This window comes from Flagellimonas amphidinii (assembly GCF_013090115.1).
In the GTDB taxonomy this organism is placed as follows: domain Bacteria; phylum Bacteroidota; class Bacteroidia; order Flavobacteriales; family Flavobacteriaceae; genus Flagellimonas; species Flagellimonas amphidinii.
The window spans coordinates 403,019-460,689 of the sequence record NZ_JABFNN010000039.1 but is presented as its reverse complement, the minus strand read 5'-3'; the positions used below and the strand labels follow the sequence as shown (position 1 = coordinate 460,689).

The 57,671-nt window shown below is 38.3% G+C and carries 53 protein-coding genes and 1 pseudogene (2 of these 54 running past the window's edge); 37 read left to right on the top strand and 17 right to left on the bottom strand.

Annotation, left to right across the window (positions count from 1 at the left end):
• From HJC33_RS13990 to HJC33_RS13980, 3 genes are all read right to left on the bottom strand, one after another.
• Positions 1-313: the start of a peroxiredoxin gene (locus HJC33_RS13990; RefSeq protein ID WP_171659440.1), read on the bottom strand. Its footprint begins 332 nt before the window's first position; only the first 313 of its 645 coding nucleotides appear in the window; the start codon lies at positions 311-313; the stop codon falls past the left edge of the window.
• Positions 314-548: 235 nt separating this feature from the next.
• Positions 549-2,030, bottom strand: coding sequence for a Na+/H+ antiporter NhaC (nhaC, locus tag HJC33_RS13985; RefSeq protein WP_171659439.1), 1,482 nt, complete (start codon positions 2,028-2,030; stop codon positions 549-551).
• 73 nt (positions 2,031-2,103) lie between these two features.
• Entirely contained in the window at positions 2,104-3,324 is a 1,221-nt protein-coding gene (locus HJC33_RS13980; RefSeq protein ID WP_171659438.1) for an aminotransferase class I/II-fold pyridoxal phosphate-dependent enzyme, read from the bottom strand.
• Between the two features lie 150 nt (positions 3,325-3,474).
• Here HJC33_RS13980 and HJC33_RS13975 point away from each other — a divergent pair, with 150 nt between their 5' ends.
• The 3 genes from HJC33_RS13975 (at position 3,475) to lpdA (ending at position 6,002) form a co-directional block, all read left to right on the top strand.
• Positions 3,475-3,933 (top strand): Lrp/AsnC family transcriptional regulator, encoded by a 459-nt coding sequence (locus HJC33_RS13975; RefSeq protein WP_171659437.1) that lies wholly within the window; start codon positions 3,475-3,477, stop codon positions 3,931-3,933.
• A gap of 108 nt (positions 3,934-4,041) precedes the next feature.
• On the top strand, positions 4,042-4,431 hold the full coding sequence (locus HJC33_RS13970) for a hypothetical protein (protein WP_171659436.1): 390 nt from the start codon (positions 4,042-4,044) through the stop codon (positions 4,429-4,431).
• Positions 4,432-4,595: 164 nt separating this feature from the next.
• Positions 4,596-6,002 (top strand): dihydrolipoyl dehydrogenase, encoded by a 1,407-nt coding sequence (gene lpdA, locus HJC33_RS13965; protein WP_171659435.1) that lies wholly within the window; start codon positions 4,596-4,598, stop codon positions 6,000-6,002.
• Positions 6,003-6,149: 147 nt separating this feature from the next.
• Here lpdA and HJC33_RS13960 read toward each other — a convergent pair whose 3' ends face one another.
• Complete coding sequence (locus HJC33_RS13960; protein WP_171659434.1) at positions 6,150-7,346, bottom strand: acyltransferase family protein; 1,197 nt, start codon at positions 7,344-7,346, stop codon at positions 6,150-6,152.
• Between the two features lie 128 nt (positions 7,347-7,474).
• Here HJC33_RS13960 and HJC33_RS13955 point away from each other — a divergent pair, with 128 nt between their 5' ends.
• From HJC33_RS13955 to HJC33_RS13880, 16 genes are all read left to right on the top strand, one after another.
• Entirely contained in the window at positions 7,475-8,014 is a 540-nt protein-coding gene (locus tag HJC33_RS13955; protein WP_171659433.1) for an NADPH-dependent FMN reductase, read from the top strand.
• 7 nt (positions 8,015-8,021) lie between these two features.
• Positions 8,022-9,323 carry an anthranilate synthase component I family protein gene (locus tag HJC33_RS13950; protein WP_171659432.1) on the top strand — a complete coding sequence of 434 codons (1,302 nt, stop codon included), beginning with the start codon at positions 8,022-8,024 and terminating at the stop codon, positions 9,321-9,323.
• Between the two features lie 5 nt (positions 9,324-9,328).
• On the top strand, positions 9,329-10,654 hold the full coding sequence (tilS, locus tag HJC33_RS13945; protein ID WP_246245558.1) for a tRNA lysidine(34) synthetase TilS: 1,326 nt from the start codon (positions 9,329-9,331) through the stop codon (positions 10,652-10,654).
• On the top strand, positions 10,651-12,633 hold the full coding sequence (locus HJC33_RS13940; RefSeq protein WP_171659431.1) for a protein-disulfide reductase DsbD family protein: 1,983 nt from the start codon (positions 10,651-10,653) through the stop codon (positions 12,631-12,633). Before tilS ends, HJC33_RS13940 begins: the two co-directional genes overlap by 4 nt.
• Before the next feature lie 80 nt (positions 12,634-12,713).
• The gene (locus tag HJC33_RS13935; RefSeq protein WP_171659430.1) at positions 12,714-15,107 is read left to right on the top strand and encodes a penicillin acylase family protein; all 2,394 of its coding nucleotides are present in this window, start codon (positions 12,714-12,716) and stop codon (positions 15,105-15,107) included.
• Positions 15,108-15,301: 194 nt separating this feature from the next.
• Complete coding sequence (locus tag HJC33_RS13930) at positions 15,302-16,048, top strand: hypothetical protein (RefSeq protein WP_171659429.1); 747 nt, start codon at positions 15,302-15,304, stop codon at positions 16,046-16,048.
• Between the two features lie 2 nt (positions 16,049-16,050).
• Entirely contained in the window at positions 16,051-18,825 is a 2,775-nt protein-coding gene (locus HJC33_RS13925) for a TonB-dependent receptor (protein WP_171659428.1), read from the top strand.
• A 50-nt stretch (positions 18,826-18,875) separates the two neighbouring features.
• On the top strand, positions 18,876-20,045 hold the full coding sequence (locus tag HJC33_RS13920) for a DUF4249 domain-containing protein (protein ID WP_246245573.1): 1,170 nt from the start codon (positions 18,876-18,878) through the stop codon (positions 20,043-20,045).
• Positions 20,042-21,256 carry a DUF4249 domain-containing protein gene (locus tag HJC33_RS13915; RefSeq protein WP_246245572.1) on the top strand — a complete coding sequence of 405 codons (1,215 nt, stop codon included), beginning with the start codon at positions 20,042-20,044 and terminating at the stop codon, positions 21,254-21,256. Before HJC33_RS13920 ends, HJC33_RS13915 begins: the two co-directional genes overlap by 4 nt.
• Positions 21,257-21,269: 13 nt before the next feature.
• Entirely contained in the window at positions 21,270-22,472 is a 1,203-nt protein-coding gene (locus HJC33_RS13910) for a DUF4249 domain-containing protein (RefSeq protein ID WP_171659425.1), read from the top strand.
• Positions 22,415-23,692: a DUF4249 domain-containing protein gene (locus tag HJC33_RS13905; RefSeq protein WP_171659424.1), complete on the top strand. Its 1,278-nt coding sequence runs from the start codon at positions 22,415-22,417 to the stop codon at positions 23,690-23,692. The genes HJC33_RS13910 and HJC33_RS13905 overlap by 58 nt, the downstream gene beginning before the upstream one ends.
• Positions 23,693-23,701: 9 nt before the next feature.
• Positions 23,702-25,462 carry a hypothetical protein gene (locus HJC33_RS13900; protein ID WP_171659423.1) on the top strand — a complete coding sequence of 587 codons (1,761 nt, stop codon included), beginning with the start codon at positions 23,702-23,704 and terminating at the stop codon, positions 25,460-25,462.
• 54 nt (positions 25,463-25,516) lie between these two features.
• Positions 25,517-26,983 carry a YifB family Mg chelatase-like AAA ATPase gene (locus HJC33_RS13895; protein WP_171659422.1) on the top strand — a complete coding sequence of 489 codons (1,467 nt, stop codon included), beginning with the start codon at positions 25,517-25,519 and terminating at the stop codon, positions 26,981-26,983.
• A gap of 168 nt (positions 26,984-27,151) precedes the next feature.
• Positions 27,152-27,427, top strand: coding sequence for a hypothetical protein (locus HJC33_RS13890; RefSeq protein ID WP_171659421.1), 276 nt, complete (start codon positions 27,152-27,154; stop codon positions 27,425-27,427).
• Between the two features lie 144 nt (positions 27,428-27,571).
• The gene (locus HJC33_RS13885) at positions 27,572-28,210 is read left to right on the top strand and encodes a hypothetical protein (protein ID WP_171659420.1); all 639 of its coding nucleotides are present in this window, start codon (positions 27,572-27,574) and stop codon (positions 28,208-28,210) included.
• Between the two features lie 87 nt (positions 28,211-28,297).
• On the top strand, positions 28,298-28,507 hold the full coding sequence (locus HJC33_RS13880) for a hypothetical protein (RefSeq protein ID WP_246245557.1): 210 nt from the start codon (positions 28,298-28,300) through the stop codon (positions 28,505-28,507).
• Between the two features lie 44 nt (positions 28,508-28,551).
• Here HJC33_RS13880 and HJC33_RS13875 read toward each other — a convergent pair whose 3' ends face one another.
• Positions 28,552-29,307 (bottom strand): hypothetical protein, encoded by a 756-nt coding sequence (locus HJC33_RS13875; RefSeq protein ID WP_171659419.1) that lies wholly within the window; start codon positions 29,305-29,307, stop codon positions 28,552-28,554.
• 325 nt (positions 29,308-29,632) lie between these two features.
• Here HJC33_RS13875 and HJC33_RS13870 point away from each other — a divergent pair, with 325 nt between their 5' ends.
• Positions 29,633-31,213, top strand: a complete 1,581-nt coding sequence (locus tag HJC33_RS13870; protein ID WP_171659418.1) for a DUF5131 family protein — start codon at positions 29,633-29,635, stop codon at positions 31,211-31,213.
• 212 nt (positions 31,214-31,425) lie between these two features.
• On the opposite strand, the gene HJC33_RS13865 is transcribed toward HJC33_RS13870, so the two are convergent.
• Positions 31,426-31,965: a DUF4468 domain-containing protein gene (locus HJC33_RS13865; RefSeq protein WP_171659417.1), complete on the bottom strand. Its 540-nt coding sequence runs from the start codon at positions 31,963-31,965 to the stop codon at positions 31,426-31,428.
• A 93-nt stretch (positions 31,966-32,058) separates the two neighbouring features.
• On the opposite strand from HJC33_RS13865, the gene HJC33_RS13860 reads away from it, so the two are divergent.
• From HJC33_RS13860 to HJC33_RS13850, 3 genes are all read left to right on the top strand, one after another.
• Positions 32,059-32,277 carry a helix-turn-helix domain-containing protein gene (locus HJC33_RS13860; RefSeq protein ID WP_171659416.1) on the top strand — a complete coding sequence of 73 codons (219 nt, stop codon included), beginning with the start codon at positions 32,059-32,061 and terminating at the stop codon, positions 32,275-32,277.
• Positions 32,278-32,569: 292 nt separating this feature from the next.
• Positions 32,570-33,568, top strand: coding sequence for a hypothetical protein (locus tag HJC33_RS13855; RefSeq protein WP_171659415.1), 999 nt, complete (start codon positions 32,570-32,572; stop codon positions 33,566-33,568).
• A 19-nt stretch (positions 33,569-33,587) separates the two neighbouring features.
• Positions 33,588-34,571, top strand: a complete 984-nt coding sequence (locus tag HJC33_RS13850) for a hypothetical protein (protein WP_171659414.1) — start codon at positions 33,588-33,590, stop codon at positions 34,569-34,571.
• A 6-nt stretch (positions 34,572-34,577) separates the two neighbouring features.
• Here the strand turns inward: HJC33_RS13850 and HJC33_RS13845 are convergent, their stop codons facing one another.
• The 4 genes from HJC33_RS13845 to HJC33_RS13830 all read right to left on the bottom strand — a co-directional run bounded on the left by HJC33_RS13845 (position 34,578) and on the right by HJC33_RS13830 (position 37,950).
• Positions 34,578-35,396, bottom strand: coding sequence for a hypothetical protein (locus HJC33_RS13845; RefSeq protein WP_171659413.1), 819 nt, complete (start codon positions 35,394-35,396; stop codon positions 34,578-34,580).
• A gap of 58 nt (positions 35,397-35,454) precedes the next feature.
• Complete coding sequence (locus HJC33_RS13840; protein ID WP_171659412.1) at positions 35,455-36,366, bottom strand: hypothetical protein; 912 nt, start codon at positions 36,364-36,366, stop codon at positions 35,455-35,457.
• Positions 36,367-36,618: 252 nt separating this feature from the next.
• Positions 36,619-37,476: a hypothetical protein gene (locus tag HJC33_RS13835; protein WP_171659411.1), complete on the bottom strand. Its 858-nt coding sequence runs from the start codon at positions 37,474-37,476 to the stop codon at positions 36,619-36,621.
• A 108-nt stretch (positions 37,477-37,584) separates the two neighbouring features.
• Complete coding sequence (locus tag HJC33_RS13830) at positions 37,585-37,950, bottom strand: hypothetical protein (protein ID WP_171659410.1); 366 nt, start codon at positions 37,948-37,950, stop codon at positions 37,585-37,587.
• Between the two features lie 439 nt (positions 37,951-38,389).
• Here HJC33_RS13830 and HJC33_RS13825 point away from each other — a divergent pair, with 439 nt between their 5' ends.
• Positions 38,390-38,929, top strand: coding sequence for a tyrosine-type recombinase/integrase (locus HJC33_RS13825; RefSeq protein ID WP_171659409.1), 540 nt, complete (start codon positions 38,390-38,392; stop codon positions 38,927-38,929).
• On the opposite strand, the gene HJC33_RS13820 is transcribed toward HJC33_RS13825, so the two are convergent.
• Positions 38,926-39,120 (bottom strand): hypothetical protein, encoded by a 195-nt coding sequence (locus HJC33_RS13820; protein WP_171659408.1) that lies wholly within the window; start codon positions 39,118-39,120, stop codon positions 38,926-38,928. The two genes, HJC33_RS13825 and HJC33_RS13820, sit on opposite strands and share 4 nt — an antisense overlap.
• Positions 39,121-39,654: 534 nt before the next feature.
• Here HJC33_RS13820 and HJC33_RS13815 point away from each other — a divergent pair.
• Positions 39,655-39,840: a hypothetical protein gene (locus tag HJC33_RS13815; protein ID WP_171659407.1), complete on the top strand. Its 186-nt coding sequence runs from the start codon at positions 39,655-39,657 to the stop codon at positions 39,838-39,840.
• 77 nt (positions 39,841-39,917) lie between these two features.
• On the opposite strand, the gene HJC33_RS13810 is transcribed toward HJC33_RS13815, so the two are convergent.
• The 5 genes from HJC33_RS13810 to HJC33_RS13790 all read right to left on the bottom strand — a co-directional run bounded on the left by HJC33_RS13810 (position 39,918) and on the right by HJC33_RS13790 (position 45,293).
• Positions 39,918-40,505 carry a hypothetical protein gene (locus HJC33_RS13810; protein WP_171659406.1) on the bottom strand — a complete coding sequence of 196 codons (588 nt, stop codon included), beginning with the start codon at positions 40,503-40,505 and terminating at the stop codon, positions 39,918-39,920.
• A gap of 249 nt (positions 40,506-40,754) precedes the next feature.
• On the bottom strand, positions 40,755-42,248 hold the full coding sequence (locus HJC33_RS13805; RefSeq protein ID WP_171659405.1) for a hypothetical protein: 1,494 nt from the start codon (positions 42,246-42,248) through the stop codon (positions 40,755-40,757).
• A 169-nt stretch (positions 42,249-42,417) separates the two neighbouring features.
• The gene (locus HJC33_RS13800) at positions 42,418-42,666 is read right to left on the bottom strand and encodes a hypothetical protein (RefSeq protein WP_171659404.1); all 249 of its coding nucleotides are present in this window, start codon (positions 42,664-42,666) and stop codon (positions 42,418-42,420) included.
• A gap of 99 nt (positions 42,667-42,765) precedes the next feature.
• Positions 42,766-43,011: a hypothetical protein gene (locus HJC33_RS13795; RefSeq protein WP_171659403.1), complete on the bottom strand. Its 246-nt coding sequence runs from the start codon at positions 43,009-43,011 to the stop codon at positions 42,766-42,768.
• A gap of 554 nt (positions 43,012-43,565) precedes the next feature.
• Positions 43,566-45,293 (bottom strand): recombinase family protein, encoded by a 1,728-nt coding sequence (locus tag HJC33_RS13790; RefSeq protein ID WP_171659402.1) that lies wholly within the window; start codon positions 45,291-45,293, stop codon positions 43,566-43,568.
• A gap of 67 nt (positions 45,294-45,360) precedes the next feature.
• Here HJC33_RS13790 and HJC33_RS13785 point away from each other — a divergent pair.
• Positions 45,361-45,471, top strand: a pseudogene (locus HJC33_RS13785) (magnesium chelatase subunit ChlI family protein); the annotation flags it as partial.
• A 6-nt stretch (positions 45,472-45,477) separates the two neighbouring features.
• Here HJC33_RS13785 and HJC33_RS13780 read toward each other — a convergent pair.
• Positions 45,478-45,921 (bottom strand): hypothetical protein, encoded by a 444-nt coding sequence (locus HJC33_RS13780; protein WP_171659401.1) that lies wholly within the window; start codon positions 45,919-45,921, stop codon positions 45,478-45,480.
• Between the two features lie 180 nt (positions 45,922-46,101).
• Here HJC33_RS13780 and HJC33_RS13775 point away from each other — a divergent pair, with 180 nt between their 5' ends.
• The 11 genes from HJC33_RS13775 to HJC33_RS13725 form a co-directional block, all read left to right on the top strand.
• Complete coding sequence (locus HJC33_RS13775; RefSeq protein WP_171659400.1) at positions 46,102-47,298, top strand: Nramp family divalent metal transporter; 1,197 nt, start codon at positions 46,102-46,104, stop codon at positions 47,296-47,298.
• Positions 47,299-48,042, top strand: a complete 744-nt coding sequence (pxpA, locus tag HJC33_RS13770; RefSeq protein ID WP_171659399.1) for a 5-oxoprolinase subunit PxpA — start codon at positions 47,299-47,301, stop codon at positions 48,040-48,042.
• Complete coding sequence (gene pxpB / locus HJC33_RS13765) at positions 48,039-48,773, top strand: 5-oxoprolinase subunit PxpB (protein WP_171659398.1); 735 nt, start codon at positions 48,039-48,041, stop codon at positions 48,771-48,773. Before pxpA ends, pxpB begins: the two co-directional genes overlap by 4 nt.
• Positions 48,766-49,608, top strand: a complete 843-nt coding sequence (locus HJC33_RS13760; protein ID WP_171659397.1) for a 5-oxoprolinase subunit C family protein — start codon at positions 48,766-48,768, stop codon at positions 49,606-49,608. The genes pxpB and HJC33_RS13760 overlap by 8 nt, the downstream gene beginning before the upstream one ends.
• A gap of 363 nt (positions 49,609-49,971) precedes the next feature.
• Entirely contained in the window at positions 49,972-51,648 is a 1,677-nt protein-coding gene (gene ilvD, locus HJC33_RS13755) for a dihydroxy-acid dehydratase (protein WP_171659396.1), read from the top strand.
• A 50-nt stretch (positions 51,649-51,698) separates the two neighbouring features.
• The gene (ilvB, locus tag HJC33_RS13750) at positions 51,699-53,432 is read left to right on the top strand and encodes a biosynthetic-type acetolactate synthase large subunit (protein WP_171659395.1); all 1,734 of its coding nucleotides are present in this window, start codon (positions 51,699-51,701) and stop codon (positions 53,430-53,432) included.
• Complete coding sequence (locus HJC33_RS13745; protein ID WP_171659394.1) at positions 53,432-54,013, top strand: O-methyltransferase; 582 nt, start codon at positions 53,432-53,434, stop codon at positions 54,011-54,013. Before ilvB ends, HJC33_RS13745 begins: the two co-directional genes overlap by 1 nt.
• Positions 54,014-54,015: 2 nt before the next feature.
• Positions 54,016-54,543 carry an acetolactate synthase small subunit gene (gene ilvN / locus HJC33_RS13740; protein ID WP_171659393.1) on the top strand — a complete coding sequence of 176 codons (528 nt, stop codon included), beginning with the start codon at positions 54,016-54,018 and terminating at the stop codon, positions 54,541-54,543.
• 26 nt (positions 54,544-54,569) lie between these two features.
• A complete protein-coding gene (gene ilvC / locus HJC33_RS13735; protein ID WP_171659392.1) occupies positions 54,570-56,045 on the top strand; it encodes a ketol-acid reductoisomerase in 1,476 nt (491 codons plus the stop codon).
• Positions 56,046-56,059: 14 nt separating this feature from the next.
• The gene (gene ilvA / locus HJC33_RS13730) at positions 56,060-57,328 is read left to right on the top strand and encodes a threonine ammonia-lyase IlvA (RefSeq protein ID WP_216366705.1); all 1,269 of its coding nucleotides are present in this window, start codon (positions 56,060-56,062) and stop codon (positions 57,326-57,328) included.
• Positions 57,329-57,484: 156 nt separating this feature from the next.
• Positions 57,485-57,671, top strand: partial view of an NADP-dependent glyceraldehyde-3-phosphate dehydrogenase gene (locus HJC33_RS13725; protein WP_246245556.1) — the beginning only. The gene runs 1,406 nt beyond the window's last position; 187 of the gene's 1,593 nt are visible here — the first part of the coding sequence; its start codon is at positions 57,485-57,487; its stop codon lies off the right edge, out of view.

Sequence of the window (57,671 nt, the reverse complement as noted above, 5' to 3'; positions counted from 1 at the left end):
CCAAAAGAGGGTATTCTACACCTTCAATGCCGCCATTTTTCTTTTCTGTGTTCAACCATGCAAAATGTACTTCGGCGGTATCACAAGAAGCACCTATAACCAAAGTGTTTCTTTTTTCAAACTCTTCTAAGGTGTTTTGAAAAGCGTGCAATTCGGTAGGACAAACAAATGTAAAGTCCTTTGGGTACCAGAACAGAACTATTTTTTTGTTCTCTTCTTGAGCTTTTTTGAAAATGTTTAGTGTGAAGTTAGCTCCAGATTTATCAATAGCGTTAACTTCTAAACTTGGGAATTTTTTACCAACTAATGTCATGATTTATTCGTTTTTGGGAATAGCAAATTTAAAAATTGCGTGCTTCGTGCATGAAGTTTTCAAGGATATTTTTGGCTCGAAAAGAGTGATTTTTCATTTGCTCAAAAATGAAGGTCAATCATCAATTATTCGGTAATATTTGCCGCCTAAAAAAGATAAGTTTTTAAGATATGAACCTTAATATGGATTATTCTTGAATTGGCACTTTGGAAAAACCAAATCAAACTAAAGAAAATTATTTGGTTGCCAATTGTTTTATTTTGATTCTAAAGGCAGCAAATAACAATGTCATAAAAGGACTCAACCAGTTGAAAACCGCATACAATGCGTATTCTCCAACGCCAACGCCCAATACGCCGCTATGGTATGCGCCACAGGTATTCCATGGGACCAGTACAGATGTTACAGTCCCAGAGTCTTCCAATGTTCTACTAAGGTTTTCAGGTGCCAAGCCTCTTTCTTTGTAGGCTTTGGAAAACATCTTCCCTGGTACTACCAAAGCCAGATATTGGTCAGATGCGGTTACATTGAGTGCAAGGCAACTACCAACTGTGCTTGCAAAAAGCCCGAATGTTGTCTTGGCCATACTCAACAGAGATTTGGTGATACGTTGTAAGGCACCTATTCCATCCATGATACCTCCAAATACCATAGCGCAAACAATCAGCCATATAGTACCCAACATTCCTGACATACCTCCGGATGAAAATAGATCATTCAATGCAGGGTCTTCGGTGGCAATGGCAGTATCAACCGTAATGGCATTTAAGATTCCTTTGTAGCCAGATTCAAAGGTTAAACTTGAACCTCCTCCAAGGGTGGCCACGATATCGGGTTGAAAAATAAGTGCAAAAACTCCACCCAATAATGTTCCAATCAACAAAGCTAGGAGTGGAGGGGCTTTTTTTACAATCATAAATATGACCACAAGCGGAACAATAAACAACCAACCATTTATATTAAAAGAAGCATCAATGTTCTTTAGAATGGTTCCTGTGTCTGCTACTCCAGAAGTATCGATGGTGAATCCTAAAATAATAAAGACCAACAAAGTGATGCTTATGGTGGGTATTGTAGTGTAGGTCATGTATTTAATGTGTGAAAACAAATCTCCACCTGCCATGGCCGGTGCTAAATTGGTAGTGTCGCTAAGAGGGGACATTTTATCACCAAAATAGGCGCCTGAAAGCACAGCTCCTGCTGTCATGCCCAAAGAAATCCCCAAAGCTTCACCAATTCCAATCAATGCGATGCCCACTGTTGCTGCTGTTGTCCAACTACTTCCAGTGGCTATGGATATAATAGCGCAGATAATAACACAGGCCGCCAAGAAAATAGTGGGATTCAAAATTTGAAGACCATAATAAATCATCGCTGGGATAATACCACTTACCAACCAAGTTCCAGAAAGTGCTCCCACCATTAAAAGTATCAACAAAGCTCCAGTGGTGGAGCGTACATTTTCTGCCACTTCGGCTATCATTTGTTTGTAGGATACTTTATTGAAAAAACCAACAGTTGCGGCTACAGCACCTCCCAACAACAAAATAAATTGATTGGAGCCACTGAGCGCATCATCCCCAAAAACATACACATTGTAGGCCAACATGGCCACCAAAGCAAAAACGGGAATCAGGGCTTCCCAAATATTCAATTCCTTATTTTCTACAACATTTTCATTCTCTCTGTACTTGGGTTTTTCCTGTTTTTTTGGCATCTGGTCTCATTTTGTTAGTGAGTAATATTACAATTTTGAGGCCTGTTCTCCAAACAGCCCTCTATATTGCTTACTAAGCCAGAGTGGAATCTTCGGTCAAGACTCCTAATTTTTCCATGCATTTTCGCATCGCCAAATAAGTGTTGTGGATATTATTGTCCAGGCCAATAGAAAAACGAATGAGCCCTTGCGAGAGTCCCAGTTCTTCCTGTTCTTCCAAAGGAATTTCAGAAGAAGTGGATGTGCCAGATGCGCTAAACAGTGTTTTGTAGAAGCCTAGGCTAACCGCTAAATAGCCTAACTTTTCTTTTTGCATCATTTCCATCAATTTATTGGCTGTTTCAACGGAACCTACATCCAATGTCAACAGTCCACCAAAACCGTACTCATCATTCATTTGCCTGCTCATAATTTGGTGGCCTGGATGAGTTTCCAATCCTGGGTAAACCACTTTGAGTCCGTCTTTTTCAAACTGTTGTGCTAGATAAAGGGCATTTTCACTGTGCTTTTTGATGCGAATGTGCAGTGTGCGCATGTTTTTGAGAATGGAAGCAGCTCGGAGACTATCCAGAGTGCTGCCCAAAAGCATTCCGGCACCATCATTCACATCTTTTAGCGACAAACAAAAGTCCTTTGAGGCACAAACAGCACCTGCAACACAATCGCTACTGCCATTTATGAATTTCGTAAGGCTATGCACCACAATATCAGCCCCAAGCTTGGCAGCGTTGATGTTTAAAGGTGAAAACGTATTATCCACAACTAAAGGGATTTCATGTTTTTTTGCCAACTGGGATAAAGCTTCAATATCAGCTACTTCAAGTAAAGGATTACTGATGGCTTCGCAATAAATCATTTTGGTTTTGGGTGTGATGGACTTTTCTACGGTTTCTACATCGGTGATGTCAACAAAAGAAGTGGCGATGTCAAACTTTTTCACAAAATTCTTTAAAAAAGCATAGGTACCCCCATAGATGGTTCTACTGCAAACAATATGATCTTCGGAATCGCACAGCTGAAATATAACGGCACTAATCGCCCCCATGCCACTAGCATAGACATTGGCGGATTCTGTACCTTCCAATTGCGCCATGGCCTCTCCTAAATACAAATTGGAAGGGGAGGAGTGTCTACTATACAGATAGCAACCTTCCGTGTTACCTTCAAATGTATCGAACATGGTTTTTGCAGAGAGAAAAGTGTATGTGGATGAATCTGAAATAGAGGGGTTTACTCCTCCAAATTCTCCAAAATACTGTAAATCCTGAATATTTTCTGTTGCCTTGTAGGTCATGGGTTGTTTTTAGGGTAAAAATATGTTAAGATTGACTTATTTTCAATTGAAAACAAATTATTTGGATTATTGTTCGTTATTAAGTGTATATTATAGATTTTTGTTCTAAATTTATGTATTGAAATGTTTTTTTGATGAAAATTTGTCCAAATGGAACTAGACGCAACTGACAAAAAATTGGTGCAATTGCTTCAAGATGATTGTAAAAAGACAACCAAACAATATGCAGATAGTCTACAATTGTCTAAAACTGCTGTGTATGAAAGAATTCGTCGTTTGGAACGCAATGGAGTCATAACCAAATATGTGGCTTTGGTGGACAAACAAAAGGTAGAACGGGACTTTACAGTACTTTGCCATATTCGTTTGCTACAGCATACCAAGGAAAATGTATTGAGGTTTGAACGAGAAATTCTAAAACTGGATGAAGTATCAGATTGTTTCCATGTTGGTGGGGACTACGACTATATCATTATTGTTAATGTTAAGAACATGAAAGGTTATCGAGAGTTTATGGTCACTAAATTGACCGCAATCAGTAATATTGGAAATACCCATAGTTCTTTCGTCATCAATGAAGTTAAACAAAGCGCTTCAGTTCATATTTAGCAAAGTTTAACCTAAATCGATGTTAAAAACGAGTCGGTATTTATAAGATATGCCTAATTTCTGTGCAGATCAAAAAACGAATACCATCAATAAACTTCTTTTAACATCATGAAATCCAAGACGCGTATTTTGCTCACAGTTATCGCCACTGTGGTTGGAGGCTTATCATTGATTCTTTATACGACTTTATCACAAGATATTATTCTGGGCGGTCTGAGTTTTTGTACTTCTACCAATATGGAATTGTTATTTGGGACTTTGGCCACTTTTGCTTCGGCGGTCATTGCAGGGTTTATAGCATCTTTGATTGTGGTACGGGATAATCACTGGCCACATTTCTTCATTTCCTTGTTCATCTTGGGCAAGATGTCCCTAGTTGTAGTTTGTGATCAATGGACAGGTCCTGTTTTATTTGAGTCCGGACTTCAGTTTTCACTTTTGGGTGGTCTGTGGGTAGGACATTTTAGTGCCAATAAATTCCCATTGGCTCCGGTATAATTTTATCTGCGCACTACTGGTGTTTGATTTTAGTAATTAACTGAAAGTGGTTTAAGGCAGTACTTTTTTGGTATGATATGTTACGGTGCAATAATGATGTATCGGATAAACATTGTTATTTTTGTACTGATAATCGAACAAATAATTATCTCTAAGCATTTAGTATGAATCAATATGATGTGGCCGTTATTGGCTCTGGACCTGGAGGCTATGTAGCGGCAATCCGATGTGCCCAATTGGGAATGAAAACTGCAATAATTGAAAAATATGCAACCTTGGGAGGAACATGCCTTAACGTTGGTTGCATTCCTTCCAAAGCCTTATTGGATTCATCCCATCATTACGAAGATGCCATAAAACATTTTGAAGAGCATGGTATAGACATTCCGGGAGAAGTCAAGGTGAACATCAAACAAATGATCGCCAGAAAACAGGCCGTTGTGGATCAGACCACCAAGGGAATTCAATTTTTGATGGACAAAAATAAAATTGATGTCTACCAGGGAGTAGGTAGTTTTAAAGATGCAACCCATATCGATATCACCAAAGGTGATGGAAAAAAAGAAACCATCGAAGCAAAACATACTATTATCGCCACAGGTTCTAAACCATCAACCTTACCTTTTATCAAATTGGATAAGGAGCGAATTATTACATCAACAGAGGCTTTGGAACTCAAAGAGGTGCCAAAACATTTGATTGTAATTGGAGGAGGGGTCATAGGACTTGAGCTTGGACAAGTTTATAAAAGATTAGGTGCTGATGTTACCGTTGTAGAGTACATGGATCGTATTATTCCTGGAATGGATAGTGGGCTTTCTAAAGAGTTGACAAAAGTGTTGAAAAAACAAAAAGTCAAGTTCAATTTATCCCACAAGGTGAAATCTGTAGAGCGTGAAGGAGATGAAGTAGTTGTTAAAGCAGATGATAAAAAAGGACAAGAAGTTGTTTTAAAAGGTGATTACTGTTTAGTGTCAGTTGGAAGAAGGCCTTATACCGATGGTTTAAATGTGGAGGCTGCTGGCGTGAAGCTTGACGATAGGGGTAGAGTAGAGGTGAATGAACATCTACAGACCAATGTTTCCAACATTTATGCCATTGGCGATGTGGTCAAAGGAGCTATGTTGGCCCATAAAGCTGAAGAGGAAGGAACTATGGTAGCTGAAATTCTTGCTGGACAAAAACCTCACATCAACTATAATTTAATTCCAGGAGTGGTTTATACTTGGCCAGAAGTAGCAGCAGTAGGTCAAACCGAAGAACAGCTCAAAGAGGCCGGGGTAGATTATAAAGTAGGTCAATTCCCAATGCGCGCACTTGGCCGTGCCCGTGCCAGTATGGACATAGATGGCTTCGTGAAAATTTTAGCGGATAAAAAGACCGATGAGGTACTTGGCGTGCACATGATTGGAGCACGTTGTGCTGATTTGATCACAGAAGGTGTCACAGCTATGGAATTTAGGGCATCTGCAGAGGACATGGCCCGGATGAGCCATGCGCACCCTACCTATGCCGAAGCCGTTAAAGAAGCTGCTTTAGCCGCTACGGACGACAGGGCTATTCATGTTTAGTTGATTTTTATAGAATATTGTCATTTCGAACGAAGTGAGAAATCTCATTATAAATTCAATATTATGAGATTATTTTCTATGCGCTATTTGGAATGATGCTTAAATCCAAAAAGATATTTTTGATTAGGAGACTATATTGTATGAGGGTTAACCTCGAACCCCTTGAACCAATCGTTGTAGAAAAAGTCGAATTTTTGTTGCTACCTCTTTATAAATGGGCATAGCAGATTTCTGAAGATGTATTAGCTGTTCTTTAGAGAACTGTAGGGCAAAGTAGAGATGTCCTTTAATATCACTTTCATACTTGGCATATTGAAGAGACAGATATGTGCAAGCTATCATGAAAGCTAAAGCTCCAGGAATGACTATAGATGGGGTTAATGCATGATGAAAGAATTTGTAAAGTCCCAAACCAGTAAAACTTCCATAGAGAATGATGAAGTGTACCACGTAGATGGTCAAAGTGTTGGCACCAATTTTTAGAATGGTCTTGTGGGCTAATAGAGAACGCAAGACCATAAATACTGCAAAAACAAAGAATACATCCCCTAAACGTATAAAAAGGTAATTGTTAGCCTGAATCATTTGGAATAATTCTACGCCTGTAATTGCATACAACCAAATAAAGAAATTTGAAGATTGATACGTCAGCACATAACCTACTAAAATCGAAATACCAATAGCGGCCGGATACAAATATTTGAAATTCTTAAAGCGAGTGAGCAGAAGCGCCAATGCCCCACCAATGGTTGTATACCCCAACCATGGGATAATAGTGAAAACAGAACCGTTGACTTTGGTAAAATAATTTGCAATTCCAGTAGGAAAATAGCTAAAAGCAAATTGTTTATAGACAGACTCAAAAAGAAAGAGCAATAAAGTAAGGCCAACCAGAATCAATGGGAAAACAAATTTCTTTCTTTTGGAAGAAAGCAAGTAAATGCCAATAATACAAAGAATGGAAAGGCCAATGCAATGCAATACATCTACTAGATAAAACCCGCTATAAACTTCACCTTTAAAAAGCCCAAAGAGATTCAAACGAAGCAAATAACCAATGAGAATAAGTTGAAGCCCTCGTCTGACTCCTTTCTTAACTCGGGGATTTTCAAAACCTTTTTGAGGAACCCTCACCAATAAATACGTAAAAATAAATCCAGAAACCGTAAAGAAAACAGGTGCGGTAATACCTCTAAAGTACAACCACAAATTGTAAATAAAATTCTGCGAATCTCTAAAAATTGGATCCAACAAGCCATCAATAAAATGTCCTTGTAGCATCATGAGAATGGCCCAAGCCCTCATGGCATCGATAAAAAACAATCTGTTGGACTTTGTATTCATGGAACAAAACTTACCCTATATACTTGTCTAACAGTATTTTTGGGTTTCTAGTGCGTAAAATTATATAAAATACTCGCATCTAAGTATCAATTGAGGTATTTTAGCGAAACAATCAAAGTTTTTTGTTTATGGCTGCAATTTTGGCATTCGCTGGGAGTAATTCTTCAACTTCCATTAATTATCAATTGGTACAATATACCGCATCACAAATAGAAGGTCATGATCATGATGTTAGGTTATTGAATATGACGGGCTATCCTTTTCCCATGTTTAGTGAGGATGATGAAAAGCAAAAAGGATATTCCAATTCTTTGGTTGAGCTGAAAAATGACATTCAGCAGGCAGATGCTCTACTGCTTTCCGTTAATGAACACAATGGAAATCTATCCGCATACTTTAAAAATGTATTGGACTGGTTGTCGCGTCTGGAACGAAAATTCTTGGAAAACACTAAAGTGTTTTTAATGGCCACCTCGCCGGGAAAAAGAGGAGGAATAGGTTCTTTGGAAGCCACGCAGAACATGTTACCAAGATTTGGTGCCGAAATCGTATCCACTTTTTCTTTACCCTCCTTTCATGCCAATTTTGGTGAAGGAACAATCCAAGACGAGAATCTTAAAGCAGAACATCAATCAGCTTTAAATGCGTTTTTGGAAACTTTAAAGTAAAAAAGTATTGCGCGAGCACCGTTCTTTTGCCATTTCAGATTCTGATAAAATCAAAGAGGTTTTGTTGGAATGGTCAAATGTATATCCCAAAGTTGTTTGGTTGGACAGTAATGGCCATTTAAGCAAGTACAGCTCTTTTGATGCCATCTTGGCTATTTCAAAACAGACCGATAAGTCTGATGATTACATCAATAATATCGATGAAATACAAAATTTCACCGACAAAGAACAGGATTGGTTGTTCGGGTATTTGACCTATGATATAAAAAACAGATTTGAAAATTTGGTTTCAGATAATTTTGATGGTCTAAATTTTCCTGAGATTCAATTTTTTCAACCCTCAAAAATCATCATCTTAAAAGAGGGTAAACTCAACTTTTTGTATTTGCAAGAGTATGCGCATGAAATTGAAAATGACTTTTCGGAAATTTTAGAATTTTCAAAAGTGAAGAGGGTAAATGAAACTGGGAGAAACCCTATCAAAATAAAAATGCGCATTCATAAAGATGCTTATTTTGAAAAAGCCCATAAGTTTTTGGAGCATATTCATCGAGGGGATATTTATGAGGCCAATTTTTGTCAAGAGTTTTATGCTGAAAATACACTGATCAACCCTTTACGAACTTATTTAAAGCTGAATGAAATTTCCAAACCACCTTTTGCTGCCTACTTTAGACTTGGAATTCATTATTTAATGTGTACTTCACCAGAACGATATCTCAAAAAGCAAGGGCAAACTGTAGTTTCCCAACCAATTAAAGGAACAGCGGCCAGAGGAGTCAATCAAAAAGAAGATGAGGTGTTAAAAAAACGGCTTTTTGAGGATGAAAAAGAACGCGCAGAGAACATAATGATTACTGATTTGGTTCGGAATGATCTTTCAAAAAGTGCTTTGAACGGAACTGTACAGGTGGAGGAATTGTGCAAAGTCTATAGTTTTGAACAGGTACACCAATTAATTTCTACAATTACCTCTAAGGTTTCCAAAAGCCAAAAAAGTTTAGAGTTGATCAAGGATACATTCCCTATGGGAAGTATGACTGGCGCCCCAAAAATTTCCGCAATGAAAATCATTGAAGAATTGGAAGAGACCAAGCGCGGGCTTTATAGTGGTGCTGTGGGTTATTTTGACCCAAAGGGCAATTTCGATTTCAATGTGGTTATCCGAAGTATTTTGTACAACTCCAACACCAACTACGTCTCTTTTTCAGTGGGTAGCGCCATTACGGCTAAATCTGACCCTGAAAAGGAATATCAAGAGTGCTTGCTCAAAGCAAAGGCTATGCGCAACGTGCTTGAAACAAGCTAAGGTTTATGCCTTATTTTTGTGGAATGCTGGAACAGTTTAGGGAACATATAAACACATCACTTGCTTTTCTAAAAGAAAAGCGGCTGTTGATTGCTTGTAGTGGAGGAGTGGACAGCATGGTTTTGACCCATTTATGTGCTTCCTTGGAAATGGCGATTACTTTGGCGCATTGTAATTTCAAACTTAGAGGAGATGAAAGTGATGGTGATGAGGCTTTTGTGAAAAAGATGGGCAAGGAACACCAATTAGAAGTTTTTACTCGGTCTTTCGATACCAAAAGCTATGCGGAAACCCAAAGAGGTTCCATTCAAATGGCAGCAAGACAATTGAGGTATCAATGGTTCCAAGAATTGCTGGACAACGAAGAATACGATTATATACTTACCGCTCATCATGCTGATGATAGCTTGGAAACCTTTTTGATCAATCTTTCACGCGGTACAGGAATTGAAGGGTTAACCGGCATCCCAGAAAAAAATGAACAGATAATTCGACCTCTACTACATTTTTCACGAGAAGAGATGCTAACATATGCCAAAGCACAGAATTTGCAATGGCGAGAGGATAGTAGCAATAAGGAAAACAAATACCTCCGTAATAAAATACGGATGGAAATTGTTCCTAAACTAAAGGAATTGCATCCTACTTTTTTAGAAAATTTTAAACAGACCCAGGAATATTTGGCGCAAACCCAAAATTTGTTGGAACACCATGTACAAGAAGTCAAGCAAGATTTATTCGTAGCAGATGAAGAATCGTATATCATCGACATTGAAAAATTACAAAGACTGAATCCCATTGAGGCTTATTTGTACGGTATTTTTCATGACTTCGGATTTACGGAATGGGACAATGTCAAGAACCTTTTATGTGCTTCAAGTGGTAAAGAAGTGTTTTCCAAAACACATCGATTGCTCAAAGATCGGACACATTTGATACTTTCGCCCTTAAGGTCAAGAAAAGCAGAAAAATTCCAAGTTTTTGCAACCAATGAGAATCCCAATCTCCCTGTAAGTTTGAAATTTCATACGGTAGATTCCGTGGAAAAATCGGGGTCAAACGTAATCTTTTTGGATAAGGAAAAGTTAAACTTTCCGTTAGTATTAAGGAATTGGGAAAAAGGCGACTATTTTTATCCCTTTGGGATGAAGGGAAAGAAAAAGCTTTCCAAATTTTTCAAAGATGAAAAAGTTGATATCATTTCCAAAGAAAAACAATGGTTACTCTGTTCAAATGATGAAATTGTTTGGGTTTTGGGTAGAAGAGCTGACGAACGTTTTAAGGTGGATGACACCACTCAAGATATAGTTAAGATTACACTGATTGCATGAGGTTTATTATATTGTTTTTCGCATTCATTTTTACTACCCTTTCACTGGTTGCCCAAACCGATGCCGACCCTGCCCTTTGGAGTCATGAGGTGAAAAAGCTATCGGATATGGAATATGAGTTGGTTTTCAAAGGGAAAATCATGGAAGGTTGGCATATATATTCCCAATATACGGCTGAAGGAGGTTCATTGCCCAGCGAATTCACTTTTGAAAAAGCAGGGCAGGATTATGAATTGATCGGGAAAACCACGGAAAGTGAAACCATCAAGGAGTACAGCGATATTTTTGAAGTAGAGGAGACCTTTTTTAAGAAAGAAGCCATTTTTACTCAAAAAATAAAACTTCTAAATCCTGATGTAAGGCAGATTTCCGTTAATCTTTTTTACCAAATCTGTAAGGAGGTATGTATTCCAAAAGATGCCTTTTTTGAGATATCGTTGGATGGAAATGCTTTTGTACAAGAGCAAAAAGAACTTGACAAGAAAAGTATTGCTTTGGGTGAGTCCCTTCGGGTGGACTTGAAGAACAAACACTTATTGAATCAAAATGGGTTAGCTGATTCAGGTACTGTGTCAAATCTATGGATGATTTTTGGGCTTGGATTTTTAGGAGGATTAATTGCGTTGCTCACTCCGTGCGTTTTTCCGTTGATTCCACTGACGGTTTCCTTTTTTACGAAACAATCCGAGAAAAAATCAAAAGGGATTCAAAATGCCATATTGTACGGATTTTTTATCGTATTGATTTATTTCTTGTTGAGCCTTCCGTTTCATGTATTTGACTCGGTGGATTCCCAAATTTTGAATACCATTGCCACCAATGTATGGCTAAACGTATTGTTTTTTGTCATATTTGTGGTCTTTGCCTTTTCGTTTTTCGGCTATTATGAGCTGACACTTCCAAATTCATGGGCCAATAAAATGGATTCTGCTTCAACCAAAGTCGGAGGGGTATTGGGCATATTTTTCATGGCACTAACCTTGGCCATTGTCTCCTTTTCTTGTACAGGCCCTATTTTAGGAGGACTCTTGGGGAGCACCACATTGGCGGAAGGTGATGTGGCCGCCAATTTATCAGCAGGTATGGTAGGATTTGGTCTGGCTTTGGCTTTGCCATTTGGATTGTTCGCTTTGTTTCCCGCTTGGTTAAACTCTTTGCCTAAATCTGGGGGATGGATGACGACGGTTAAGGTAGTTTTGGGCTTTTTAGAACTGGCATTGGCCTTTAAATTCCTTTCCAATGCGGATTTAGTAGGTAATTGGGGTTTTTTGAAACGTGAAATATTCTTGGCAATTTGGATTGTACTTTTCCTTTTGACAACATTATATTTATTTGGACTGTTCCGGTTCACCAAAAACGATACTCCGCAAAAAATATCTATAACACGAAAACTTTTTGGTGTGTTGAGCTTGGCTTTTTCGGGTTATTTGATTTTGGGATTACTTAATGTCACCAACTTGAAGTTATTGAGTGGCTTTCCACCGCCAGATTTTTATAGTGTAAGAACCACTACCAGTGATTGTCCTCTAGGGTTGGATTGTTTCAAGGATTTTGAAGACGGAGTTGCCTATGCCCAAGAAGTGAACAAACCCATTTTGCTGGATTTCACAGGATGGGCCTGTGTCAATTGCAGAAAAATGGAGGAAAATGTTTGGAGCCATTCCAATATTTATCCTTTGCTTAAAGATGAATATGTGCTCATTTCCCTTTATGTGGATGATAGAAAACCCTTGCCGAAGGAAGAAGTTTTTAATTTTCAATATGACTCAGGACGAATCAAAACCATTGAAACGGTTGGCCAAAAATGGGGTACTTTTCAAACCATAAACTTCAATGTAGCTTCACAGCCCTATTATGTGCTATTATCTCCAAATATGGAGATTCTTAATGATGCAGTGCAATATGTGGAGGTGGAAACCTATGAGAAATGGTTGAAATCTGGGTTGAAGAACCATCAACTTTCGATGAATAACAACTAATAATCCTTCCCGGTAATTTCCAGCTTCATGGAAAATAGTGTAAATTAGATTTTGACTAATTTAACATAACCGAAAATCCTGTGAAAAGATTAAAGAAAGTACTCTTGGTACTTGCTGGCCTTTTGTTGCTCATTATTATTGGACTATTGATATTTGTCCAAACTCTTAAGCCCGATTATAGCGGAGAAAAAACACTATCTGGATTAAAAGATGGGGTAAATGTTTTTTATGACGATTATGGCATTCCTCATATTTATGCTGAAAATGAGGAGGATGCCTTGAAAGCTTTGGGGTACGTGCATGCACAAGATCGTCTTTGGCAAATGGAACTATTGAGAAGAGTTGCAAAAGGTGGTTTGGCTGAAGTTTTTGGTGCGGACTTAGTCAAAACAGATAAATTTTTTCTTTCCCTAGGTATTGATGAGCATTCGGCTGAAACAGTGGCGGGCTTGGACATGGAAAGTGAAATGACCATACTTTCCCAATCTTATTTGGATGGAGTCAACGAGTTCATAGCTAATGGCCCAACGCCCATTGAATTTTACTTAACAGGTTTAGAAAAGAAGCCTTTTTCCTTAGAAGATATTTATAATGCTGTAGGTTATATGGCATTTAGTTTTGCCCAAGCACACAAAACGGATCCTTTATTAACTAGGATTAGAAATCAATTGGGAGACGAGTACATCAATGATTTAACGGTTTATTCAGACACAACTACCGTATGGATTAAGAATTTTAAAAATCAGGCAATCGATTCCATCGACCCCCATATAACGGCAAGTATTATTACAGCATTGGAGAAGCTTCCAATTCCTCAGTTTGAAGGAAGCAATAGCTGGGTACTTGCACCGGAAAAAACGAAAAGTGGCAAAGTGATACTTGCCAACGATCCACATATTGGTTTTGCACAACCTTCAGTATGGTTTGAAGCCCATATAACCACACCTACCTATGAAAAGTATGGTTATCATTTGGCGGGAGTTCCTTTTCCCTTACTGGCGCATGACAGGAATTTGGCCTATGGCCTTACAATGTTTCAAAATGATGACCTCAATTTTTATGCGGAACAAACCAATCCAGCAGATTCAACGCAATATAAAACTGAATCGGGTTGGGCAACCTATGAATATATCAACAAGAAAATTAAGGTAAAAGGAGAGGAACCTATTGCATTCACCTACAAGAAGACCAGGCATGGACCCGTGCTCAACGGAATTGCAAAGCAAATAAGTGGAGACAAACCCATAGCCATGTCATGGGTCTATACTAAAATGAAGAACGAGGTCATGGATGCGCTTTACGGCATTTCCCATGCTACAAATAAGGAAGAGTTTAAAAATGCGCTTCCCCAAATTCATGCCCCGGGCTTGAATGTTATGTATGGAGATGCAGAAGGAAACGTAGCTTGGTGGGCCACAGCAAAACTGTACCAAATGCCAGATAGCACATCCACCAAGTTTGTGCTTGATGGAGCTTCAGGGATTCAAGAACCAGTTCGCTATTTGGATTTTTCTGAAAATCCAAGTGCTATAAACCCACCATGGCATTATGTATATTCCGCCAACAACCAACCCGATTCTATAGCTGGCATGTTATATCCCGGGTATTATTTGCCTGAAAATAGAGCCAAAAGAATTGTTCAATTGTTGGATCCCAAAGATGATTGGGACAAAGAATCGGTTTCAGAAATGATTTTGGATGTGACCTCTTCGGTTAATCCGCTGCTCATCACAGAGTTGATAAAACTCTTGGATGTTTCCCATTTAACGGAAGAACAACTAATACAAGTAGATGCTCTTAAAAATTGGGATGGTATGTATGCTTTGGATTTAACAGCTCCTACAATATTTCATAGAAGCGCTTACTTTATGTTGAAAAACACTATGGAGGATGAATTGGGAGAAGAGCAGTTCAAAGAGCTATTGGCCACACATTTATTGAAAAGGCAAATAGCATGGGGTGCACAGATCAAAAATGGTAAATGGTGGGACAATGTGCGTACACCAAATAAGGTTGAGACGCGAGATGAAATTGTATTGAAATCTTTTGCGGATGCTTGGGAGTCCTTAGTGAAAGATTTTGGACCAGACCCAAGCCTGTGGACATGGGATAGGGTACATACTTTGGAACATAAACATCCTATTGGAGAAGTTGAAGCACTCCGTAAATATTTCAATGTTGGTCCATTCCCAGTTGTAGGGAGTAGAGAAGTCATTAATAATTTGGCCTTTCCTTATGACAGTACGGGTTATTACAAAGTAAGTTCTGGTCCATCTACACGCCGTGTCATTGATTTTTCTGATATAGAGAACAGTATCAGTATACTCCCAACGGGCCAATCAGGAAATCCTTTTAGTAAACATTACAAAGACCAAGCTGAAATGTATGTTCAAGGTAAGTTTAGAAAGATGATGATGAACAAGGAGGAAATAGAAGAAAAGGCCCAATCTGTATTAAGATTCGTAAAAGGATAATTATATAGCCTTCAGACTTTACGAAAAATTAACTTATTTAACTTTTATTATTTAGAATGATTATTTTTTAATCAATCTGTTAGGAATATTGTCAATTTTTAACGGAATGTTAGGATTCAAAATAATTAATGTTATTTTAGAGTAGCTAATTCAATCAAAAAATAATTCTTCCTTAACTCAATTTTTACGAGAACATGCTGCGCAATAAAAAAAGTTATCTAACACTTCTTTTGCTTTTTTGTGGGCTTTCATGGACATTTTCTCAGGACAGAAAGGTTCATAAAGAATACTATAACGCATTTGACAAAAAGGTCGGTATTGAGAATACTGGACTCTATCAAGGGGAACTCTATATGGAAAAATATAGAACTATTAACGAAGAAACGCAATTCTATAAGACTAGAGACTTTCTTCCGGGTAGTGTCTGTTATGATGGACAATGTTATTATGACCTTGACTTAAAATATGATATCTACGAGGACGAGGTACTTTTAAAATTGATTACAAAAGCTGGCGGAGGTACCATTCAATTGTTCAAGGATTATGTGGATAGTTTTGCGATAGATGGTCAGGAGTTTGTCAAAATAAAAGAGAAGGATGTGCCTTCGCTCAATGTATACGGGTTTTATAAAGTTGCCCTGAAAACGTCAACATTTACACTTTTCACTAAGTTAAATAAGAAAAGCTTTGAGCGGAAGGATCGGAGCTCTCTGTATTACGAATTTTTGGATGGTCCCAGTGAACATGTGCTTCTATACAATGGACAATACCATATATTCAATACCAAGAAAGAAGCAACACAGCTTTTTCCTAAGCTTAAAAAGGAAATCGACAAATTTTATGGTATTGCAAGAGGGTTGAGAAAGTCAGACCCCAATGGTTTTCAGGCAAGTCTTGTGAGACGTATCGAAATCCTCCTCAACCAACCAATAAACCAATAAGAATGAAAAAGTTTTTAATCGCCATAACCCTCTTTGTGGGCATTCAAAATACTTTTGCCCAACAAGAAGTGCCAACTATTAGTGTGTCTTTTGCCAATACCAATGTTGAAGAAGCGCTACAGGAAATCGAGGAAAAATCAGGGTATAAATTCTTCTATTTAAAGGATTGGTTGCAGGGAATAAAAGTTACCGGAAACTATCAAGATAAACCCGTCAGTGATATTTTGGACAGTCTTTTCAAGGATACGGTCCTCAACTATTTCATCATGGATTCCGATAAAATTTACCTCATGCAGAACAACCAAATTTATGAAACCCTGCCTGATGACTTTTTTGGTAAAGAGGACCGGTTGACAGATGATGATTTTCCTGGTTATGATGAATTGCAGGATATTGGGCCACTATTTTTGAGTGATGAGGATAACGCAACCAAAGGATTACAAGTTGTTAAGATTGGAAAAGAGAACAGAAATAGTAGAAGTAGAACATTTACTCTTACAGGTAAAGCATTAAATGCCAGAACAGGTCAATCGGTATCGGATTTAGCATTATTGGTCCAAGGAAAGGATATTGGAACATCTACAGATACTAATGGCAATTATAGTTTGCAGCTCCCCATTGGAGAAAATATCATTACTGTCAGAGGTCTTGGAATTCAAGAATCAAGAACAAAGATAATTCTCTACAATGATGGTTCGTATAATTTTCAGGTTACAGAAAGTGTAGAAGCACTTGATGAGGTTGTGGTGCAGGGCAACATAGATAGAAATGTGGAAACTGCCATAACCGGAGTTACCTTAATTGAAGTTGAGAAAATAAAGAACATTCCTTTGGTTCTTGGAGAGCGGGATATCCTTAAGGCGGCAATTACCTTACCAGGTATCACAACCGCAGGTGAAGGAGCCGCAGGGTATAATGTACGTGGTGGTAGAACAGACCAAAACCTGATTTTGTTGGACAATGGGGTTATTTATAATCCGTCTCACTTTTTCGGAATTTTTTCTGCGATAAATCCATTTACTACGGGTTCGGCAGAAATTTATAAAGGAAATATTCCTGCTGAATTCGGGGGAAGACTTTCCTCTGTGTTTGATATCACATCAAAAGATGGCAACACACAGAAGTTTTCGGGAGAGGCTTCTATTGGACCCGTTACCAGTAATATTGTTTTGGAAACACCTATTGTAAAGGATAAATCGGCCTTGATGGTTGGAGGTAGGGCCACTTATTCTGATTGGATTTTAGGAGCTTTGGACGATGAACAGCTCAGTAATAGTACAGCTTCTTTCTTTGATGTACTTGCCAAATACAATCATACCATCAATGAGAACAATGAAATCAATGCCACTGGATATTACAGTAAAGATGAATTCAGTATTACTTCAGACTCCATTTTCAATTACAGTAATAGATTGGTATCATTGGGGTGGGACCATAAGTTCAGTGAAAAGACCACTGGTAGTTTAATTCTTTCCAATAGTGAGTATCAATTTGGGATTGAGTTTGATGGGGAATCCAATGACGATTTTGACTTGGGGTACAAAAACAATGAAACCGAGTTCAAATATAAAATGAAGTATTTACCAGGAGGTAAGCACAAGTTTGACTTCGGTATATCTAGTAAATTGTATGTGGTCAACCCAGGGAATATTGACCCTTTAGGGTCAGACTCCGATGTCACTTCGCTTGTCATTCCCGAGGAGCGGGGTCTGGAATCCGCACTTTTCATTTCAGATAGTTATGAGGTGAATGACAAATTGTTGATAGACGTGGGGCTTAGATATTCCTTTTATGCAGCTCTTGGAGCATCAGAACAACGTATTTATCAGGACAATGCCCCCAAGAACAGTGGAACCTTGGTGGAAACACAAAGTTTTGATGAGAATGAATTCATTGAAACCTACGGAGGCCCAGAAGTCCGTTTGTCTGCCAGATATTTCTTGGCGTCCGACTTTTCAGTAAAAGCAAGTTTGAACAATGCATACCAGTACATTCACACCTTGTCCAATAACACTACGGTATCCCCAACGGATACCTGGAAATTGTCCGATTTAAATATTGAGCCCCAAGAAGCCTATCAAGCATCATTGGGATTTTACAAGAATTTCGAAGGGAACAAGTATGAATTGAGTTTGGAAGGCTATTACAAGCAGCAAAAAAACCTTTTGGATTATAAAGTTGGAGCACAATTATTGTTGAACGAAGCTATTGAAACTGAAGTTCTTCAGGGTGATGGTAAGGCTTACGGGGTGGAATTTTTACTTAAAAAGAATGAAGGTAAACTCAACGGTTGGTTGGGGTATACCTACTCCCGTTCATTTGTGAAACTGGATAGCGAGTTTAGTGAAGAGCGGGTGAACAATGGAGAATTTTTTCCATCAAATTTTGATAAACCACATGATGTAAGCTTGGTGGCCAATTATAAGTTTACCAGAAGGTTTAGCGCATCTGCAAATTTTGTATACCAAACTGGAAGACCGGTTACATTTCCGATAGGGAGTTTTTCCTTTAACAATTCAGAGTTTGTGTTTTATAGTGACAGAAACAAATTTAGGATTCCAGATTATTACAGACTGGATTTAAGTTTCAATATGGAAGGGAACCATAAGATAAAGAAGTTTGCCCATAGTTTTTGGAGCTTTTCCATATACAATGTGTTGGGAAGAAATAACCCCTATTCGGTATTTTTTGTTACCGAAGATGGAGACATAAAGGCGTACCAGAGTTCAATTTTTGCCATTCCTGTGCCAACTATTACATACAATTTCAAGTTCTAGATGTGAATTATCTCCAGGTCAAAATATCAAAGCTGATTTGCTTGTCCATAATGGTAGGTGTTGCGGGCTGCATTGAACCTTTTGAGGCTACTTTTGAAGATTTTGAAAGTGCTTTGGTTATTGAAGCTACTATTACCAATGAGCTAAAAACGCAACAAGTTGTGATTACCAGAGCTTTTGAGTTTGAAGCGGAAGGACCTACGGCAGAAATCAATGCAAATGTCCGTGTGGAAGGAGGCGGCACAACCTATCCTTTTGTAGAAGAGTCACCTGGAGTATATGTTTCTCAACAAGCTTTTGCCGCCCAAGCCGGGACAACATATCAATTATTGGTGCAGACGCAGGATGGAAGGACCTATAGTTCAAGCAGCGCAGTTTTACCCCCAACCACACAAATTGATGCTATTACCGCCGAAAGGATTACCATGGATGATGGGGAAGAAGGAGTAGGTATTTTCGTGGATAGCTTTGACCCTCAAGGTCAATCGGTAAATTATAGATACGAATACGAAGAAACGTATCAAATTATAGCCCCATTTTGGAGTCCAGTGGATTTAGAAGTGGTGCCGCTGGAAGAACTCACTCAAATATGTGATGTTAGGACCATTCCAGATGAGAGAACCGTTCAGGTTTGCTATGCCACGGATTATTCCAATACTATAATTCAGACAAGTACCAGTGATTTAGGTGAGGATAGAGTCAGTAATTTTATGGTGCGTTTCATCAGTAATCAAAACTATATCATATCTCATAGGTATAGCATTTTGGTCCGCCAATTGGTACAATCCAATGAAGCATTCAATTTTTATGAAACCTTAAATGAGTTCTCAGGGAATGAAAGTTTCTTTTCTGAAACACAACCGGGTTTTTTAGAAGGGAATATAAGCTCCGATATGAGCGATAATGAAAAAGTATTGGGCTTCTTTGAGGTGGTATCTGCTACTGAACAACGTCTATTTTTCAATTATGATGATTTTTTTCCGGGGGAGGAATTGCCCCCTTATGTAGATCCGTGCACATTGAATTCTCCTCCTCTTTCGGCTCCCGGAGACCCACCAAGGTGTGTTTTAGGGTCTCAGGTGGAACTGGGTTTAGTTAGCTATGTGGATTTGAATGGCACTCCCGGTGAAGGGGAAGGTCCTTTTTTTGTGGTGCCTTCAGTTTGTGGGGATTGTACAACTTTGGGTAAAGAAGAAATACCGGTTTTTTGGGAAGAATGAAAGGAAATACTACATATCCATTAAAGGTGTTGGCACTTCTTATGACACTCGTTATAGGAGGCTGCATAGAACCTTTTGACGTAACTTTTGAGGATTTTGAAAGCGCACTGGTCATTGAAGCCACCATCACAGATGAAATGGTACAGCAGAAAGTGTTTTTATCCCGAACCTATGAGTTTGAAGCAGAAGGACCAACACCGGAGTCAAATGCCACGGTACAGGTACAGGGAGGAGGTACAAGCTATTCCTTTATGGAAAGCTCGCCAGGAGTTTATATTTCCCAACAAGTTTTTGCTGCACAGCCCAATACAACATATCAATTGTTGATTCAAACGCAAGATGGAAGAACATATAGTTCCAATGAAGTAGTACTTCCTGCTAAAACCCAAATAGACGAAGTTCGTGCAGAGCGGATTACAACCGATGATGGCGATGATGGAATCGGCATATTTGTGGACAGTTTCGACCCATCAGGATCATCCGAAAATTATCGGTACACCTATGAGGAGACCTATAGGGTAGTTGCACCATTTTGGACACCACGTGGCTTGGAATTAGTGCCTCCAGAAGAAGCCACAGTAGCTTGCGAAGTTCGAGCTATTTTTGATGACTCTTCATTGGAAACGGGTTATGCCTCTGATTTCTCAAATACTATAATCCAGACAAGTACTACTGATTTGCAAGAAGATAGGGTGAGCAACTTCATGGTGAGATTCATCAATAGGAATAACTATATCATTTCACATCGGTATAGTATTTTGATAAAACAATTCGTTCAATCCAACGAAGCCTTTACCTTTTATGAGACGTTAAACGAGTTCTCGGGCAATGACAGCTTCTTTTCTGAGACCCAACCCGGTTTTTTGGAAGGAAATGTATCTTCAGATTTAAGCCGAAACGAAAAGGTTCTGGGCTTTTTTGATGTGGCCTCTGTGGTGGAGCAACGCATTTTTTTCAATTACGAAGATTTTTATCCAGGTGAGGACCTACCTCCGTTTGCTATTCCATGTGATGTAAATGCACCAGAACTTTCTAGAGGTGTCCCTCCTGTATGTGTGTTAAGCGTGATGGTTATAAATGATTTGGTTCGTTTTGTGGACAATAATGGGGCAACCGAGGGTGAAGGGCCATTTCTTGTAGTTCCTACGCTTTGTGGTGACCTTGCTGGGTTTGCACAACCTAACCCTCCTGATTTTTGGATAGAAGATTGATAGATAAAAAAGAATGAAACTGACTAAAAGAAGAAATATTACCAATATCCTGATAGCCTTTTTCGGCATAATTCATTATGGCTGTATAGAACCTTTTGTGACCAGTTTCGAGAATTTTGAAAGCGCACTGGTTATTGAAGCCACCATCACAGATGAATTGAGGCAACAACGTGTTTTATTGACCCGTACCTATGAGTTTGAAGAGGATGGACCTTCTGCTGTAACAGGTGCTATTGTAAGTGTTGACGATGGTTCGGGGAATGTTTATGATTTTGCGGATACCGGTGAAGGCATCTATGTTTCTTCCCAAGCTTTTGCAGCACAACCCAACAGGGACTATAAACTTTCTGTAAGAACATCAAATGGGAGAAGTTATGCATCCAGTAGTGTACAACTTACTTCCGCTGTTTCGTTGGATAACGTATCTGCCAAGAGAATTACTACGGATTTGGAAGAGGATGGGATAGCTATTTTGGTGAGTGCATTTGATCCTACTGGGAATGCCAAAAACTTTCGTTACGAATATGAAGAAACCTTTAAGATTATTGCTCCTACATGGACCCCAGTATCCTTAATCGGTGACCCAGAGGGGGGATGTGGTGTCATTAAGGTGCCGAATACCGCAGATGAGGAAGTATGCTATAGGACCGACCTTTCCAACAGGATTGTTCTGGCATCAACAGAGGACTTGAAAGAGAATCGGATTGAAAACTTCAGGGTACGCTTCATTAGTAGTGAAAATTACATTATTTCCCATAGGTATAGTATTTTGGTTAGGCAATTGGTACAATCCAATGAAGCCTTTACTTTTTATGAGACCTTAAATGAACTTTCAAGTTCAGAAAGTTTGTTTTCTCAAGTTCAACCTGGGTTTTTAGAAGGTAATGTATTTTCAGAGGACGATGAAAATGAAAGAGTATTGGGTTTCTTTGATGTAAGCTCCGTCTCAGAGCAACGGATTTTCTTCAATTACAGAGATTTTTATCAAGATGAACCGCTGCCACCCTATGCTGATGCCTGTTCTCCAAGCGCACCAGTTATTGCAAATATGGGCGGATGCGTGTTAAGACCTATTATAGAGTCTGGAGCCGGGATATATGCAGAGGACAACCCAGAGATTGGTGCCAATGAGGGGCCGTATCTTATTGTGCCACGCGTATGTGGAGATTGTCGAGAACTTGGAACAACAGAGGAGCCAGCATTTTGGACAGAATGAAGGATTGGAAAAAAACATATTACTATATAACCCCTATTTTGGCGGGGTGTCTCTTTAGTGGCTGTATTGAGCCTTTTGAAACAACTTTTGTAGATTTTGAAAGTGCCTTGGTGATAGATGCGACAATAACCGATGAATTGAAACGGCAAATAATATACTTGTCACGTACCTATAGGTTTGAAGATGATCCAAATGGCGGGTCTGGAGCAATTTTCCAGGTTGTCGATAATGGCAAATATGGAGAGTCTGGGGCGAATATCCAGATTTTTGGTGATGATGGTAGTTCCTACAACTTTGAGGAAACGGAAAAGGGTACCTATCTGTCTACAGTAGATTTTGCTGCCAAGCAGGGGGTGGATTATTCGTTGGCGATTGAGACCGAAGATGGGAATTTATATTCCTCGGCAACTGAAAAGTTAGCCGGGTTGGTTGGTATAGATAGCTTATATGCCAATAGGATTACCAATGATTTTGGCGAAGAAGGTATAGGTGTTTTTATTGATGCTTCAAATCAAAGTGAAACACAGAGTTTTTTTAGGTACGAGTATGAGGAGACCTATAAGGTTGTAGCTCCAAGATGGGGGCCAAAAGAATTGGAGGTTGTGGAAGGCGTGCCAATTAGTTATATCTTGGTTCCAAGATCGTTGGATGAGCGTGTTTGTTATCCAACCGATTATTCAAACAGCATCATATTAACGGATACCGATGATTTTGACACGGGAGAAGTTAAAAATTTTATGGTCAAATTCATTGAACAGAATAACTTCAAGACCACACACCGCTATAGTATTTTGGTGCGTCAGTTTGTCCACACTTCAGAAGCCTATAGGTTTTTGGAGACCTTGAATAACTTTTCAAGTTCTGAGAGTTTGTTTTCGGAGACCCAACCTGGTTTTTTGGAAGGTAATATTGCTTCTACGGATAATCCTACGGAGAAAGTACTGGGCTTTTTTGATATAGTTGCGGTGTCTGAAAAACGCATCTTTTTTGGGTACCGCGATTTTTTTCCTACGGAAAGATTGCCAGACTATATAGATCCATGCGTTGAAAATGCACCAATATTTGGGTTGCCTGATTTGGTAAGATGGAACTTGGTAAAGTACATTAGGGACAACGAAGGTGAATTTGTTCCGGGAGGGCCCTTTGTCACTGTTCCCCAGGTTTGTGGTGATTGTACCATATTGGGCACCTCAGAAGTACCAGATTTTTGGATAGAATAACATAGCATTATGAAAAAACATAGAATTACAATCGTTTTAATTGCATTTGTGGGACTTATTGTAAATGCACAATCTGTTGCAATCGGCAATGAGTTTAAGGATATTCCGCAAGAGCGCATATACATTCACCATAGTGAATCCCTATTGTTTTCAGGAGAACATCTTTTGTACAAAGTGTATTGTCTTGATAATTCGCAGAAGGTATTGAGTGACATTAGTAAAATGGCTTATATTGCTTTGGTTGGGTCTGATGGAAAGGTAGTCTTTACCCATAAAGTAAAACTCGTAGAAGGGTCAGGAAACGGAGACTTTTTTGTACCCACTTCGGTGCCTACGGGGAGTTATAAACTGTTGGGTTACTCGGAGTGGATGAAAAATTTTGGACAACAGTATTTCTTCCAAACCGATATTTATATTATCAATCCATACCAAACAGTACCTACTTCCTATTTGGAGCAACCTGTTGACTCCATGTCAGCCGATGTCCCCACTACGGAAAAAACAAAAATCACCTTTGACACAAGCCCTAAGAATAGTGCTTTTGCCACTATGGAATTGGATAAGCAAAAAGTGGGAAAACGTGAGAAAGTAACCTTAAAGGTAGCAGGAAGAAGCTCTAATTCAAATTTGGGAGATTATTCAATTTCCATAAGAAAAATGGATTCATTGCCTTCACCTACTCAAATTTCAGCAATGACATTTTCCAATGAATTGGGAAAACAGACAGGATCAATCAAGTCAAACCCCAAGGATTTTGATATACCAGAACTGAGAGGGGAAATTATTTCTGGGACGATAGTTGAAAGCGATTCCAAATCACCAGCTGAAAATATGAGAATTTCTTTGAGTTTGCCCGGAGATAAGTTTCTTTTCAATGTAGCTACTTCCGACAAGGATGGTAAATTCGAATTTATTGTTGATAGAAGATATGACAATACCACTGCGGCAGTTCAGATTTTGTCTGAAGATTGGGATGCTTATGAAGTTGTTCTTGACGACCCTGTCCGTGAATATAACGGGTTTGAGTTTTCCAATTTTGAGCTTTCAAAAAACATGAAGGATTATATACTTCAAAAAAGTATCTACAATCAAATTGAAAATGTATATCGCGAAGCCAAATTGGATTCCATTGTGCCTGCAAATCACATATCCCCTTTTTATAGAAAGTATACAGAGGTCTATGATTTGGATGACTATACTCGATTTAATAGCATTCCAGAGACCATTGTTGAAGTTGTGGACCAAGTGGGGATAAGAAAATTAGATGATGGGAGTAGGGTTTTTGAAGTGCGTCCTTCCGAAGGCTTTACCAATAATGCATTGTTCCCAATGGTTTTTGTAGATGGTTTATTTATCAAAAAGCACGAGGATATTATGGATTTCAGCGCCAAAAAAATAAATACCATTAGTTTTTCTAGGGAGAAAGTACTGTTGGGATCACAAATGTTTCAGGGAATCATTTCTTTTAAAACCATTGAGGGTGATTTTTATAGTGATTTTTTTACACCACATATTATCAATGTGGATTTATTCAAGCCAGAATCCAAGAAGGAATATTTCAATCAGGAATATACTGAAAACCAAAAATCAGAAAGAACACCAGACTTTAGGCACCAACTCTATTGGGAACCTAATTTTAAACTGACCGAGGGTTCTAAAGAGGTTGTGTTTTATACTTCTGATGTTCCTGGAGTATACGAGTTGGTTCTAGAGGGCTTTACGTCAACTGGGAACCCGGTATCCGTCAAAGAGTGGCTTGTTGTGGAGTAGGATTGAATATCTTGGCGGTCACGTTCAACAAGACTATTTTTTTCAAGACCGCTTATGCTCAAAAAAGTTTACGGAAGCGCTGTATTTGGTATTGAAGCAACTACCATTACCGTTGAAGTCAATGTAGACAAAGGAATAGGGTACCACCTAGTTGGCCTTCCCGATAATGCCATCAAAGAAAGTAATTACAGAATTGCAGCGGCGCTTCAAAATATTGGATATAAAATTCCCGGCAAAAAAATCACCATCAATATGGCTCCTGCAGACCTGCGTAAAGAAGGCTCTGCATATGATTTGACCTTGGCAGTGGGCATTTTGGCAGCATCCAATCAGATAAAATCCGATGACATAGAAAAATACTTGATCATGGGAGAGTTGTCTTTGGATGGGAACCTTCAACCCATTAAGGGAGCTTTACCCATTGCCCTAAAAGCTCATGAAGAAGGTTTTAAAAGGTTTATCCTGCCTTTTGAAAATGCCAGGGAGGCAGCAGTAGTAAAAGGTCTTGAAGTCTATGGGGTGAACAATATTGAGGAAGTGATTGCCCATTTTGATTCAGGAACGCCTTTGGAAAGAACACAGGTTGATATTCAAGAAGAGTTTTGTGCAAATCAGAATTCAACAGCGTTTGATTTTTCTGATGTGATGGGGCAAGAAAGCATCAAGCGCTGTATGGAAATTGCTGCGGCTGGGGGACATAATATCATTTTGATAGGTCCACCAGGATCGGGAAAAACCATGCTAGCTAAAAGATTACCTTCCATTTTGCCTCAAATGACACTTCAAGAAGCATTGGAAACCACCAAGATCCATAGTGTAGTGGGTAAGGTGGATAATGTTGGGCTGATGCAAGAAAGACCTTTTCGTAGCCCTCATCACACCATAAGCAGCGCAGCTCTAGTGGGAGGGGGAAGTTACCCACAACCTGGAGAAATTTCATTGTCGCACAATGGGGTTCTATTTTTGGATGAGCTTCCAGAATTTGAACGAAGGGTATTGGAAGTATTGCGTCAACCCATGGAGGATAGAGAAGTAACAATATCTAGAGCAAAGTTTGCCGTAACGTATCCCAGCAGTTTCATGTTGGTAGCAAGCATGAACCCAAGCCCTGGGGGGTATTTTAATGACCCAGATGCGCCAGTAGTGTCTTCACCTGCTGAAATGCAACGGTATCTTGGCAAGATTTCGGGTCCTTTATTGGATAGAATTGATATCCATATTGAGGTGAGTCCTGTTCCTTTTGAAAAGCTTTCCGAAGAAAGAAAGGGGGAGAGCAGCAAGATCATTCGCAAGCGTGTTGTGGCTGCAAGGGCAATTCAAAACCGAAGATTTTCAGATTTTGACCACATACATTACAACGCACAAATGGGAACCAAGCAGATCCGGCAATTTTGTGTGTTGGATTCCACATCCAAGGAACTATTGGGAAATGCAATGCAACGATTGAATCTTTCTGCCAGAGCCTATGACCGCATATTGAAAGTAACAAAAATTGACAATAGGCACATATGCTTAAATTAAAAAAGGTTAGAAACAAAAGTCTACCCCGTTGGTTTAGGTTGCTCCGGTATGGCTTCAATTGCATGTGGTATCATGTACTAATACCACTTGGACAAAAGAACGACCCATTTATGGATGAGGTTAAAAAGTAATTTTGATACAAAAGGATATATTCCGTAATTTTGGATTATGTCCAAAATATTCAAAAACCACAACAGGAAGGCCATTAGGATTTTGATGAAGGAAATAGGTGCGTACCGCTATGAACGTGCCTTGGAGAACATGAAGATGTCAGAGCAAAAGCCAATGTCCATGTCGGGTTTCTACTTGGAATCAAATGAGCATTGCATCTTTCTCTGCCACCGCTACCCATCGGGATATATTTTAAAGCTTATGAAGGTGGATGAGTTTGAGCAGATACCCAAAGAGGGGTGGGAACTGGTCAAAGAAAAAAGGTATCTTTAAATGCCTTGGAATCTAATTAATTAAACTCATCGAGGCTATACAGTATCACAGGGGTTTTTTTAAAAAATATGAATCACTAACTATAAATTTTAATAAACACATTTAAACCATACCGTGGAATTAATAAGTAAAAACAGGAATTTTTTGAACAAAAAGATTAGTTGTCTTAAACTATATAGAAATGACATTGACAAGTACATAGACACCTATAAAAATGAGGGTTATGCGGTATCATTTTATGATAATGATTATAAATATCAAAGTTTGGATGACTATTTGGACAATCATGGAAATTTAATTAAAAAACTGACCGTTGAATTCAATCTTGATGATGACTTCCGTGGAACGACTATTGAATTTGAGGATAATACCATGAGCATATATTCCCCCAACAGATTAGATTTGTCCACGCCGATTTATGAACATGCCCTAAAAAAGAAATGGGTTGCTTCTTACATATTAAGGCCACAAAATATCTTGTTTTTATTTATACCCTACATTATTGTAATGATTGCTATTGCAATTATAATTCCTGAACCTGAAGATTTAAGTCTCGCAGAACTACTTAATCGTCCGTTCGGCATGTGGATGAAATATGGGGCAATAGGAATCGCATCGTTTACAGTCATTGCATGGCTTTATCAAAGGTATATCCTCGGATTTAGTTTAGAAAAAGTGCATAAAACTGGATTCAACAGATATCGTAGTCAAATAATAGTTGGGGTATGCGTTGCAATAATTACTTTTCTAATAACCAAATTATTTGACTGGTTGACAAACTAAGATACATTTTCATATTCCGCCGGAACAACTCCAGAATAATTTAGGATCACAGTATGTAATGGCCGTACTTTGGCATAATCATTCTTTATGACAATGCCTAAGCGTTTAAATAGTTCAAGCGACTTATCGGAATTAATTCAGGAGGCTTATGGTTCTCCGGTACAGTTAGCAAAAATTCTTGATCTTGCTATTGAAATGTTATTCTACCTTGAGGAAGACACCTTTGATCGCAAGGATGTGCAACACGTGGCCTCTGCCATTAGAGCTATATGTGAGGCTTTAAGGCAAGGCGACTAAAATTCTTGCCCATCTTTAAATTAGTATACTCTTCAATTCTTTTTTTAGTTAACAATCGTATCAATAACGTTGGCAAGTTTTTCCCCTAACATCTTTGTTCCAAAGTGAAAGCCCATTTTGATTACTTCTTTTTCACAGACCTCGTATATCAGCTTGACCTTGTCCCAGCCACCTTTTATTTTGAGTTTGGCATATAGTCTTTTTATCCTATCAAACCCTTGTTTCATTGTTAGCTTAGAAATATCATCTTTCAATTCTTCGGCTTCAACTATCAACTCATCATCATCTTCAAATCCAGCTTCTTTTAAAGCTAAAATTGATTTGGTGATAACATTGCTAATCAGAATTTGTCTAGGGGTATCAAACGCTTTCTTATCGGCATCATCCTCTACAATTTCAAACCAATCATTAAATTCATCCTCGTACTGGCCACTTATGCTATCGGCAGGGTGTATTTCTATGTTGTTGTTGCCCTGCAAAATTGAAAGCCAACGACTCATAATCTTTAATACAGAATCCCCGTCAGTTTCCTGCCAGATAGGTGCTATTGAAACATGGTTTTTTGGCGCATAATCTATCTTATAGGTAATTTTATTACCATTGCTTGTATTCAAATTTGGGTCACTTACTTTAAAAAAGAAATCGGAGTTACCCCCCAAGCCAACTACGCTTAAACACAAGTTAGCATCTTCATCAACTCTTATAATATCATTGTTTCCTTTAACAACCTCCCTAATCTTTTTATAGGTGGTGGATACATTTTGTTTTAAGGCAAGGGGCAATTTGTAATAGTCAACCATACACATATTTTAATAACAAATTTAATTTTTTAACAGCCCTTTTCCTAGCTGAGTTATTAGGAGTTATCAACCATTAACTGCTCGTAGTGAAGCCATTAGCTTGACGGATTAAATGATGCTCAATGAGTATTTGTAAATTGCACAGCCTATCTTCGTTTGCCCAACATCCTTTTACCTGTTATATAATGAAATCCTTTGCCTGTATAGGGATTACGACCCCTGCATTACAACGAATACCTGCCTTTTAAAATACTATTCTCTCCTGTTTTGGGTTTTACTTTCCTTGAACCTTGTATCATTTGATACAACCTTAAAACCAAACGCAATGAGCAGCATAGAATGGACTGAAAAAACTTGGAATCCAACAACAGGATGCACCAAAATTTCCAAGGAATGTGATAACTGCTATGCTGAGGTAATGACCAAGCGGTTGAAGGAAATGGGGCAAAAAAAATATCAAGCCGGATGGGATGTGATGGTAGAACATGAGGACACCCTTAAAGAACCCTATAGCTGGAAAAACGGTCAGGTTGTTTTTGTTAATTCTATGTCAGACCTGTTTCATAAGGACGTTAGCCTAGACTTTATCAAAAAGGTATTCAAGGTAATGAACGACACGCCCCAGCATACGTATCAGGTATTGACCAAAAGGGCAGACATTTTAAATAAATACTCGGCTGAACTCAATTGGACGGATAATATTTGGATGGGTGTTTCTGTTGGCAGCAATGCATCCGTTAGGAAAATAGAAAGATTAAAGCAATGTGATGCCAAAAACAAATTTCTATCCGTTGAGCCTCTAATAGAGGAATTAAAGGACTATTCGTTGAGGGGCATCGATTGGGTCATTGTTGGTGGGGAAAGTGGTGGAGGTGCCAGAGAATTAAAGATGGAATGGGTGGAATCCGTTAGGCAAAAATGTATTGAGGATGGTGTGCCTTTTTTCTTTAAGCAATGGGGCATGGATAGATTCAACCCCAATGAATGCGACCCTACCATAAGCAAATTGCATAGATATCATTCCAAGGGGGGAAGTCAGTTGAACGGTAAGACATATTGGAACAATCCAGCGGCCAATTTTAATTCTGACGACCATAAGGTAATTCTTTTCGGTACTGAACATGAAGTAATGGACGAGGTTTATTCCAATGACAATCGCCAAGCTGCTACATTGAAGACAATATGGGAACTAAAGAGCTATCTGCCCTTTAACGAAGATTCCACATACGGACTTTTAAAGAAGGATATTCAAAAGAACGGAGTTATAGACCCTGTTTTGTATTTCAAGACTGAAAACGGCGATAACATCGTTGTAGAAGGGCATACAAGGCTAAGAGCAGCTAAACAAACCAAAAAGGCAATTCCCAGCAGGCAGATAAAGGAGAATTTCAATAACCTAGATGAAATCAAGCTGTGGATGGTAAAGCACCAATTACAGCGGAGAAACCTATCCAATACGGAAAAGGTAAGACTGGCTTACAGTTCTAGGGCTACAATCGAAAAACTGGCTAAGGAAAATCTGTCCAAAGCAGGTAAGGGCAGCGAAGTTGAAAAGCAGATTGATACCAATGATGAAATAGCCAAAATAGCAGGTGTCGGCAGGGCTACAGTGGGAAGATATATTTCTGTGGTAAATAAGGGGAACGAGGCATTGATTAAAAAACTGCACAAAGGCGATATTACCATCGGGAATGCCTATCATCAAGTTGCTGAAACAAAAAGACCTGCAAGCAATAAGTCTATAGAGAGTAAACTGGAAATTGTTGCCTTTGATAACTTGGACGATGCCAAAGAATCGTTCAGTAAAAACGAAGTGGATTATGTCGTACTTAGCAGGGATAGAGGTGTTGAAGCTATTCTCAAGAAAAGTAAGGCCAGTAAGGTTGGAGTTGTCTGTAATTTTTAACCAATTTTACTTCACTGTCTATTAGTGATTTACAAATCGCCAAAGAAATACCTCTGGTGCGAAATTCGGTGAACTAAAAAAAGTAGTCTCTCCCCGAATACGTGTTTATGTTGGATTTATGCCGTCCTACCCATGTTTGCAACATTGTCTAAAATGTTCCCTTAGTATATTTTTGGTTTTATAGGTTGAAGTGCCGATTGTAATCTAATGGTTTACCAATCCTCGTCATTCTCACTAAGGTTTCCAGATTCGATATAGTTCTTTAGGCTCTTGTTGAGGTTATTGAAGTAATTTTCGATTCTGTCAGGAGATTCGCCAAAGTTCTTTACCATGGATTTTTTGGTCTTAAAACCTTCTATGTTTTTATAATCGGCTCCGTTTCCATATTCGTTGGGTGGGGTTTCTATGGAAAAGATTTCAAATTTGTACCGTCCATCTTTTACTGCTATTTCAGCAGTGTATTTTAAAGGGAAGGGGTACTTCTTTTTTACAATCAACAAATTTGATGCAACCCCACTTAATCTGATTTTTTTGCCCTCGATAGTAGCCTTAATCACCTCGTCAGGATTTTTGTAGGTTTCCTTTACCCAATTCAATGAGCTGGCATAAATTTCATCAGCCGTTTTGACTTCCACATTGGTAACAACGTAATCGTTCAGTCCCTTTTGCTGATACTCAAATTTTGTGGCATCCTGTGCTTTGATTGTGATAACAGCACCGATGGTAAATAGTATAAATACTAGTCTTTTCATGTTTGTTATTTTGATTACCGATTAAAATGAATTGTCAATTATAACGTATCCGTTATAGATACTATTGTGTAATATGGAGTTCTTTACATTGTAATGGACAATGAGAAAGAGCTTAAAGAGTTAGGGGAAAAGGTCACTAAGGCCAGAGAATCACTGGGTCTTTCTCAAACTGAACTTGCAAATATCATCGATAAAGATCAACCCAGTATCAATAGACTTGAAAGGGGGAAAATAAACCCCAGCTACATATATCTGTTGGAAGTTTGTTCTGGATTGAAGATGAAATTGTCCGAACTACTGGATGCTTTTTAGCATTTATCTGTAGTATCTAATACAACCCTTCTTTCTTTGCCTCCGTTACCCATCGGGCTACATCCTAAAACTTATGAAAGTGGTTCAACATTCCAAAATAGCTCAGGCCAAATTATTGGAACAAGGGAATTTTATTCAAATCATAAAAACATATAAGTTTGAAAATAAAGTAATTAAATAATCGTTTTTTTATATCTAAAAGATATTTGCGGTAATTATGTCCTTAAAAACAACATTCTTTATATTTTTTACAATGCTCTTTTTTTCTTGTACCGAAAACACAAAGAGTTTGGTGAATGATAATACAGAGATTTCAGATAACGACTTTGGGGGCGCTAAATGGGAAATAAATAAAGAAAGAACAGAGTATTACAAAGGGTCGGTTAAAAATGTCGATTTCAAAATTTATTCAGTCAAGTATATTAACGGAAAAGCCGAAAAACAGAGCCTGCATAAAAAAAACAGGATTTCAAGGGGCTTAAACTATTTAATTAGATCTTCAAAATCTGGGTTTGATTTATCATTTAATCAGAAAGGAGAAATGATAGAGGTTGAGTACTATGAGGTTAGTGACACTATCCTAACCGAAAAACACAAATTTGAATATCATAAAGGCAAATGGATTAGACAGGAGGTTTACAGGTTTTCAAAATTCTTAACTGATGTTTTGGTTAGAGAATTAGACGATTCTATGAAAACACGTAGGCTATTGTTATACTCCCCCCAAAGCCATTCTAAGTATGGTGAAAATTATCCTAGTGATGATGGATTATTATTGGCTACCAAGAGAAGTTTCCAATATAATGCTAACGGAGACTTGGAAAGGGAAAAAACCATAAGATATTATTACAATAAAGATAGCATTGCAAAATATCCCAGCGAGTTGAATCTGGAGCCCAAATATTCAAATGGAAAGCTTTTAAGAGACAATAAATGGTGCTACTTATACAAGAATGGTAAGCTGTACAAAAAGCAAAGCTGCACCAATAATTCTACAGATAAAACTAGTATTGCCTCAATATTAATAAACAATGACATTGATCAAACTATGTATTTTAATGAAGTTGGAAATCTTATTGAATCGGTTATAGCTGTTGGTGTGGGAGAAAGGTATATCGAATTTGATGATGACGGCTATATTCAACGATATTATGATAATGTAGATAAGCTGATGATATCTTATAAATATGATCAACTAGATAAAAATGGAAACTGGACTAGGGTAGAACAATTAGACATGAATGGAAGAATATTGTCAATAGGCGAAAGAAAAATAAGCTACTATGAATAAGCGGAACAAATTTAAGTTATTGATAAAAACTGGCTACTTTTCTCAAACCACCGTTGCCCTCCTAGTTTTAATCTTATTAAACAGTTGTGATGGTAATTTCACTCCTAAAGCCCCACCTCACGTTAAATATGGTTCTGAAATCATTTTTGGAAAGGTAAAAAATATTACGCTGAACACATTTTATGTTAATAATTCAACCACCGATACCATTCAAAAAGGAAGAATCAGCAATGGCAAGTTTAATACAAATTCGATTTTTGGGCCAAATGGGTATTATTTGGAATATAATAGAAAAGGCCTTAATACCTTTTTTAAAGAGTTTTCAAATGGTAATGATATAATACCTTCACGCCAACTGAAATATAAATATGATGAAAAAGACAGGCTTGTTCAAATTGAAGAATTCGATGACTTCAGCCTTATAGAAGGCCTTAGTTACACTAGCATGGTTTACGACGACAAAGATTTGTTAATCAAGCAAAGTAATTTTAATAGGAAACATGGATCGGAAATGAATTCATTGTATGATACACTCAATATCAAGTATTCTGCGATAAACAGATATAATTCAAATGGAATACTTATTGAGCAACTGAATTCTTCTTTTCGATATGATTTTGATACGGATTCGATTATTGTGGATGAGAGTACCTATAAATATGATGTTGAATATGAAAATGGAAAATTAATCGCTTACAACGGAGATAAATATGAGTACCATCCCACCAAAGATTATTTAGTAAAAAAAACTGAAATAAATAAACCAGAAAATTATAAAACTTACTACGAAAATGGAACTTTGAAAAGCAATGTAATGATTGATTATATTCACTATGAGTTTGACAAAAATGGCTATTTCAAAAGAGATTATGATAGGAATAGGTTAGCCTATGAAGCTAAATACGATTTAGAGGACAAATTAGGAAATTGGACAAGGAAGATTTTATACTACATGGGAAGACCTGTTCTAATTTCGGAAAGGACGATCGAATACTATGAGTAGAGTGTTTTATCTAAATTTCTTTCGAGTTTTAGGGTCACGTCCTTCTTTTAGAATTTGAAAATAAATAATAGTTTCATAATCAAAATATTCCAACGACCCGTTTTGTACTTCGACTTTTAGTAATGGATAGAGCTGGGTATACTTCGTGTAGGAGGTTTTTAATCTGTCCCTTATATATTGGTTGGTGTGTTTATCAATTTGGTCCCCAAGCTCTAAAAATCCCTTCTCAATAGATGCATCACTGTTCAATGCTCCCATAAATAATGATTTTATAAGATGATCATTAATAGGGCGTAGGTATTTTAAGATACTATCATATTCGTGCTTAATCATGCTTAAGGTCTCCTTCCCCATTTTGGGAAGTGCAAAACATAATTCTTCATTGGATAGCAAAACTTTATTGTTCCTTGCAGCTATTCTATAGCTGGAGTAGGGGATTGAGACATTGTTGACCCACCGATTGAGAACCGTATCATACAAATCGGCTTTAAATGATTTTCTCAGAATCAATTCTTTTTGTGAATAGTTAATCCCATAATAGGGATATAAGACTCCTTTACCGATAATAGAATCAGTCGTACAATCAAAAATTACCCCTAGTCCATTATTGACCATTGGTAGCTGTAATTTTTCTAATCTGGTATATTCACCCCATGGAATTCCTTCGATACCACCTGTTTTGTATGTGATACCATTCTCACAAATCACTAAACTATCTAGAATGGCACTAATAGGAATCATATTGAATGATTCTTCACGGGTAATTTTACAATCACAGACATCATTACTATCGTCGTCACACCTAATGAATGCAAAAACTAACATTATCAAAAAGGATGTTTTGAGAGCTAGCTTTGTGATATACGAATGTGCTGTTTTCAAACTAAAAGGAATTATTTAAATAATTTTCATATTCTTTAGAAGTAAATAAGATTTTATGAATTCCTTTTCTATAGAATTTTACGGCATATTTTTCTCCATCATCCTCTTTCCATCTCATTTGATTTAGCTTGATATAAACATCTTTTGTAAAATGGCTTTTTTCCTCACTTATCCATTTTTCATTTTCGCAACACTCGCAGTGGTTTCCATATAGGGCTTCGAAGCCACAAATCTCACAGGTGGAAACCTTTGAATAGTTTTTCTTTATATACTCGTAATCTAAGCTTTTGAATCCTTTCGGAATTTTATTTAGAAAAGCACGATAGCCTATAATCGAATCACGAAGGCTGATTAATTCATCATCAAAATAAATTTCAGTTTTTCTTTTGTCTTTGAAGAATAGCTTTATGATACAGTTTTTTTCATAATAGTAGTCCTCAAATTGAGCGTCTTTAAATTCAACCCATTTAAAACTCTCATTTGATACGGTAAAACCAAGCTTATCCAATTTTATACTTCCTCGGCCAGACCAATAATGCCTAGGACATTCAATGGTTATCCAGTCATGGCCTCTATCTCTTCCTTTATCTCCACAGAATTCACATATTTCATTTGATTTTTCGCAATACTTATTGATAATTTGACTTTGTTCTGATGTTATTTCTTCAGTGTAAACAGTTAGTCTGCCATATTTTTCTTTGATGCAAGTAACTTTGTGATTCCAACCTGCTTCGCTAAGTTCTTTGATTAATTCTATTAGTATTGTATACCAGCCAGATTGTATTTGCAATTCTATACCGTTTAATTCTGCCAGTTTTTCCAAATCTGAATCGGAAAATGTATCATCTACTACAAAGTCCTTTAAATCTGTACAATCCTTGTTAACGAAAATGGGATTAGTTGGGCTTTTCAATTTTTTCTACATTTTAATATTTTATTTAGAACGCTAGTAAGCAACTTAAATTATGAATACTACAGTTGCTGTTTGGGAAAGTACTCATGTTCTCTTAAGGCTCCGTGTTATATTTAGGCCATACTTTAAACACATACGATATTTTATGAATGATGGGATGTGTTTGTCAGGATAGAGGTGTATTAATAAGCCTATCCTAAAAATATACGACTTTAGGCAGCAACTATGGAAGTCAAAGCGTTGTAAGCCGTTTTATTTAATCAAATTTTTTACTGGTATTTTTTTTCTCTGCTTATCAGAAAAATTCCATTCAAGTTGTTCAACGAATTTTGTCAGTGAGTTTTCTTTAAAATCCAGTAAGTATGAAGTGCTAACTGATTTTGGTATTGGTCTCTTAAAACTTATCTTACCAACCTTGTGATAGGATTTCATTAGTTCTTCTAGCCTTTCTTGGCTAATTATTCCAATTCCAGGTATTCCATATTTTCCTGAACCTAAATTTGGTTGAAATTTAATGTGACCATGCTTGAACTTATCAATCAAACTTTTGGAGCTGTCTAACAATACGGGGGCGAAAGAATAATATTTACTGTCTAAGCCTCCATGTATTTCATATAAAGTAAGTCCGATGTCAAATTCCTCATTTTGAGATAAAAAGCAGTCGCCTAGATGAAGGTTATTATCTAGGTCTACTTTTAATCTTTTTGGTCTTGGCTCCCTTTTCCAGAACTGCCACCATTTTCTGCCATTTGAGAATTTGGCTTGTTTTCCTTCTAAGTCATCCTTGTCATATATCTCTCCCTCTTCTCCGAGTACTATTGCATCAAGTTTGTCTGCAATTGAAACCATCTTTCGGATAATTCTCTTGTCGGGATTTTTTACGCTAATCCACCCAAACTCTTCATCGAAGGTAAATGGTACTTCTTTTCCGTCCGCTTTCCATAATCCAGCATTTGGTGTAGGGATAGTTAGATATTTATCTTCTTCAATTTTTGCTGAGAAAGTTTCAATAGGTTTGAATTCGAAATCGGATTTAACGTATTTGACCCATTCCTCTTTCGATAGTTTGGTTTGGTTTTCTTCTCTTTGAATACTTAATTCGTATCCCATTTAAACTTTATTAGGTTTTTTTGTTTTTGCAAGATGGCTTACACGGTCTCAGCTATGATTTTGGTGTGGCACAAAACCGCGATTAGTTAAAGTCAATCTTGTGCATAGTTATTTTATTGAATTCAAATTTCCATCATCGAATCCAATCGTAATGTGTCCAACCCTGTTAAAAATTAGTCCGTCCTCTTTTTTAGAATCTAAATAGTCCAAAATTCTATTTCTGGTATCTTTTTGGAATTCCTCCCATTCCTGTTTCTCAGTTTGCTTGACATAGAAATATTTATTTTTTGGAACAAAATCTTCATTTGTAGCCCAATCCTCGTCATTTTCGTCATATTCTCTTGAACCAATTAGATAGATTCCATAACCATTTTCAATTTCAAACAGTCCAAAGTTCAAAGCCTTAATTTCCTCACTAAAATTCTTTGAATTTCCGATTTCGGTTAACCATTTTTCCAGTGTGAGAGATTCCATTTTCAGTTCGGTATTATTGGGCTTCGCAAGGCGATTACATGAAATAGAAATAGCCAAAATTTGACCAAGAATCATGAAAGTTAATACCCAACTATTCTTTTTCATATAATTACGCACAACGTAAATCATTACCTATATTTCTTCTATGTATGGAACTAATATAAAGATTCTTCGTCTACTTTGGGTTCACGGGAGTAATGTTGGAAGGTTACTAAATACAGTTTTTAAACCGTATCCATTAGCCTTTTGAACAGTACCCGAACCAACCATAATTTATTACCCTACGGTTTGCAACATGATTTAAAATGTTCACTTAGTTAATTTTTGAACATTTCTATTGTTTATGGGCGTTGAGGTGCTGATTCAAGTTTAGAATGTTCAGAAATAATTAGGATCAATGGTAAATGTGCATTAATTTTGTAGTCTAAATCTTACTACTATGATTGGCAGCACATACATTGAGTTTGACAAGGCCACTACAAAAGGTAAAAGCCTTATCCGAACTGGGGAAAATCCAACGTTTGGACTATTGATTATCTGCGGCATTAATCTTGGCCTGCGCATAAGCGACCTTTTACAACTTACCTTCAAACAACTAAATAGCGATGCCATTACGATAGTTGAGAAAAAGACAGGCAAGACCAGAGTACTGCAAGTAAACGACAACATAAAGGAAGTATTGAAGTACTTTGAAGATGAGGTAAATTATGGGCTGGGCGGACATTGCTTTGTAAGCCAAAAGGGTAGCGTTTATAGTACGCAACAGGTCAACAGGCTTATTCAAAAGCACTTCAAGGGCAATGTCAGTAGCCACTCGCTCCGGAAAAGCTTTGGTCGTAGGGTGTGGGAGAATCACAATGAGAGCGATAAGGCACTATTGTACCTTAGTGAAATATTCAATCATACCAGCCCCAGCGTTACAAGAAAATACCTTGGCATACGTGCCGAAGAACTGGCGGACGTTTACCTGAGCCTCTAGTCAGTAAACCTAAAATTAGTCATCCTCATATCGAGAGTATTAACTGCTCCGGCCACTTCTACAACAGCGTATAAGATGTTTTCACCTTCGTCATTTTTGCTCTCATACCATCTATGGAATAATCCTTCAAAACTTTTACTTCCTGCATGGGTATAAGAATACATGCAGGGTCTTAAATCTTCTTTTTTCATTTAACTTGTTTTAGTGAATGTTAAAGATAAATATGATTTAAGCGAAAGGAAAATATAGTTGTTAACACACCCAAAACTATATTTATCTTATTGAAAATGATATGTTTGAATCTAAACGTTTTTATTCCTTGACTCAACGTATTTTCTTTTATTGATGCCTAGGAAGTGGTAATTTTATAGTGTAAATCTTGCTCACCTACTTAGGCTACTCACCCCATCAGCACACCAAGGAGGAGGCTACCGCACACACTTTTTTAAAAAAGAGGATGTTTTACTCCCGTAGCACATTTGTACATCCGTCTAGCGATCTTCATGTTTCGGTTTTGTGTGAATTAGGTATGTACACCTCGGTTCTGCATTTGATACGCTGTAATCGTCAGTATCATTATTGGCGTAGTTCACGAGGTTTACCGTTTTTATTCCTTGAGTTGACTAATTTTTTTGGCTGAAAAATCAAAAAAGCTCCCCTTGATTTCGTCCTGATTGACCGTAAAACTTGCCTTACGTTGTTCTGTTTATTAGAAATTGATGCATATGCAACATTTAGCCCATCTATCGGATGTTGCCGTATTACGGGGGTTTCTTCAAATTGATGAAAATTACATCGTTGGGGAATTGCACGATCTATCTTCCTTCCTGCCCGAATTTCAGACGATTTGGTACAAGATTGTACGACCTTTGGTATGGTTGGGTGAGCAATGCGCAAAAAAAGGAACGTGAAGATTGTATCACGTTCCTTAAAAAGACAAGCGTTGGAGGGTGTCTAGGCCTCCAATGCCATAATCACAGAAGAAGATCTATTGTATGCCGTAATTGATGCGTTCCAAATTTGGTCTATTACCACTGGTAAGGATTCTCTTGATTGTTAGGCCATCACCATACTTGTCTAAGTACTGATTGAAAAGCCGTACCAGTTCCAATCTATCATTGGCCTGTTCACTGGCTGTGTACATGGTGGTGAGTTCTGTGAACACCTCATCCACCTTTTCAGTGATTTTAATTTCATTGTTGACCAGCCAATCCTCACTTGTCATTCCTTTTGTAAATAAATTAGAGCCTTTCAATTTCTTGGCTCTGGCTAGGAAGTTCAGTTGCTGCTTGTTCAGCTCCACGTTTTCTAGTTGCTCTAGCTGTGCCAATGTAACGCCCTGCAACTCCGCTCTTTTTTTGATTGCGGATTTTTCCACCTCTTTGAAAAGGGTTTCCAATGATGTTGGATTTTCAATGAAGTCCACTACATCCGCAAGGGAGAATGAGGCATCCAGTTTGGCATTTAAATCCAGTTTAAGCTGATTGACATTGTTGACCAGATTACCAAATTCTTTGACCAGATTCTGTTTTTCGATTTCGTTGGTCTTGATGACCTTTCTTCTAAAATTTTTCATTTCTTCTGTAAAATTTAAAATGATTATTTGGCAGCTATTCTACTGCCTATCTAAAATGAACAAGGTGCTAATCCCAAGCCTATGGCTGGAATCGCACCTCTTTTACTGCCCGTCAACATTTTTGTGATGTCAGGCTCTTTTACTTGACTACCACTGAATACCAATAAGTTAACAAACAACAAACCTATAAGTTGTTCATTGTTACTTATATGATATTAGAATAGTTATAACAGTTTGTATATGAGTCAGTTATTTGGATAGAGAAAATTTGTACCCATTATTCTTTTTTTGTTCATCAATAATTGAATGTACAGTATCCCTGTCCTTTGCAAAAACAGATATTGAATCGTGACGACTTATGGCAACTATTCTGTTTTCACCTCGTTTTTTATAACATTGTTTCAAAACCCCGTCCACCCAAAACTTCGATTCCATTCGTTGCAAAGCAATCGGTAACGCTTTATAAAAATCACTATCCCCATTTATGGTATTGCTTCTGACTTTATAAGGATTTTCGGTCTTGTACCAAGATATCCATTCGTAAGCCTCTGGAAAAAGTTGTCGGAACACATCTATGTAAGGCACTTTGGATTTTACCTTACCGAATACCAACAACATCATAAGCAGTTTTGCTTTTTTTCGTGCCTTTTGACCTGCTGCCCACTGTTCTTCGGTAGCCTTTAGTTTGTGAAATGCTACTTTAGGAATACTTGGGTCTATTGCCAAAGCCAGTTGTTCATACAGCATTCCCATTGTTGCAATGTCATAGAATGCTAAATCGGTTTGTTCTCCCATCATATTTGCCAGCAAACTATATTGACTGTTCTTAGCGTCCAATTCACGTAGGCCGTTATGCCGCTTTATGATTTCAAAAAGCTCTTTGTTCAGATTTGTAAAAGGACTATCCAACCGCTGATTTGTTTCGTTCCGGTCAGTTGTGTGCCAATGCCTGTTTGCCAGTTTTTCTATGGCTCTTTGGTTGCTGACCTGTACCGCCTTTTTCTTATCCGTAAGAAACTTTTCCACCGATTTTATGTAGATGGTTCCGTCGTCCTCAATGGCACTTAGTTCCTCTGATTTTGCATAATCTATTGCCCAATCGGAATCGTAATAATTTAGTTCGTCATTATCGTATTCATTCGTTGTTGGGAATTTGACTTTGTAAACCCCTTTTGCTATTTGCCCATCAACATTAAAATCTCCGATTGATATATCGTCAACCAATTGGGTAAGTTTGGCCTCCAATAATTTTATTGGATATTCCAATTTATTTGCTGACCACACAAACCCTTTGTATATCGGGGTTTGAATAAGTTTGGGATTTAATTCAAATTCACTTTTGGCCTTGCCAAGTGTATTTGGGTTATGGACTAGATCATAGTTAACCTTGTAGCAAATGCATTTTGGTTTTTTACCTTCCTTATTGTTAGATGTTCTGTATTGGCCGTCGGTTATAAGTACCTCACTTTCCAAAAGGGCATCCAGCCAATTGTTTTTGTAACCCGTTTTGAATTTGCTTCTGGCATGTACTTGTACATACGAACTGCATTTTCCGCTCTGGAATATGGACGTCTTTATCAGCCAATCGACAAAAGTAAACGCCTCTAGTTCATATTCTTCGGGCAGTTTGCAGCCTTTAATCCCATTGATGATTCCCTGTGGTATAGATGTGAAAGCCTGCTTTTTTATGGCAATTCTCTTAATCTTTCTTTTTGGCTTGCTCTTAACTTCTGCTGCTTCCATGGTCTGCCACGATAATTAATTGATTATCCAATTTCTTGATGTAGCCCATTTTTACGAGGACTGAAAATTTTCGTTTTGATATACCTTCGCCTAAGCACAGGTCTTTCATGTTCTTATAATTGCGCCCGTTGTAACGGTAACGAAAAATCTGTTCCATAATTTTCTGTGATTAAATTAATATTGCTTCGATTTCATTGATGTAATGACTGACCCTGTAGACATCTTTACCAATGATGAACTCTTTCCATGCCTTATTCAGTATGGCTTTAAACTCGTTTTTAGTCTCTTTATTCGGGAATTTTAATTTTAGCTCCCCGTAGCTCTCGTAGTTCTCAATCAATTCTAAAAACGATTGTAAAGTTCCTTTCCGGTCATAGTTGTAGTACAGGCCAAAAGCCTGTAGGATATATTCTTTCATCTTCCGTGTTGTTTAAAAATTAAGAAATGACCTGCCCCGAACTTCAGAAAAGCGTTGCGAAGGTTTGACTTTGGTTATTTTGGGCAGGTCATTATATTGCTAGGTTAAGTCTGCGGCTCTGTACTTTTTGCCGATTTGTAGATAACTACTGTAACTGTGGTCAACTTGCACAATTCCAGCTTTTATTAGTGGGTCAAGAAACTTTCTGTATTTGCTGCTGTATTCGGCGGTTAATTGCTTCTTGGTGAGTTCAACAAACCCGTTATGTCTTTGCAGATATTGTACAAAGCGTATTGCTTTGGCTTCTACGATAGGATGTAGATTTAGGTTTTGTATTTGTGTCATTTAGATGTAGGTTAAGATTCGGTGGTACTTTGTTGTACTTTTTTCCTGAACAAAAAAACGATAGTTCTATTACCCTCAAGTCAAGCTCACTTTTCGGTATAGATTTTCAAAAAGCCTCGTTTTTACTGGGCTTTTAAGGGTTCAGAATGTAATCTTTTAGGTAGCTAGATGAGGTGCCTCATTTTATGGGTTATCTTGTGCTATTTGGCCTTGGGAATAATTCAGTGCGTAGCCTGATGCGCTTTTTACCCAAGCAGTCGAGCTCACTTTTTCAATTGTCCAACACCCAATCCTTTATAACACAATGATTTAAGGGTGGTTTTAAGATGATCTTTCGTCAGGTGGTTTTTAGGCCGTTTTTGGATGGGTTACGCTGACCGGAAATTGGAGCAGGGAAGAATGCGACGATTTAAGGTCGGGAACGTTAGTTGGGTGGTATACCAATACCAAAAATAGATTTGGACGAAGTGGTCAAGCGAAAAACAGAGCGTATCGTTCTGCTGCGAATATTTTAAAGTGGGGGAGTCGATCGTTTGGTTTAGATGGATTGGATTTTAATCGTTCAGCAGGTAGTCAAGGCCGGATTCATTTATTACTTCCATAAGCTCTTTATAATTTGTCTTATGCTTACGAATTATTTTGTCCAATGCCTTCGGGTTGTGTTTAACTTCCCGTGCATCATCCCACTTCCTCATATTTTCTTTTACTTCCTTAATTTCTTTGGGGGTCAGGTGTAGGTTTTCTACCAATAATGTCATTAGGGTATTCATATCGTTTTCCAAGTCGTATGTGATTTCCATTCCAAGAGTTCCATTATTGAATCTTTGCAATTGCGCACCCCTATAAATTGGAATTAAAGTTGGAAACCATGATTTGAAATGCACCTTTGCAAAACTTTCATCCACTTCGATATGCTTGACTATCCTTTCCACCTGTGACTTGAACACCTCTAAATCCTTGGAATAATGGACTATTTTGTTATTAAGGATTGAATTTGTTGCAGTTACATTGGCCTTTAACTTCTTGATTTCAGTTTGTAGTTTTTCAATTTCAGTATTGAAGCGTTGTTCGTGCTCATCATATCTTTCTTCTGTGATCTTATCTTCAAGGAAACGGTCATAGTTCTTTTCACTTTTCATTTTAGCAGAGCGTATTTGGCGCTCACACTGGGTAATGTTCGCTAAATCTACCTCTATGGTTTTTTTGAGCTTGGCTTTTACATCGGCCTCCTTGAACTGTTGCGCATTTCCTTCCAGCACCTTGCGTACCTCATCTATTAAAAAATCCCTGTTCACGGACTTTACCCCGCACTTTTTGCTACAACGATATAAATTAAGTCCACCGCCTCGATGCTTACTATTTTTTCTATGCTTCTTCGGAATCACTACCTGATGCATAACTGCTCCGCATTGACATTTTATCATGGATGCAAATGGATTGGTATGCACGGTTGGAGGACTTACAAAACGTTTACGGTCATTAATGTACTGTTGAACCTCGTCGAACTTGTCGGGGTTTACTATTGGTGGAACTTTGGTGAAAGCATATTCAATTACCGTTTCTTCGTTTACCTTTTTTTCAGCTACTTTATAACGCCTATCGCCCTTGTAGAAAGTATTTCGCAGTATGGAGTTTATGCTGCCTATTTTCCATTCCTTGGTTTCATAATTGGCATTGAGGTACTTAGCGATTTTTCTTGTGCCATGACCTTCCAATACCATATCGAACATTGTACGAACCAATATGGCTTCATCCTCGTTTATAACTGGCTTACCGTCCTCGCCCTTATCGTAGCCATAAATTTTCTGATTGAATCCTAAACCTTTCGCTGCTGCATTGCGCTTGCCAGACCTTACCCGATTTGAAATATGGCCTGCCTCCATATCTGCGATACTCGAAAGCAGCGTAAACGTCATTTTTGCATTTTGGTTTACGGTTCCATCGTCATTCAGCGTTTTGATATCACCATTTTTTATGAAAATACAAATGCCTTTGTCGTTACAGTCATAAACAATGTTAATGGCATCCTTTGTACGTCTGCTCAAACGACTTACTTCTGTGACCAGTATGTTCTTGATATTGTTGGCATCGATATACTCCAACATTTTGTTGAACTCCACACGATCATCAATACTTTTCCGGTAGCCAGATATTTTGTCTGCAAATACTTCGACCACCTCTAGGTTCTTCGTGGTAGCCCATGGCTTTAAGTCTTCAACCTGCCTATCGTAGGACTGGGAATCGTCTGTGCTTGAAACTCTTGCGTATATTACGGCCTGCATACTACTCTAACTGATTGAAGGCAGCAATATTGTGGGGTATATGTGCTTACTGCCAAATTTTGCAGCTAAGGTGGCCAGAACCATTGCAGATTTGGAAGACAACGAGTGTATGTTGCCTCAACATATAGCAGAGGCCATACAATATCGCAGTTTGGATCGAGAAGGGTGGTTGGGCTAAAGGGTGTTAAATGGCCTTGATATTCGCCTTTAGACCCTCAATTATACCCAGAATATTCTGAACGGTATCTTCCAGATAATATTTAATGGCCAAATGTGGAATTCTTACTGTAGTGAAACCATTTTTAAAGGAATGCATAGCTTCTTCTAAATCATTGATGGCCTGCTCATGGGTAATCATGTTGTAGTCCCTGTCAATTTCTATGTTTAGTTTGACTCTGGAGATTGCTATGTCAACAGATTTTTTGCCATCCCACCATTCCAGCATAGGGTGAGCCCCTGCTTCTTTTAGCGCATAGAACAGATAAATGGCTTCAAGAGGAGTATTGTTATCTAGGATTACTTTTTTGATAAGTCGGGTATGACGATCGCAAAGGGGAATCCCTAGGGAATCCATAGATGCCTTATATTGATTATCGTCTATATTCTTACCACAGTCCTTACATGTCATAAGTCTTGTTAAGTTTAGGTCAATAGTATGATTTGGGATTATTATAACTTGTGGTTTTTTATAATCGTATAAAATATCGATGTATAACACCCCATTTTTAGATGAAATGCATTTTTTTGGATGAAATGCATCTTTTGGATTAAAACTCGTTAATTTGAATTCACTAAGTATCTAAGGAATATGTTTAAAAATATTGGTCCAGGAATATTGGTTGCAGCAGCTTTTGTTGGGCCAGGAACCCTAACTGTTTGCACCTTGGCAGGGGTGCAGTTTGGTTATTCCTTGCTTTGGGCAGTTTTAATCTCGGTTTTGGCGACCATGATATTGCAAGAGATGGCGAGTAGAATAGGTGTGATTACACAAAATGGTCTTGCCGATGTGGTTAAAAAGGAATTGAAAACACCATGGGTAAAAGGGTTGGTGTTAATTGTGGTACTTAGTGCAATTCTAGTTGGAAATGCAGCTTACGAAGCAGGTAATATTGGTGGGGCCACTTTGGGTCTGGAACAACTATTTCAATCTACAACCCTTAGACCTTTCTACCCTGCTTTTATAGGTATTATGGCCTTTTTGTTACTTTGGTTTGGAACCTACAAGACTTTAGAAAAGGTTTTTATGGCTTTGGTCGGTATAATGGGAGTTTGTTTTGTGGTATGTGCAATTCTAACTAAACCCTCTATTCTTGAGATTTTAAAAGGTACGTTTGTCCCCAGATTATCATCAGGAAGCTTGTTGACGGTAATAGCGTTGGTTGGAACAACAGTGGTTCCCTACAATCTGTTCTTGCATGCATCCTTGGTCAAGGAAAAATGGAATTCCGCATCAGAATTAAAATCCGCAAGGAAAGATACTGTTATTTCGATTGGTGTTGGAGGTTTGGTTTCTATGGCTATATTGATTACTGCAGCCTCTGCACAAATTCATGAAGTCTCTTCTGCAGCCGACATGGCCAAAGGATTGGAACCATTGTTTGGTAAAGGAGCAACTTATTTTATGGCAATAGGCTTACTGGCCGCTGGTGTTACTTCAGCAATAACCGCTCCATTGGCTGCAGCTTTTGTGGCCAGTAGTTGTTTTGGTTGGAAAGGAGGCATGAAAGACATGCGGTTCAAACTGGTCTGGGCATTGGTATTGTTCTTTGGAGTATTTTTTCTATCCTTTAATATAAAACCCATTGAAGTTATACAATTTGCCCAAGTTGCCAATGGAATTTTGCTTCCAGTTATTACGTTGATTTTACTTTGGATGGTGAACAAAAGTTCAGTGATGGGGCACTTTAAAAACACCAATGTTCAAAACATCTTGGGTTTTGCCATATTGATTTTCACCCTGTTTTTGGGTGCTAAAAGTATTGTAAAAGTAATAGGGCTATTATAAATGGAAACGTGGTCGATAGACATTAACTGTGATGTAGGTGAGGGAATCGGAAATGAGGCTGAACTTTTCTCTCATATCAGTTCTTGCAACATTGCTTGTGGAGGGCATGCAGGTGATGCAAAAAGCATGAAGGATATAGTTCAACTGGCAAAACAAAACAAAATAAAGATTGGTGCACATCCATCATATCCAGACCGTTTAAATTTTGGTCGGGTGACTCTAGATATATCCGCGCTAAAATTGATTGAAAGCATACGGGAACAACTAAAAAACTTTAATGAAGCTTTAAAAATGGGTGAAGCTGAACTACACCACATAAAAGCACATGGAGCTTTGTACAACGATACCGCAAAAAATATTAATCTGGCCAAGATTTATTTAAATGCCGTTGAAGCATATAAAGACAAAGCTATCCTATATGTGCCTTCTGGTTCTGTTATTGCCAAAGAAGCAAAAAAAGAAGGATTTCAGATTTGGTATGAAGCTTTTGCCGATAGAAATTACAACGATGATTTGAGTTTGGTTTCCAGAAAAAAGGAAAATGCCCTCATTGTTGATCCTAAGAAAGTATTGAAGCATATTCTTTTAATAATAAAAGAATCGAAAGTAATGACTGAAAAAGGGCATTTGGTTGAAATTTTCGCAAAAACGCTTTGTATACATGGGGATACTTCATCTGCTTTAGAAATATTAACGTATCTTTCACACAAGTTACCCAAACATCAGGTACAGCTACAAAAGTGAAGAGTTACCCCATTAACATTAAACCTTTCGGGCAACATGCTATCCTCGTGGAATGGCCAGATATGGTAGAGGAGTCCATATTAAGTGATATTCTAGATTTTTCAGAAAAATTCAAACAATTGCAACAGACAGATTGGGAAATGGTCATTGCTTATAACTCATTGACTATCATTAATGAAGCAGAGTATTTGGATTTTGCCCGTACTAAGGAACTTGTTTTGGATTGTTATAAAAACCGCGCCGCTTCAGAAATGAGCAAAGAGCAAGTTTTATGGAAAATCCCCGTGTGCTATGATTTAGAATTTGGGATGGACATTGAGAATGTGGCCAAGACGCTTGGCCTTACCTTAGAGGAACTCATCCAACAACACACTAAGCACCAATACACTGTTTATGGTATTGGGTTTTTACCCGGATTTATGTACTTAGGGGGCTTACCTCAATCTTTGGAAATTCCAAGGCGCTCAGAGCCAAGAATGATGGTGCCTAAAGGTTCGGTGGGTTTGGCATCAAAACAGACGGGCATTTATCCGCAAGATTCTCCAGGAGGATGGAATATTATTGGTAACAGCCCAGCTCCATTATTCAATCCAAACTTAAAAGAACCCTGCTTTGTGAAGGTGGGAGATAAGGTTCAGTTTTATGAAATATCCAAGGCCGAGTTTGATTTGCACAAAATTGAAGGAGAAGTTGGAATTTACAAACCGGAAAAAGTGCTATTGAATGCTTAAGGTCTTAAAAAGTGGATTTTTTACCACGATTCAAGATATGGGGAGATTTGGATACCGTGACAAAGGAGTCCCTATTTCTGGTGTGATGGACCAAGTTTCCGTAAAAAAGGCCAACCTTTTATTGGAGAATAATGTGAACGATGCCGTTATGGAAATTACCATGACCGGTCCCAAACTTAAATTTGAAGAGAAAACTTATATCTGCTTGTCTGGCGCCCATTTATCACCAATGTTGAATAATGAAGCTATAGATAATTATAGAGTAGTGGAGGTTTCTAAAGGAGATGTGCTGTCTTTTGGTAAATTGAATAGTGGTTTCCGCAGCTATTTGGCTATTAAAGGAGGCTTCAAAACACAAAAGGTTTTAAATAGTCGTTCGCAATACGTTCCAGTTACCGCTGAGAAATGCCTGAAGGATGGAGATGAGATTGCATATGATATTATCAAATCTTACGAGCCAGCAATATCAGAGTTAAAGTTTGAAGAACATTTTCTTACCGATACTTTAGAGGTTTTCAAAGGACCTGAATTCTCAATGTTGACAGATGGCCAATTGACTTCACTTTTTTCCAAACCCTTTACAATATCTAAAAAGAACAATAGGATGGCTTATCAGCTTTCCGAACTTATTTCTGATCATTCCTTATCAATGTTGACTTCTGGGACATTCCCGGGCACTGTTCAACTTACACCTGCGGGAAGATTGATTATACTTATGAAAGATGGACAAACCACAGGAGGTTATCCAAGAATAATGCAATTGTCTAAACAAGCTATCAGTGTTTTGGCTCAAAAAAAATCAGGGGACAGCATTGTTTTTAAGTTTATAGACTGATTGTTATTTTTTTATTCAATTCGGGGCGTGTGTTTGCCAAATATTTTTTAATATTGGTGCATGATTCAACAAAATGTCATGAACAAAGTGGTCATTATTATTCCCAAAAGGGAATGATACAGACTTGTGTTGATGAAAAAGGGCCTGTATCAAATGATGCAGGCCCTTTTTCATACATTGTGTTTGATAAATGAATATAGGATTTTATTTGACGCAAGTAATTGATTAACAAAAAGATACATATATATTAACTCAAATGAATTTAGAACCTCCAAAACGGTTAAAAATACAGGGTTTTTGAAACATCTATATTTGAATAACGGAGTAAATTCAGCTTAAATCCGAATAGAATAAAATATGACCATGGAATTGAACAAGTTCAGTAAAAATGTAACCCAAGACCCAACACAACCAGCAGCGCAAGCGATGTTGTATGCTATTGGTCTAACCGAGGAAGACCTTAAAAAACCACTAGTAGGGATTGGAAGTACTGGATATGAGGGAAACCCTTGTAATATGCATTTGAACCAACTCTCCACCTATGTAAAAGAGGGGACTCAAGACGTTGATCTGGTAGGTTTAATCTTCAATACCATTGGTGTGAGTGATGGAATTTCCATGGGAACTTATGGTATGCGCTATTCACTTCCGTCTAGGGACATTATAGCAGATTCCATGGAAACTGTGGTACAGGCCATGAACTATGACGGACTTATAACTGTTGTGGGGTGTGACAAGAACATGCCCGGTGCGCTTATAGCCATGATTCGTTTAAATCGCCCTTCAATATTGGTTTATGGTGGTACAATTGCTTCCGGATGCCTAAAGAATAAGAAACTGGATGTCGTTTCCGCTTTTGAAGCGTGGGGAGAAAAAGTGGCCGGTACCATGAATGAAGAGGATTATAAAAGTGTGATTCAAAATGCGTGTCCAGGAGCAGGTGCTTGTGGCGGAATGTATACGGCAAATACCATGGCTTCAGCTATTGAAGCTTTGGGAATGGCCTTACCTTATAACTCATCAAACCCTGCAACAGGGGGAGAAAAAAAAGGTGATTGTATTGAAGCTGGGAAAGCTTTAAAATATTTATTGGAAAACGATATCAAACCAAGTGACATCATAACCAAAAAATCTTTGGAAAATGCAATTCGTTTGGTTGTCGTGCTCGGAGGATCCACCAATGCCGTATTACATTTTTTAGCTATTGCTAAGGCGGCTGAAATTGATTTTGGATTGGAAGATTTTCAACGAATCAGTGATACTACACCCTTTTTGGCAGATTTAAAACCGAGCGGAAAGTATCTAATGGAGGACTTGCATAAAGTAGGAGGTATTCCTGCTGTGTTGAAGTTTATGCTCAATAAAGGAATGCTCCATGGAGATTGTCTTACTGTTACAGGAAAGACCATTGCAGAGAATTTGGCAGATGTTCCAGATTTGACCGAAGGTCAGGAAGTGGTTAAAGATTTGGACCAACCTATCAAAAAAACAGGTCACCTAAGAATTCTTCACGGAAACTTGGCCAAAGATGGTGCAGTGGCCAAAATTACAGGAAAGGAAGGTTTGCATTTTTCAGGACCTGCCAAAGTCTTTGAAGGTGAGTTTGAAGCCAATGATGGTATTAAGAATGGATTGGTAAAGAAAGGGGATGTTGTGGTTATTCGATATGAAGGGCCACAAGGTGGACCAGGTATGCCGGAGATGTTAAAACCAACTGCCGCAATTATGGGAGCTGGTTTGGGAAAAGATGTTGCATTGATTACGGATGGAAGATTTTCAGGAGGCACACACGGATTTGTTGTAGGGCATATTGCTCCTGAAGCTCAAGAAGGAGGTATTATAGCATTAGTTGAAGATGGAGATGTTATTACTATTGATGCTGAGAAAAATAGTATTACAGTAGCTGTCTCTGATGATGAATTGACAGAAAGAAAGTCCAAATGGGTGCAACCACCATTAAAGGTTAAAAAAGGAAGCTTGTATAAATACGCCAAAACGGTATCCTCGGCTTCCCAAGGATGTGTTACAGATTTGATTTAACAATAAAATTCCAAAACTGGGAGGGGAACGAACCCCAAAAATAGAGGCTTATGGAAACATTGAAAGCAGAGCAAGAAAAAAAGAAAAAAGAGACCACAATTAGGATTACAGGGGCAGAAGCTATTATCCATTGTTTGTTGGAAGAAGGAGTGGACCTTCTTTACGGTTACCCCGGAGGAGCTATTATGCCCGTTTATGATGAACTTTATAAATTTCAGGATAAACTGACCCATGTGTTGACCCGACATGAGCAGGGTGCTACGCATGCAGCACAGGGGTATGCTAGAGTAAGCGGAAAAGTCGGTGTTGCCATGGCTACTTCCGGTCCAGGTGCTACAAACTTGGTCACAGGACTGGCAGATGCACAGATAGATTCTACTCCCATGGTTTGCATAACGGGGCAAGTGCCTAGAAACTTACTGGGTTCAGATGCTTTTCAAGAAACAGATATAGTAGGTATCTCCACACCGGTCACCAAATGGAATTATCAAATTACAAAAGCCAGTGAGATTCCAGAAATTATGGCCAAAGCCTTTTATATTGCCCGTTCTGGAAGACCTGGTCCCGTTTTGGTGGACATCACAAAAAATGCGCAGTTCGATGAATTGGATTTTGCTTATGAAAAATGTAAGGGAGTTAGAAGCTATAAGCCAACGCCAGAACCAGACTTAAAAGCTATTGAAGCTGCGGCTGAATTGATCAACAATGCGAAGAAACCATACATAGTTTTCGGACAAGGAGTTATTCTTGGCGAGGCTGAGGCTGAGCTTAAAGCTTTGGTTGAAAAAGCAGGAATTCCAGCTGCATGGACCATCTTAGGGCTTTCCGCCATGGATACTGATCATCCTTTGAATGTAGGTATGGTAGGAATGCATGGAAACTACGGCCCCAATATCTTGACCAATGAATGCGATGTGCTCATAGCTATCGGAATGCGTTTTGATGACCGTGTTACCGGTAGTCTAGATACATATGCCAAGCAGGCAAAAATCATCCATTTTGAGATTGACCCAGCAGAAATCAACAAAAATGTAATGGTTGATGTAGCGGTTCTTGGTAACGCAAAACAGACTTTGGACTTATTATTGCCTCTTATCAATGAGAATGAGCATAAGGAATGGAAGACTGAGTTTGATAAGAAACATCAAATTGAATTTGATACAGTAATTGAAAAAGATATTTACCCTACGAAAGAAGGCCTTACCATGGGTGAGGTTATTGAACAAATTAATGTAGCATCCCAGCATAAGGCTGTGATTGTCACTGATGTAGGGCAACACCAAATGATTGCGTGCAGATATGCCAAATTCAAACAGTCCAAGAGTAATATAACTTCTGGAGGATTGGGAACAATGGGATTTGCATTACCAGCTGCTATAGGAGCTAAAATGGGTGCGGAAGATAGGGAAGTGGTTGCTATAATTGGTGACGGTGGATATCAAATGACCATTCAAGAGCTTGGGGTTATTTTTCAACACAATGTGGCGGTGAAAATTGTGGTGTTGAACAACGATCATTTGGGGATGGTTCGCCAATGGCAAGAACTTTTTTTTGAAAGTCGATACGCTTCTACGGTCATGACCAACCCAGACTTCGTCAAAATAGCGGAAGGCTATCACATTAAATCCAGAAGAGTAGTGGATCGTTCAGAATTGATAGATGCCGTTGAGGAGATGATGGCGAGCAAAGACCCGTACTTTTTGGAAGTTAGAGTGGAAAAAGAAGACAATGTGTTCCCAATGATTCCTTCTGGGGCATCTGTATCTGATATCAGATTGAAATAATGGACCAGGCCAATATTTTGGAGATGCCCACAACATATAAGGCATTACTTGCCAAGTCTGCAGAAATAGGATTTTCCATGCCTTCTGATATTTATATTGGGACCTTGTTGAAAACTTTGACAGCCTCAAAGCCCAACGGACATTTTTTAGAATTGGGAACTGGAATTGGTCTGTCTTTGGCATGGATGATCAAGGGAATGGACGAAGGTTCAACCATCATCAGTGTGGATAACGATTCGGAGCTTATTCAAATTGCCAATACTTTTTTTCAAGGAGATAATCGATTGGAATTGGTTTGTGAAGATGGAGGGAAATGGCTGGAACAGTATAAGGGCAAAACTTTTGACTTAATCTTTGCTGATGCATGGCCAGGAAAATACAGTCATTTGGATTTAACATTGAATTTGCTCAAAACAGGTGGATTCTATGTGATTGACGATATGAAAAAACAACCCAATTGGCCTCAAGGGCATGACGAAAAGGCAAAAGAACTGGTCAGGGTTTTGGAACAAAGAGAAGACATAACAATAACAAAAATGGATTGGTCCACCGGACTTATCGTTGCAGTTAAAATAAAATAATAATGGAAAAACAATGGTATACCATCTCGGTATATTCCGAAAACAACGTTGGACTCTTAAACAGAATATCTGGAATATTCTTAAAAAGACACATTAACATAGAGAGTCTAAATGTCTCAAAATCAGAAATTGAGAATGTTTCCAAGTTTACCATAGTGATTTACACTACGGAAGATTGGGCGCGAAAAATTGTAGGTCAGATTGAAAAGCAGATAGAGGTCATCAAAGCCTTTTATCATACTGATGATGAGACGATTTATGAAGAGTCAGCACTCTTCAAGGTTGCTTCGCATTTGCTGTTTGATGAGCCTCAAATCCAAAATATAATAAGCGAGAGTCGTTCAAAAATAGTAACGGTGAACAAGGAGTTCTTTGTTTTGGCAAAAACAGGTCGTCGTCATGAAATTGATGAAATGCACGACGCCCTAGAACCTTATGGCATCATGCAGTTTGTGCGTTCCGGAAGGATTACGGTCACCAAGGCTGCAATGCCCATCACCAATATTTTAGCAGAATTTCAAAATCAATAAATAGCGTAAAAACCAAAAAACAAAAAATGGCAAATTACTTCAACACACTATCACTTCGCGATAAATTGACCCAATTGGGGAAATGCAGATTTATGGATGCAAGCGAATTTGCTGATGGTGTAACCGCTCTGAAAGGCAAAAAAATTGTAATTGTGGGATGTGGAGCACAAGGTTTAAACCAAGGTTTGAACATGCGCGATTCAGGATTGGACATTTCTTATGCACTGCGTGAAGCTGCAATTCAGCAAGAAAGGCAATCCTACAAGAATGCCAAGGAGAACAATTTTAATGTTGGAACTTATGATGAATTGATTCCAACAGCAGATTTGGTCATCAACCTTACTCCAGATAAACAACACACCAATGTTGTTAGCGCTGTAATGCCCAAAATGAAACAAGGTGCAACACTTTCGTATTCCCATGGATTTAATATCGTGGAAGAAGGTATGCAAGTGCGTGAAGATTTAACCGTGATTATGGTTGCCCCTAAAAGCCCAGGTTCTGAAGTACGTGAAGAGTACAAAAGAGGCTTTGGAGTACCTACATTGATCGCCGTTCACCCAGAAAATGATCCAGAAGGCAAAGGGTTGGAACAGGCCAAGGCTTATGCTGCAGCCACTGGTGGACACAAAGCAGGGGTCTTGGAATCTTCTTTTGTTGCCGAAGTAAAATCTGATTTGATGGGAGAGCAGACTATTCTATGTGGTCTTTTGCAGACAGGTTCCATTCTTTCTTTCAATAAAATGGTTGAAAAAGGGATTGATGTAGGATATGCTTCTAAATTGATTCAATATGGATGGGAAACCATTACGGAAGGATTGAAACAAGGAGGTATCACCAATATGATGGATCGTTTGTCCAATCCAGCTAAAATAAAAGCTTTTGAATTGGCAGAAGAGCTAAAGCAAATCATGCGCCCTTTGTTCCAAAAGCATATGGATGACATTATGAGTGGTCACTTTTCCTCAACCATGATGGAAGATTGGGCCAATGGAGATAAAAATTTATTGGATTGGCGCGCTGCAACTGGAGAAACTGCATTTGAGAAAACTCCAGCTGGAAGCGATGAGATTTCTGAACAGGAATATTATGACAATGGGGTGTTGATGGTCGCTTTTGTAAAATCCGGTGTAGAATTGGCCTATGAGACCATGACCGAGTCGGGTATTATCGGCGAGTCCGCGTATTACGAGTCATTGCATGAAACTCCATTGATTGCCAATACTATTGCTAGAAAGAAATTGTTCGAGATGAACCGAGTGATTTCAGATACTGCTGAGTATGGTTGTTATTTGTTTGATCACGCATGTAAACCGTTGTTGACAGATTTCATGAAGAATGTTGATACAGATGTAATTGGCAAAGAATTTGGCGAAGGACAAGACAATGGTGTGGATAATGTGAAGCTTATTGCGGTGAACAAGGCTATCCGTGAGCATGATGTAGAGGTTGTTGGAGCTAGATTACGTGCTTCCATGACAGCTATGAAGCCAATTGTATAGCCACTAATTGTATTTTGAACAAGGATAATGTGGGAGATTACTTTCCACAAATAGCGGATATTTATAAAGCAGCAAAGACCATTGCCCATGTGGCCAAAGGAACACCTTTGCAGCAAAGTATCCGCTATTCTAAAAAATATGGGGCAAATATCCTTTTCAAAAGAGAGGATTTACATCGAGTACGCAGTTATAAGATACGAGGCGCGTACAATAAAATAGCCTCATTGTCCCAAAAAGAGCTAGAACTTGGAGTGGTTTGTGCGAGTGCAGGAAATCATGCCCAAGGTGTTGCATTTGCATGCAGTCATTTAAAAGTTAAAGGCACCATTTACATGCCTGTGGTAACCCCAAAACAGAAGATTGACCAAACCAAGATGTTTGGAGGGGACTGGGTGCAGGTAGTATTGGAAGGTGATACATTTGATGACTCCAACAAAGCAGCTCAAATTTACTGTGAGCAACAGAACAAGACTTTTGTGCACCCTTTTGATGATGAAAAGATTATAGAGGGGCAAGCAACTGTTGGAATAGAGCTACTACAAGAATCCAGTGAGCAGATTGATTATGTGTTTACCGCTGTAGGGGGAGGTGGATTGGCATCTGGCTTGTGCGGTGTCATTCAAGCCCTTTCTCCTGACACTAAAATAATAGGTGTTGAGCCTGAAGGTGCTCCTTCCATGAAAAAATCCATAGAAAGTGGCGGATTGGTGAAGCTGCAGAAAATAGATAAATTTATTGATGGAGCTGCGGTGCAGCAAGTAGGCTCTCTAACTTATCCCATATGCCGCGACCATTTGGAAAAAATGATCACAGTTCCAGAAGGCAAGGTATGTCAGACCATATTAGAGCTGTACAACCGAGATGCAATTGTGGTGGAGCCGGCAGGTGCATTGACGATTGCAGCATTGGATTATTTTGCTGACGAGATCAAAGGCAAAAATATAGTATGTATCATCAGTGGCAGCAACAATGATATTACTAGAACAGCTGAAATTAAAGAAAGAGCCTTGTTGTATGCCAACCTTAAACACTATTTTATTGTAAGGTTTCCACAAAGGCCTGGTGCTCTCAAAGAATTTGTTGCAGATATTTTGGGCCCAGATGATGATATCACCCATTTTGAGTATTCCAAAAAGTCGAGTAGGGAAAATGCCCCAGCAGTGGTAGGCATCGAGTTAAAATCTTCTGATGATCTGGAGTCATTGATACAGCGAATGAAAGAAAAACAGTTCTATGGAGACTATCTCAATGATAAACCAGATCTTTTTCAATATTTAGTGTGATACTCCTAACAAATTAACCACCAATTTTTATAATAGATTCTTGGAGGGAATAACTGTTGGAAACCTCATAAAATAGAGTGCTTTCCAATCGTTTTGTGTTAATTTTGTAGTAGCTGTATTCAGCTCACGCAACATGAATAAACTAAAGAATAAGTTATGCCAGCAGTAATGACAGAAATTCCGGAAGCTTTTCAAATTACGGAGGAAATCCATCAGAAAGCATATTTGATCAATGGGGAATTAAAAGAATGGAACGGTAATACCTCTACGGTTATATCCACTATTTCTTCTACTCCAGAATATGCCCAAACTACTTTGGGCAGTATTCCAGATATGGGTGAGC

Coding starts and splice junctions, on each gene's coding strand:
- ilvN (WP_171659393.1), top strand. CDS start 54,016: ATGGAAAAACAATGGTATACCATCTCGGTATATTCCGAAAACAACGTT.
- HJC33_RS13780 (WP_171659401.1), bottom strand. CDS start 45,921: ATGACATGTAAGGACTGTGGTAAGAATATAGACGATAATCAATATAAG.
- HJC33_RS13815 (WP_171659407.1), top strand. CDS start 39,655: ATGCAACATTTAGCCCATCTATCGGATGTTGCCGTATTACGGGGGTTT.
- HJC33_RS13960 (WP_171659434.1), bottom strand. CDS start 7,346: ATGAATACAAAGTCCAACAGATTGTTTTTTATCGATGCCATGAGGGCT.
- HJC33_RS13795 (WP_171659403.1), bottom strand. CDS start 43,011: ATGACACAAATACAAAACCTAAATCTACATCCTATCGTAGAAGCCAAA.
- HJC33_RS13895 (WP_171659422.1), top strand. CDS start 25,517: ATGCTCAAAAAAGTTTACGGAAGCGCTGTATTTGGTATTGAAGCAACT.
- ilvC (WP_171659392.1), top strand. CDS start 54,570: ATGGCAAATTACTTCAACACACTATCACTTCGCGATAAATTGACCCAA.
- HJC33_RS13870 (WP_171659418.1), top strand. CDS start 29,633: ATGAGCAGCATAGAATGGACTGAAAAAACTTGGAATCCAACAACAGGA.
- HJC33_RS13845 (WP_171659413.1), bottom strand. CDS start 35,396: ATGTTAGTTTTTGCATTCATTAGGTGTGACGACGATAGTAATGATGTC.
- HJC33_RS13905 (WP_171659424.1), top strand. CDS start 22,415: ATGTGGAGATTGTCGAGAACTTGGAACAACAGAGGAGCCAGCATTTTG.
- HJC33_RS13970 (WP_171659436.1), top strand. CDS start 4,042: ATGAAATCCAAGACGCGTATTTTGCTCACAGTTATCGCCACTGTGGTT.
- pxpA (WP_171659399.1), top strand. CDS start 47,299: ATGGAAACGTGGTCGATAGACATTAACTGTGATGTAGGTGAGGGAATC.
- HJC33_RS13930 (WP_171659429.1), top strand. CDS start 15,302: ATGCTGCGCAATAAAAAAAGTTATCTAACACTTCTTTTGCTTTTTTGT.
- HJC33_RS13790 (WP_171659402.1), bottom strand. CDS start 45,293: ATGCAGGCCGTAATATACGCAAGAGTTTCAAGCACAGACGATTCCCAG.
- ilvD (WP_171659396.1), top strand. CDS start 49,972: ATGGAATTGAACAAGTTCAGTAAAAATGTAACCCAAGACCCAACACAA.
- HJC33_RS13910 (WP_171659425.1), top strand. CDS start 21,270: ATGAAACTGACTAAAAGAAGAAATATTACCAATATCCTGATAGCCTTT.
- HJC33_RS13810 (WP_171659406.1), bottom strand. CDS start 40,505: ATGAAAAATTTTAGAAGAAAGGTCATCAAGACCAACGAAATCGAAAAA.
- HJC33_RS13915 (WP_246245572.1), top strand. CDS start 20,042: ATGAAAGGAAATACTACATATCCATTAAAGGTGTTGGCACTTCTTATG.
- HJC33_RS13800 (WP_171659404.1), bottom strand. CDS start 42,666: ATGAAAGAATATATCCTACAGGCTTTTGGCCTGTACTACAACTATGAC.
- nhaC (WP_171659439.1), bottom strand. CDS start 2,030: ATGCCAAAAAAACAGGAAAAACCCAAGTACAGAGAGAATGAAAATGTT.
- HJC33_RS13980 (WP_171659438.1), bottom strand. CDS start 3,324: ATGACCTACAAGGCAACAGAAAATATTCAGGATTTACAGTATTTTGGA.
- HJC33_RS13860 (WP_171659416.1), top strand. CDS start 32,059: ATGGACAATGAGAAAGAGCTTAAAGAGTTAGGGGAAAAGGTCACTAAG.
- HJC33_RS13805 (WP_171659405.1), bottom strand. CDS start 42,248: ATGGAAGCAGCAGAAGTTAAGAGCAAGCCAAAAAGAAAGATTAAGAGA.
- HJC33_RS13745 (WP_171659394.1), top strand. CDS start 53,432: ATGGACCAGGCCAATATTTTGGAGATGCCCACAACATATAAGGCATTA.
- lpdA (WP_171659435.1), top strand. CDS start 4,596: ATGAATCAATATGATGTGGCCGTTATTGGCTCTGGACCTGGAGGCTAT.
- HJC33_RS13880 (WP_246245557.1), top strand. CDS start 28,298: ATGACAATGCCTAAGCGTTTAAATAGTTCAAGCGACTTATCGGAATTA.
- HJC33_RS13825 (WP_171659409.1), top strand. CDS start 38,390: ATGATTGGCAGCACATACATTGAGTTTGACAAGGCCACTACAAAAGGT.
- HJC33_RS13940 (WP_171659431.1), top strand. CDS start 10,651: ATGAGGTTTATTATATTGTTTTTCGCATTCATTTTTACTACCCTTTCA.
- HJC33_RS13920 (WP_246245573.1), top strand. CDS start 18,876: ATGGTAGGTGTTGCGGGCTGCATTGAACCTTTTGAGGCTACTTTTGAA.
- HJC33_RS13760 (WP_171659397.1), top strand. CDS start 48,766: ATGCTTAAGGTCTTAAAAAGTGGATTTTTTACCACGATTCAAGATATG.
- HJC33_RS13830 (WP_171659410.1), bottom strand. CDS start 37,950: ATGGAATCTCTCACACTGGAAAAATGGTTAACCGAAATCGGAAATTCA.
- ilvB (WP_171659395.1), top strand. CDS start 51,699: ATGGAAACATTGAAAGCAGAGCAAGAAAAAAAGAAAAAAGAGACCACA.
- HJC33_RS13875 (WP_171659419.1), bottom strand. CDS start 29,307: ATGGTTGACTATTACAAATTGCCCCTTGCCTTAAAACAAAATGTATCC.
- HJC33_RS13925 (WP_171659428.1), top strand. CDS start 16,051: ATGAAAAAGTTTTTAATCGCCATAACCCTCTTTGTGGGCATTCAAAAT.
- HJC33_RS13890 (WP_171659421.1), top strand. CDS start 27,152: ATGTCCAAAATATTCAAAAACCACAACAGGAAGGCCATTAGGATTTTG.
- tilS (WP_246245558.1), top strand. CDS start 9,329: ATGCCTTATTTTTGTGGAATGCTGGAACAGTTTAGGGAACATATAAAC.
- HJC33_RS13900 (WP_171659423.1), top strand. CDS start 23,702: ATGAAAAAACATAGAATTACAATCGTTTTAATTGCATTTGTGGGACTT.
- HJC33_RS13865 (WP_171659417.1), bottom strand. CDS start 31,965: ATGAAAAGACTAGTATTTATACTATTTACCATCGGTGCTGTTATCACA.
- HJC33_RS13955 (WP_171659433.1), top strand. CDS start 7,475: ATGGCTGCAATTTTGGCATTCGCTGGGAGTAATTCTTCAACTTCCATT.
- HJC33_RS13820 (WP_171659408.1), bottom strand. CDS start 39,120: ATGAAAAAAGAAGATTTAAGACCCTGCATGTATTCTTATACCCATGCA.
- HJC33_RS13835 (WP_171659411.1), bottom strand. CDS start 37,476: ATGGGATACGAATTAAGTATTCAAAGAGAAGAAAACCAAACCAAACTA.
- HJC33_RS13775 (WP_171659400.1), top strand. CDS start 46,102: ATGTTTAAAAATATTGGTCCAGGAATATTGGTTGCAGCAGCTTTTGTT.
- HJC33_RS13975 (WP_171659437.1), top strand. CDS start 3,475: ATGGAACTAGACGCAACTGACAAAAAATTGGTGCAATTGCTTCAAGAT.